Raw genomic sequence first — 57,671 nt, 5'->3', positions numbered from 1 at the left:
CTGCTGGCGACTGCCGCGGTCATTTTGTACAACGCTCAATAAGGGGTGAATAAACCATGACGTTGAAAGAGTTAGTGGTTGGTTTCGGCACCCAAGTGCGCAGCCTGTGGATGATTGGCCTTCATGCCTTCCACAAGCGTGAAACCTTAATGTATCCGGAAGAACCGGTTTACCTGCCGCCGCGCTACCGTGGCCGTATCGTGCTGACGCGTGATCCGGACGGCGAAGAGCGTTGTGTCGCCTGTAACCTGTGTGCTGTTGCCTGTCCGGTTGGCTGTATCTCATTACAGAAAGCAGAACAGAAAGATGGTCGCTGGTATCCGGAATTCTTCCGTATCAACTTCTCCCGCTGCATTTTCTGTGGTCTGTGTGAAGAAGCTTGCCCAACAACCGCTATTCAGCTAACGCCGGATTTCGAAATGGGTGAGTTTAAGCGGCAAGATCTGGTGTATGAGAAAGAAGATCTGTTGATCTCGGGTCCGGGTAAATATCCGGAATATAACTTTTACCGGATGGCCGGTATGGCGATTGATGGTAAGCAGAAAGGCGAAGCCGAAAATGAAGCCAAACCGATCGACGTTAAAGGTCTAATGCCCTAGGAGCCGCTTTCCATGGAATTTGCATTTTATATTGCAGCATTGGTGGCCGTGGTGGCGACAATTCGCGTTATCACTCACACCAACCCGGTACATGCGTTGCTGTACCTGATTATCTCTTTGTTGGCTATTTCGGCGGTGTTCTTCTCGCTGGGGGCTTATTTTGCCGGTGCGCTGGAAATCATTGTTTACGCGGGGGCCATTATGGTGCTGTTCGTGTTTGTCGTGATGATGCTGAACCTTGGCAAAGTCGAGCAACAAGAGCGTGCCTGGCTGAAACCCAGTCTGTGGATAGGCCCCAGTTTACTCGCTCTGGTTCTGTTATCAGTACTGATTTATGCCATCAGTTCTGTCTCTGATCAGGGTATCAGCGGTGAAATGGTTGATGCCAAAGCCGTCGGGATCAGTTTGTTCGGCCCTTATGTGTTAGCGGTCGAACTGGCGTCAATGTTACTGCTGGCGGGCATGGTAGTGGCATTCCATATTGGTCGTGAGCATAAACCGGGTGAAGTGATGGGTGCGAGCGATTCAGCGAAAAGAAAAACGGAGGAACAAGCATGATCCCTCTACAACATGGCTTGATTCTGGCGGCCATTCTGTTTGTGCTGGGGCTGACGGGGTTGCTGATCCGTCGCAATTTACTGTTTATGCTGATAAGCCTTGAAGTGATGATCAACGCAGCCGCACTCGCTTTTGTCGTGGCGGGCAGTTACTGGGGGCAGGCAGACGGTCAGGTGATGTATATCCTGGCGATCACGCTGGCGGCAGCCGAGGCCAGTATTGGTCTGGCACTGCTGCTTCAGTTGTATCGTCGCCGCCATACTCTGGATATTGATACAGTCAGTGAGATGCGCGGATGAACCTATTATATTTAACAATTCTGCTGCCACTGCTGGGTTTCTTGCTGTTGGCATTCTCCCGTGGGCGCTGGTCTGAAAATACCGCCGCCACCGTTGGGGTGGGTTCTACCGGGTTGACCGCGCTGGTGACGTTGTATGTGGCGGTGGATTTCCTCAGTCAAAAAGCCACTGGCGTACAGGTATTTAATCAGACGTTATGGAACTGGATGTCTGTCGGCACCTTTAACATTCCGTTGACCCTGACATTGGACGGTTTGTCGCTGACCATGTTGTCGGTGGTGACCGGGGTGGGCTTCCTGATCCACATGTATGCCTCGTGGTATATGCGTGGGGAAGAGGGCTACTCTCGCTTCTTCGCCTACACCAATCTGTTTATCGCTAGTATGGTGGTTCTGGTTCTGGCGGATAACCTGTTGCTGATGTATCTCGGCTGGGAAGGCGTAGGGCTGTGCAGTTACCTGCTGATCGGCTTCTACTACAAGCATTCCGCCAACGGTGCTGCGGCAATGAAAGCCTTTATTGTGACCCGTGTGGGTGACGTATTCCTGGCTTTTGCGCTGTTCATTCTTTACCAAGAGTTGGGCACGCTGAATATCCGTGAGCTAATGATCTTGGCTCCGCAGAAACTGGAGATGGGGTCGACCGCCATTACCTGGGCGACGCTAATGCTACTGGGTGGTGCGGTCGGTAAATCAGCACAGTTGCCGCTACAAACCTGGTTAGCTGATGCGATGGCCGGCCCGACGCCAGTTTCCGCGCTGATCCATGCGGCGACCATGGTTACCGCCGGCGTCTATCTGATTGCCCGTACTCATGGCCTGTTCCTGATGGCACCTGAAGTTCTGCATTTAGTGGGGATTATCGGTGCGGTCACACTGGTGTTGGCGGGCTTCGCCGCACTGGTGCAAACCGATATCAAACGGGTGTTGGCGTACTCCACCATGAGCCAGATTGGCTACATGTTTCTGGCACTGGGCGTACAGGCGTGGGATGCAGCAATCTTCCATTTGATGACCCATGCATTCTTTAAAGCGTTACTGTTCCTTTCCTCAGGCTCAGTTATTCTGGCCTGCCACCACGAGCAAAATATCTTCAAAATGGGCGGTCTGCGTAAGACTATTCCATTGGTGTATATCTGCTTCCTGGTGGGCGGTGCAGCATTGGCAGCCTTGCCAATCGTTACTGCAGGCTTCTATAGCAAAGACGAAATTCTGTGGGGCGCATTGGCCAGTGGCCATATCAATCTGATGGTGGCAGGGCTGGTCGGGGCATTCCTCACCGCGCTGTATACTTTCCGGATGATTTTCATTGTGTTCCATGGTGAGCCAAAAACTAAAGCACATCCGGTTAAAGGGATCACCCATAGCCTGCCGTTAATCGTGTTACTGGTGCTGTCGACCTTCGTCGGCGCGTTGATAACTCCACCACTGGCGGGTGTGTTGCCAGAGCTTCACTTTGGTGAAGAGGGAAAAATGCCGCTGGAAATTTTCTCCGGTGTCTTGGTGGTGATCGGTATTGCACTGGCCGCGTTCTTGTATCTGGGCAAACGCCAACTGGTTAACAGCATTGCGCAAAGTGCGCCGGGCCGCTTCTTTACGGTCTGGTGGTTCCATGCGTGGGGCTTTGACTGGTTGTACCATAACCTGTTTGTCCGCCCGTATCTGTGGATTGCAAAACTGTTGCAGCGCGATCCGCTGAATTCACTGATGAATACACCGGCGGTGCTTTCGCGCTGGAGTAATCGCGGTCTGACCGTCAGTGAGAATGGGCAGGTACGTTGGTACGCCGCCTCTATAGGTTTGGGTGCAGTGATTGTGCTGGCTCTGTTGCTTTTCGTATAGATGCCTGAATAGGCTCATTAATTAGGGACACAAAACGCCATGCTATTACCTTGGCTAATTCTTATCCCCTTTATCGGCGGTCTGCTGTGCTGGCAGCTTGAACGCTTCGGTACCAAAGTACCGCGTTGGATTGCGTTAATCGCGATGGGGCTGACATTGGTGCTTTCCCTGTATCTGTGGGGGCAGGGCAACTATTCACTGATGAACCCGGCGGGTATTCCGCAGTGGCAGACATATTATAATGTGCCGTGGATCCCACGTTTCGGCATTAGATTCCATTTAGCGTTGGACGGTTTGTCCTTGCTGATGGTGGTGCTGACCGGCCTACTCGGTGTACTGGCGATCCTCTGTTCATGGCGTGAAATTCAGCGCTATCAGGGTTTCTTCCACCTGAATCTGTTATGGATTCTGGGTGGGGTGATCGGTGTGTTCTTGGCTATCGACATGTTCCTGTTCTTCTTCTTCTGGGAAATGATGTTGGTACCAATGTACTTCCTGATCGCCTTGTGGGGCCATAAAGCCTCAGACGGTAAAACCCGGATCACTGCGGCTACCAAGTTCTTTATTTATACGCAGGCCAGCGGCTTGATTATGCTGATTGCCATTCTGGGGTTGGTGTTTGTGCACTTCAATGCCACCGGTATTTGGACGTTCAACTACGAAGATCTGTTGAAAACCCCGATGTCGCGGAATGTGGAATATCTGCTGATGCTGGGCTTCTTTATCGCTTTTGCGGTAAAAATGCCAGTGGTGCCATTACATGGCTGGTTGCCGGATGCACACAGCCAGGCACCTACTGCCGGTTCTGTTGACTTGGCGGGGATTTTGCTGAAGACCGCGGCTTATGGTTTGCTGCGTTTCAGCCTGCCTCTGTTCCCAAATGCATCTCATGAGTTTGCCCCTATCGCCATGTGGTTAGGGGTTGTCGGCATCTTCTACGGTGCATGGATGGCGTTTTGCCAGACGGATATCAAACGTCTTATTGCTTACACCAGCGTGTCGCACATGGGCTTCGTGTTGATTGCTATTTATACCGGCAGCCAACTGGCTTATCAGGGTGCGGTAATTCAGATGATTGCTCACGGCTTGTCAGCCGCGGGGATGTTCATTATCTGTGGTCAGTTGTACGAACGTTTGCATACGCGTGATATGCGCCAGATGGGCGGTTTGTGGGGGCGGATAAAATACCTACCTGCGCTATCCCTGTTCTTCGCTGTAGCGACACTGGGGATGCCGGGGACCGGTAACTTCGTCGGCGAATTCATGATCCTATTCGGTAGCTTCCAGGTGGTACCGGTGATTACGGTGATAGCGACCTTTGGCTTGGTATTTGCGTCGGTTTACTCGCTTATTATGATGCAGCGTGCTTATTACGGTACGCCAAAATCGGAGGAAGCTTTACCGGGTATGACCGCACGGGAACTGTCCATTGTCTTACTGCTGGTGGTATTGCTCGTGTTGCTGGGGGTTTACCCGCAGCCGATCCTCGACACGTCCCATGCGGCAATGAGTAATGTGCAACAGTGGTTCTCAGCTGCATCTATTCCAGTTCCATCTATTACAAGGCCATAATTCGCCATGACAATAACTCCTCAACAACTGATCGCAATGCTACCACTGTTGATCGTCGGATTGACGGTGGTGGTTGTGATGCTGTCCATTGCGTGGCGACGCGATCACTTTATTAATGCCACACTGACTGTCATTGGGCTTAATCTGGCGCTGCTGTCACTTTACTTTGTTGGACAGGTCGGGCCGATGGATGTCACTCCGTTGATGCGGGTTGACGGCTATTCGATGTTCTACACCGGGCTGGTGATTGTCGCCAGCTTAGCGACCAGCACGTTTGCTTACCCTTGGCTAGTCGGCTATCCGGATAACCGCGAAGAGTTCTACCTGCTGGTGTTGATTGCGGCTCTGGGCGGTATTCTGCTCGCCAGTGCCAATCATCTGGCATCGCTGTTCTTGGGTATTGAACTGCTTACTCTGCCGCTGTTTGGTCTGATTGGTTATGCCTATCGTCAGAAGCGTTCACTGGAAGCCAGTATCAAATACATGCTGTTGTCTGCGGCGGCATCGTCATTCCTGCTGTTCGGTATGGCGCTGTTGTATGCTGAGTCCGGTAGCCTGTCCTTCGTAGGGTTGGGCCAGAGCCTAAGTGACTCGATGGTACACCAACCGCTGATTCTGGCGGGTCTGGGCATGATGATTGTTGGCCTCGGCTTTAAACTGTCGTTAGTACCGTTCCAACTGTGGACACCCGATGTGTATCAGGGCGCACCTGCGCCAGTCTCCACATTCCTGGCGACCGCCAGCAAGATTGCTATCTTTGCCGTAGTGATGCGCTTGTTCATGTACGCACCGGCGGCGGACAGCGAAGCCGTGCGTTTGGTTCTGTCGATTATTGCGGTGGCCTCGATCCTATTTGGCAACCTGATGGCGATCAGCCAGACCAACATCAAGCGCCTGTTGGGTTACTCCTCTATTGCCCACCTTGGCTATTTGCTGATTGCATTGGTCGCAGTACAGACACACGAGCTAGCATTACCGCTGGAAACCATCGGGGTGTATCTGGCGGGGTATCTGTTTAGTAGCCTGGGGGCATTTGGCGTCGTTAGCCTGATGTCCAGCCCGTACAAAGGCCCAGATGCTGAATCCCTGTTCTCTTACCGTGGCTTGTTCTGGCATAAGCCTATTCTGTCTGCGGTGATGACGGTGATGATGTTGTCACTGGCCGGTATTCCAATGACACTGGGCTTTATCGGTAAATTCTTTGTGGTGGCAATGGGTGTCAGTGCCAACTTGTGGTGGTTGACTGGCGCGGTGGTGTTAGGCAGTGCCATCGGCTTGTACTATTATCTGCGCGTTACCGTCAGTCTGTTCCTCAGCCCGCCGGAGAAATTAGTACGTGATACCCCAAGCAACTGGGCATTGACTGCCGGTGGCGTGGTGGTACTGATCTCCGCGATTTTGGTACTGGTGTTGGGTATCTACCCGCAACCGTTGATAACACTGGTGCAGATGGCTCAGCCATTGATGTGATTTAAACCGACACATGCCAATAATGTCGAGATAGACCCTACCCCCTGTGAGTTTCGGCTTACAGGGGGTTTTATTTTTTTATCTGGGTTCAGGCTGTGTGTGGCTAACCACAGAATAAAGGTGGTTTAAGACAGACTAGGGCTAACCATGGATATCTGTCAGTAGGCTGGGTAGTTAGAATATTTAATTGACTGTTCAGCCTCTCGCTTTATCTGATTTAGGGATCATCGTCATGTGGGTTTTACCTATAAATTCTAATCCGACTGTTTTACATCCACCAATGGTGGATAGAGTTTATATCGATCGACAGATCGATGAATTGGAATTTTATTTTTGTCTTGATACCGGTAAATGTAAAAAATTGACTACTGAAATGAGAGTCCGCAATGAAATATATAAAAATCTGGATTATTTTTATTACTTTTTGGAAAAATCATACACTAGTGTCGCGTTGAGTTTGCTGATTGTAGAACAGGCGTGGACAAATACACATCAACCCGCGTCACGTGGAAACATCAAACCAGAATATAGGCTTGATGACTACCGTAGAGAATCGCTTTGTGAATTTGCTATCAGAGAGATACTGAAAACAGTAGATGAAGCAATAATATCGCAACCCAGTACAACCGATAGTTTTACTAAAAAAAAGAACAAAAAGGCATATGAAGATATTATCTCAATGGTTTCGTATTTAGTAGGGTTGACTAAAGATAAAATACAGGGAGCAAAGCAACGCTATGGTTCAGACCCTATAACGCAAGTTTTATTTCAGGAATTTAACGAAAGAAATATATTTCATGACTATAGCGGCAATGAACAAGATGTATTAAAAGATGCTATGAATGGGATCGTTTATTCATGTTATAAATTCTATAGTGAGAAAGAAAAATTACCTAGTGTAGACGTAATAAAAAAAATTATGAAAGAGGTGCCGCAGAGTATTAATTATCAGGATTCTGAGACTGCCGCCTATCGACTTATCTCTAAAATTATCATTGACCCTATTATTATGGGTGTTAATTATGAAAAGCATTATCATCTTTTGCATTTAAATGCGTTGGCCCGAACTCTAATTGCAAAAGATATTCCTGCTTCCCATAACCATAAACATTATCTCGCTGATAATTTAAATAATAATAAATTCATCCGCTTATTTTTTTTGGATAAAACCTCCGATATCCGCAAGAGTAAGCTTTATCGGCGAGTCGAGAAACAGTTACGGGAGATCAATGAAAATATCTCTGCGGATGATATTCTACAGTGCTGTAAAGATTATTATGAATTTGCCCGTGAAAAGTATGCGCTGAAAATACCTTCTTTAGCTGAAGTTGAGTTTACGGAACAACTTACGCGCAGCGGCCATATCCCAACAGCAATAGAACATCGGCGTCATGGTATATATCTGCCCCGAACAGTATGATCGGTGACTTAGGTCGTGTTAATGAAGAATCGCGGGCTGTAGCTGACGGCAAGGCGGAGGTTATTACAAAGTGCCCGAGATGGAGAGAACAGGCAGAGAGTAAAAACAGATAGAGAGTAAAAACAGATAATAAAGGCGCCGTAAACCCTTCGCGGCCGCCTGACTCTTCTGTCTATTCTCATCGTTCAAGATGTAGATCGTCGCCATCAATAAATTTAGCGTCAAGGGCCAATGCTAGCGCCTGACCGACACAGGATTTTCCGGTGCCAGAGACGCCCATGACAATAATGCATTTACCAGACATAACTTTCCTCTGCTAGCCATTATGTGGGGAGCATGACTGAACCATAGATTAAACGGCTACCAACATGCCACCATCAACAAACAGCAAATGACCATTAACAAAGTTAGAGGCTTTGGATGACAAATAAACCGCCGCACCAATTAGCTCCTCTGGATCTCCCCAACGGGCGGCGGGTGTGCGTTTACACAACCAATCGGTAAAGGCTTTATCATCGACCAGTGCTTTTGTCATATCCGTTTTGAAATAACCCGGTGCAATACCGTTGACCTGAATATTGTAGCGAGCCAGTTCGACACACATCCCGCGAGTCAGCATTTTAACTGCCCCTTTAGAGGCTGCATACGGGGTGATCGTATCGCGGCCTAATTCACTTTGCATTGAGCAAATATTAATAATTTTTCCACGTTGGCGTTTAACCATATAACGGGCAACGGCTTGTGAAACTAAAAATACTGATTTTTGATTAACCGCAATCACATCATCCCAATCTTTTTCTGGGAATTCGGTAAAGGCATGGCGACGTTGGATACCGGCATTATTAATTAACACATCGATAGCACCAATATGGTTTTCTATTTGCTCGATCGCCTCATTGACTTCATCATGGCTCCACGTTAAATGCTGTAGCATGGGCGATAAAGCCGCTGGCACGTAATTCAGCCACGGCTTTTTCAGCACGCTCGGTGGTGATGTCGTTAATAATGATCTCTGCGCCAAATCAGCTAGCCCTTTTGCCAGTAAAAATCCAATGCCCTGTGCGGAGCCAGTAATTAATACTTTGCGATTTTCCAACGAAAATAGATTCTTCATGGTGATTTCCCGATAGCGATAATATATTGGAGATATAAAAATATCATCATATTAAATATGAATGCGGTTTAATCATTGTTAATAAGCCAAGGCATAAGACTTAGTAAGGCAATAATATGGCTTACTCTTAACCTCCCAATATTAAGATTTTATAAACACGTCTATTCTGTTAACACGGCAACCATCAAATTGGGCTTACTGAAAACATGTGCTTATCAGACCGTTTTCTGGCTGATTAAACTGTGATATGGATCACTATAAATAATGTTACAACAGGCTGTTACCGGATACGTGAGCAACATCGACTTGCTGGTGGGTAAACATCGCATATTGCGGGACGTTTCGTCACTTCTTGGCAGTGTTTAAGATTAACATATTGATAATAAATTAATTTAAGATTAAGCCGTACGGCTGTTATTGTCTTTTTAACCGGTAACATGCTTTTCATTAAATCGAGTTATCAGTGCGTACCTCTTCCTTGGGAACGGATCTGTAATATAACGACACTGGGTTTTAATCAATATCGTTTTTACATGCCGATTCATTTTGGGAGCCAAATTTTGGGTTAAAAATGACTCCGCCTATAGCTGCGTTTTATGACTTCAGTTACGCCACCTGGACTTCAAATATTTCACCGCCTCCTCCGTCTGGGGCTGACGGAGAAACGCTTCCCTGAACAGAATCGTTCCGCTGATTTCCGGCAGCGAGTCATTGAGATCCAGTTGTCTCTTTAGCTCAGGCACTCCGCCGTCCATGGCCCAGTCAGGTTCGGACTGGGAGGGTTGGCCGACCTTGTATAACGCGACGCCGATATACAATTTGGTGTGGGTATGCCTGACGGTATCTGCCCACCATTTTGCCAGCGTGTCATATTTGACCTTTTTTTGGCTATGAGACCAGTAAAGTTGCGGCGCGATATAATCCAGTAAACCGTCCTGCACCCATAAACGGGTATCGGCATATGCGGTATCGTAAGAAGGGATACCTGCCTGTGTATCAGACCCTTGAGGATCATCTGCCTGATTTCGCCAGACTCCCGCCGGGCTGACACCAAACTCAATATTCGGTTTAAGGGACCTGACGGTTGAGGAGACCTGTTTTATGAGCAACAGCGTATTGTTCCTGCGCCAATTGGCCTTATCGCTGAAGGGCTGCCCATATTTCTGGTATGTGGCATCATCATCAAGTCGGGATGACGGAGTTTCATAATAGAAATAATCATCAAACTGTACGCCGTCGATGTCATAATTTTTGACCAGTTCGGCAACAATATTGGTGATCCAGTGACGTACCTCGGGCAACCCCGGATCGAGAACAAACCGGCCATTGGCTGTGCGTATCCAATCTTTATGCAGGGCGTAGACACTGGCTGGCGAAGAAGAGAGCGTGCTCTCAAGTGATGCAATGGTTTCCGGCCGGGTATCCATTGAGACACGGTAGGGGTTCAGCCACGCGTGTATCTTAAGCCCTCTTTTGTGTGCTTCAGATACCGCAAATGCCAGAGGGTCATAACCGGGATCCTTACCTGTTACACCGGTCAAAACATCCGACCAGGGAAGAATGGCTGAATGATAAAGTGCGCTCCCGTCAGGCTTTACTTGAAAGAAAAGGGTATTGACGCCGGTTTTCACCAAGTCATCTAACGTATCTGTCAGTTCTTTCTTTTGCGTGCTGATTCTGAGCGGGTCTGAGCTAGCGCTAACTGATGAAAGTGAAGGCCAGTCAAGTCTGAGCACGGTGGTTAGCCAGACGCCACGTACTGGCTCTTCTTGCCCTGGTTGACTCAGGGGTTTCTCTGGCACCCGCGGATGCCCACAGCCTGCGAGTAATAATGAACAGAGCATCAGGCTAATGAATCGGTGGCTTCCTTTCAGATGTAACAACATGACCTATTCCTTAAATGCGGGGGATGCAGAATTGATTGATCCCCTTTAATGGGTGTTTTGGCTCAGAGGCCGTTGGGATATGACTCTGAGCAGGCTCTTTGTCAGGGGCAGTGGCTGGCACAAAATGATGTCTTCATTCATCAACGTCTTATCCCGTATTCCCCAAAGTGCTGAATTTATCGGCATGATTTTACATGATTTTTAGGTAATAGCGGTATGGACAACATTTTTTAGCATATCATTGAGCAGTAAAATGGATGCTTCTACCCTCGAAAAATACGGGTGTGCCCCCCTCCAGGGGGGTAACCGCCGTAAAATGCTTTCTTTAAATAATTCTAACTGCAATGGTTGTCAGTGAGAGAGCGTGACTATCTGGTCATGAGCTGTCACGGGAAAGAGCGGAACGAATGCTCAATAAACCTGTAACCAATGCGCCGTTAAAAGCGGTATTTCTCAATAAAGGTTTGATGAAGCTGGTGGCGCTGAACTTCTTCTACCAGACTGGGGATTATGGCTACTTTTCTGCTTTCCATGTGGGATGTGGTCGCGAGTTGTTTGGAGCGTTACGTAAACAGCTTTCTGGTGCAGAGGAGGGGGCGTGTTGTATTTCATCGGGATTATCTCCCTTGCTGCCTTCCTATAACTCGAATTATTTTGGGTATAAGATACCTTTTTCACTCATGGAGAATGCACATGAACCGAGATAATGAACCACAAACCTCGTTAGAGGATGATCTGGCTATGTTGACCGATACACTGGAAGAGGTGCTGCGCTATTCCGGTACTTTGGCTGATGAAAGCTATCAGGAAATTAAAGGGCGTGCGGAGAAAGCATTAAAGGAGGTCCAAAGCCGCTTGAGTGACCCTGGTGGATGTAATATCAAGCAGATAAAAGCCATTGCCTGCTGTACTGATGACTATGTTCGTCAGTACCCGTGGTGCAGCGTGGGTATCGGTGCGACTTTTGGACTGATTATTGGGTTATTAGTGGCTCGCCGCTAAACCGTTTTTGCGTTTGCTTACGTTGTGGTTACTGGCCCTTAAGTGGGCCAATTTTATCGTAAATATAATAACCACGTTGATAATAAATACCCACCTTACTCATCATTTATTATTCATTTTTACAAAACCCATTAATTTCATATATCATAATATTATTTATTTATTTTTTTAAATGTTGATATTCGACTCGATGTAACAGATTAAATAATGATTAACATCAACTCGCTATATTTTTTTATTTTATTTATCAATGCAAGAATTATTCTAATTAAATATTTTGCTCTATCCTATTAAAGCGACGAAGTGTGATTTTATTTGCATGGTATTGGTGTGGTGGTTAATTAATTACCCATTAAATTAATGTCTTTAATAAAGTTTATACTGTGTCGGTTTAATGTTATTTGTTAATGAGTTAAGTTATTTTTCTATTGGGTTTTTAGGCTGAGAAATGGCTTGGCTCTCTATGTCACCTTTATTTAAAATGGGTGAATATCGTAAGCGTGAATAATATACTTAACATAAATGTCATAAGGAACTTATCATGAGTAATACTTTGGATCTATCGGCATCTGCTGGCACCCCCTATCAAGTTAAATTTGTTAATCACTCATCCTCTGCCTGGACTGTTTTTTTATATCAAAAAATGCCAAATCAACCCTCGGATGTCTTTTCTTTGGCTTGGCAAGCCTCGCCATTTAAAGTTGCACCTAATAGTTTCTTTACTTTTAAATGGTCAATTAACTACTCATTTGTATGGGGGAGAACCGGGCATCTCACTGACGGGGTTCTTTTTGAAGCGGGTGCTATTTTGGATGCTGATCCCACCAGTCATAATCAGGTGACGTTTGATACTGCTGATAACACACCAACTTTTAGTAATCTATCAACCGCAGGGCAAGCGGGTAAATTGACGATTATTGAAGGCGGTAGCATGCCAAATAATGTTTATTCGACGGGGATTGGCATGTCCGGGCAGGGCACCTTTGCCCAGCAAGTATTAGCCAATACAACTCAACTCTATACGCCTGAACCCCTCTATTTTATTGCTGCGGGTCAGGGGGTCCAGATGGGGCAGGTGTTGGCACAAACGGTGACGAACAGTAATGAGCTGAAATACTCGGGTAATATATATTCATTAGTCGCCACATTGGATGAAACACAGCAATGGAATGTCATACCTGCTTAATATAATCAACCTCATTGGAGTTGCAGCAGTGTCAGCGTTTCTCTTGGGCCGGATCACGGGTGTCAGCGCGCTTCTTGGGGCTCACCTTATAGACTAACCTAAATACGGTTCCTGGCTAATTTGTGGTTCGTTTACTGCCTGCAACTCCAGATAAGATGAGTATTGAAAGATAAAATGAGTATTGACGCCGGGCAAACCATTTGCGTTGCGGCGGGAATGCCGCTTGCCAGATAGTTGGTAAGGTAGATAGTTGGCAAGGTAGATAGCTGGCAAGGCAAATAGTTGGTAAGTCGGTAGCCAGGTGCGGTCAAGCTTTCACTCTCGGCGCTATAAATCGCGTTGTCATTAACCTCGATAACTCTTTTTTAGTATACGAAATCATCAATATCAAACATTAGTGTGATAAGTAACAATAACTTTTCAATCCGACTTTTCTTATTATTATCGCCCCGTATAATCCCACTCTTTCTGTTGATTTACCGAGGTGGTCGTGAAACAACTTTCTGGTTTGTTGGGTGAATTGCGACAGAAATTATGTGCCAGTTTCCCGGAGCAGGCGGGTATTCAACAACTTATTTTGCCAGCTCCCGGCTCGGTGGGCCGCCAATTGCTAGAGTGGTTAACGGCTCAGGCTCACTTTCCTCAATTTTATTGGCGTCACCGTGACAACCATGAAGAAGCTGCCGTCTGCGGGCAAACCCGCTCATTTGCCGATGTGAAAGACGCCGATGACTTTATTCAGCAAAACCCTGATGCCAATGGGCTGCGTATTTGGGGCCTCAATGCATTTGAACCGGTGATGGCATTCGGGCAACCAACAAATAATGGCTTGGTCTGTGGGCAAAACCCTCAAGCCAGCTTTCTTTTTTTACCGCGTATTGAAATATTACGCCGGGGTGAGCAAACCTCTCTTACTCTTAATTTGAGCAGCGATACCTCCCTACAAAAAGATGCCTTACGGGCCATCGAGTTTATTGACCAATTGATGGCAGCCCGCGCTCTACCTGTGTTGAATGCGCGTATTCAGCACGCTAGCCATACACCGGAATATCCGCAATGGCGCAATCTGATACAACAAGCGCTAAATGATATTGAGCAGCAAAAGCTAGACAAAGTGGTATTGGCACGGACCACGGCGTTGACGCTGAATAAACCTCTTTCGTGCGCTGCGTTTATGGCCGCCAGCCGACAGGTCAATCATCGTTGTTATCACTTTATGTTACGTTTTGATGATCGGCAGGCCTTTCTGGGTTCCAGCCCCGAACGGCTCTATCTACGCCAGCAGTTACATTTAGAAACCGAGGCATTGGCGGGAACCGTCTCCAATATTGATAGCGACCCACAGGCTGCGGTATTGGCAGATTGGTTGATGCATGATGAAAAGAATCAGCGCGAAAATTTATTGGTGGTAGACGATATTTGCCAGCGCTTGCAAGGTGGGGTGACCGCCGTGGATGTGATGCCGCCAGAAATTATCCGGTTGCGCAAAGTACAGCATTTGCGCCGCCGTATCTGCGCGCAACTCAGCCGGGCCAGTGATACTGACTGCCTGCAACGCCTGCAGCCGACTGCGGCGGTGGCGGGGTTACCCCGTGAGGCAGCGCGGCAGTTTATTGCCAAACATGAGCCATTTTCCCGTGGCTGGTATGCGGGTTCTGCCGGTTATCTGTCGCTTAAACACACTGAATTCAGTGTGGCCCTGCGTTCAGCACGAGTCGATGGGCAGCAGATTCACCTGTATGCCGGGGCGGGGATCGTGGCCGGTTCTGATGCGGAACAAGAGTGGCAAGAGATCGATAATAAGTCAGCAGGTTTACAAAGCTTGTTGGAGCACGAAGCGCAGCCCGTTAAAGCCTAAAATGCCGCAATTAACCGCACTTGTTATAGGGACGGATTGTCGCCCCCATGTGGGCGGTGTAGACTGTCAAACAGGAGCCACAACTCGGCAAGTATTAGCCACTTGCCCTGTATAGATCGGTAAAACTTTAACCATAAAGCGGTCACTGCGGGTTTTTCAAAGGTAACGTTTCTTTTTATCTTAATTATCATGGCCGTAGCGTCTGTTAACTGACTTTTGAGCAAACCATGTCGACAAGTGTTTTTAACCGTCGTTGGGCGGCATTGCTACTGGAGGCTTTGACCCGCCACGGTGTGCGTCATATCTGTATTGCCCCTGGGTCTCGCTCCACACCGTTAACGTTAGCGGCTGCCGCTAATCCGTCGTTGGTTTGCCATACCCATTTTGATGAGCGCGGTCTGGGCCATCTGGCTTTGGGGCTGGCGAAGGCCTCAACAGAACCAGTGGCCGTCATTGTCACCTCGGGTACGGCGGTGGCTAATCTTTATCCTGCGCTAATCGAAGCGGGTTTAACGGGTGAGCGGCTGATATTATTGACCGCTGATCGCCCACCGGAGTTAATCGATTGTGGTGCCAATCAGGCGATACGCCAGCAGGGGCTGTTTGCCAGCCATCCTACCCTAAGCATTAATCTCCCCAGACCGACGCCCGATATTTCTGCCCGTTGGTTGGTTTCTACACTCGACAGTGCCATGGCGCAATTACAACATGGCGCTTTGCACATTAATTGTCCTTTTGCTGAACCGCTGTATGGGGGAGATGAGCAACAGTATGCCGACTGGTCTGCCTCGCTGGGCGATTGGTGGCAGGATTGTCACCCATGGTTGCGCCAAACCTGTTATCAACCATCCCTTTATCACCCCTCCCTTTATCAACCACAGGCACAGCAAGCTGACTGGTTTTTCTGGAGGCAAAAGCGTGGAGTGGTGATTGCCGGGCGGATGAGCGCGGAAGAAGGCCAGCAAGTGACCGCATGGGCTGCAATGCTGGGTTGGCCACTGATTGGCGATGTATTGTCACAAACCGGTCAGCCATTGCCTTGTGCTGACTTATGGCTGACGCATCCAATGGCGCAAGAAACCCTCGCTCAAGCACAGATTGTGTTGCAATTCGGTTGTGGTCTGACCAGTAGTCGCCTTTTACAATGGCAGGCAGAATGCCAGCCACAGGAATACTGGCTGGTGGATAGCGTACCAGGTCGCCTTGATCCTGCTAACCATCGTGGCCGGCGCATTATTTGCCCGGTGGGCGAGTGGTTGAGTCGGCACCCAGCGCAGCGGCATACACCTTGGGCCATGGAACTGGCGGCGTATGCGGAAAGTACACAAGCACAGGTGATCGAGAAGCTGGCTGGCCAATTCAATGAGGCCGCTGTGGCGCATCAACTCACTGAATTATTGCCGGATAACGGCCAACTCTTTGTTGGCAACAGCTTGATTGTCCGGCTGATTGATGCACTGGGGCAGTTACCTGCAGGCTATCCGGTTTACAGCAACCGGGGGGCCAGTGGTATCGATGGTTTACTGTCAACCGCCGCCGGTGTACAGCGTGCGACGGCGAAGCCAACATTGGCTATCGTCGGTGATTTGTCCGCCTTATATGATCTTAATGCGTTGGCACTCTTACGTCAGAGTTCGGCCCCTATGGTGCTACTGGTGATCAATAATAATGGGGGGCAGATCTTCTCTTTATTGCCAACCCCAGAGGCCGAGCGCCAGCGTTTCTACTGTATGCCACAGGATGTGAACTTCGAACACGCAGCGGCTTTGTTCAGCTTAGGTTATGCCCGCCCCAATAGCTGGCTTCAGCTACGGGAGCTGGTGCATCAATGTTGGTTACGGGGGGGAACCACTCTGATTGAAGTACAGGTGCCATCAAGTCAGGGGGCTGAAACGCTGCAACAATTAATACAACAGGTGACATTAATACCGCAGGTGGCCCCATGACAACATTGGCTTGCCAGAGACTGTCCCCGCATCCGGGATCGCCCTGCCATCAACACGCCGGGCCTTGGTTGGTTTGGTTACACGGCTTACTGGGCAGCGGGCAAGATTGGCTGCCCGTGGCACAACTGTGTGGCGATTATCCGTCATTGTTGATCGACCTGCCAGGCCATGGACAATCCGTTTCCCTGAGCGCCGATGGTTTTGCCGATATCAGTCACCAGTTGTCACAAACATTAAGGGCTAACGGTATTCGCGAATACTGGCTGGCCGGCTACTCTTTAGGCGGTAGGATTGCGATGCATCACGCCTGTTATGGTCGCCATCATGGCTTGCAGGGGTTATTAGTTGAAGGGGGAAACCTTGGGCTGGAAAACGCTGAATTACGTCAGGCACGGTTGCAACAAGACCGCCAATGGGCGCAGCGCTTTCGCCAGGAGCCTCTGTCGCAAGTATTGGATGATTGGTATCAGCAGGCGGTATTTGCCGATTTAGATCCGCAGCAACGTGAACAACTGGTGTTATTACGGGCCGATAACCACGGTCCGGCAGTGGCCGAGATGCTGGAGGCAACGTCACTAGGGCATCAACCGTGGTTGTTACCAGCCCTGCAACGACTCAACATCCCTTATACCTATCTGTGTGGTGATCGTGACCCTAAGTTCCTGCAATTGGCACATCAATATCGATTGCCATTACGCACGCTAGCACGCGCCGGGCACAATGCCCATCGGGCGAATCCCGGTGCTTTCGCTGCACAGGTGCTGTCATTTTTGTCACAGTCATCATTTTCATCATTATCTCGTTAAAGGAATGCTTACTATGCTTTATCCGAGCGAAGAACAATTGTACGCCGCCATCGACTGGCAGGATTGCTCCGCCGGATTTGAAGATATTCGTTATCACAAATCCAACGATGGTATTGCCAAGATCACCATTAACCGCCCACATGTACGTAATGCGTTCCGCCCATTAACCGTTAAAGAGATGATCCAGGCGCTGGCCGATGCCCGTTATGACGACAATATCGGTGTGGTTATTTTGACTGGTGAAGGTGATAAAGCCTTCTGTTCCGGTGGTGATCAGAAAGTGCGTGGTGATTACGGCGGCTATCAGGATAACAGCGGCGTTCATCATCTGAACGTACTGGATTTCCAACGTCAGATCCGCACTTGTCCAAAACCGGTGGTCGCGATGGTGGCCGGCTATTCTATTGGTGGCGGGCATGTGTTGCATATGATGTGTGATTTAACTGTTGCGGCAGATAATGCGATTTTTGGTCAGACAGGACCTAAAGTTGGCTCATTCGACGGTGGTTGGGGGGCGGCTTATATGGCGCGTATTGTCGGCCAGAAAAAAGCGCGGGAAATTTGGTTCCTGTGCCGCCAATATGATGCTAAACAGGCTCTGGATATGGGGCTGGTTAATACCGTGGTCCCACTGGCAGAGCTTGAAAAAGAAACCGTGCGCTGGTGCCGTGAAATGTTGCAAAACAGCCCGATGGCACTGCGTTGTCTGAAAGCGGCGCTGAATGCGGATTGCGATGGTCAGGCGGGTTTGCAGGAGTTGGCCGGTAACGCCACCATGCTGTTCTATATGACCGATGAAGGGCAGGAGGGGCGTAACGCATTCAATGAAAAACGCCAGCCGGACTTCAGCAAATTCAAGCGTAATCCGTAATGCGTACGGCTACCCTTTACCGCTACAGCGTACCGATGGAAGCGGGGGTGATACTGCGTCATCAGCGGTTGAAAAGCCGCGATGGGTTGCTGGTCAAATTACAGCAAGGTGAATTGAGCGGCTGGGGCGAAATCGCCCCGTTACCGGAATTCAGTCAGGAAACACTGGATCAAGCCCAGGCGGCGGTAGAGCGTTGGCTGCAACATTGGGTCAGTGGTGCCGAGTCTGATAACCGCTTGTTGCCCTCCGTGGCTTTTGGCCTCAGCTGTGCGCAGGCGGAACTGAGCCAAACCTTGCCACTGTCGGCTAATTATCGCAAAGCGCCACTGTGTACCGGTGATCCTGATGAGCTGTTTGCGGTACTTCAGGCATTGCCGGGCGAGAAGGTTGCGAAGGTGAAGGTCGGGTTGTATGAAGCGGTGCGTGACGGCATGATCGTCAATCTTCTGCTAGAGGCCCTGCCTGACTTGACACTGCGGCTGGATGCCAATCGCAGTTGGAGCCGGGCGAAGGCCGATGGGTTCGCAAAATATGTCAATCCGGCGCTGCGTTCGCGTATTGCCTTTCTGGAGGAACCGTGCAAAACCCGCGCTGAATCCCGCGAGTTTGCTCAAGATACCGGTATTGCTATTGCCTGGGATGAAAGTGTGCGCGAGGCAGATTTTCAGGTAGAAGCCGAGCCGGGAGTGGCGGCGATTGTTATCAAACCAACCCTGGTGGGCAGTATTGCTCGCTGTCAGCAACTGGTGGAACAAGCGCATCAGGTCGGTTTGGTTGCTGTTATTAGCTCCAGTATTGAATCCAGCCTGGGTCTGACGCAATTGGCACGTTTAGCCGCTTGGCTGACCCCCGGCACGGTTCCGGGGTTGGATACGCTGGATCTGATGCAGGCGCAAGTCGTGCGGCAGTGGCCAGATAGCCCGTTGCCATTGATGACGACTGAGCAGTTGGACGTGGTATGGCACCGTTAGACTATCCGCCTTGGGAGCATTGGCCTTGGCAGCATTGGGCCAATCTGCGGCCTCAGGCGCTCGCTATACGTTCAGGAGAGCAACGGATCAGTTGGCAACAATTAGCCTATGATACCGATGCATTAGCTGCGTCTTTTCAACAGCAAGGTGTGGTGCCGGGGAGCGGCGTCGCCTTGCGCGGTAAAAACAGTTATACCCTGCTATTGGCTTATCTGGCGGCATTGCAGTGTGCCGCTCGCGTTTTACCGCTGAATCCGCAATTGCCGGATGAGTTTTTGGCGCAGCGCCTGCCAACGCTGGATATTCACTTTATGCTGAATTTAGCCACCCCGTTGCCGCCACACTTCACTTTTATTCCGCTGGTTTCCGGAACGGTTGATCCGGCGGCAGTGATCCCGTTAGCGTGGGATCACCAACGGTTGGCGACGTTGACGCTGACCTCAGGTTCCTCCGGCTTACCAAAGGCCGCGGTACACTCGCTGGGCGCACATCTGGCTAATGCTGAGGGGGTATTGGCGCTGATGAATTTCACCGCCAACGATAGCTGGTTGCTGTCGTTACCCCTGTTTCATGTATCAGGGCAGGGGATTGTCTGGCGTTGGCTGACTGTGGGGGCGACACTGGTGGTACAAGAGAGCGTGCCACTGGTTGAAGCCTTGGAGGGGTGCAGCCACGCGTCATTAGTTCCCACTCAATTATGGCGTTTGTTGGCGAATGCAGACAGCCCCTTGACGCTGAAAGAGGTATTGTTGGGGGGCGCGATGATCCCAACCGAACTGACGGAACAGGCCGAGGCTCAAGGTATCCGTTGTTGGTGTGGCTACGGCTTGACGGAATTGGCATCAACGGTCTGTGCCAAGCGTGCAGATGGGCGACCTGGTGTCGGTGTTGCGCTCGCGGGCCGTCAGGTGAAACTGGTAGACGATGAAGTCTGGATAAAAGCCGATTGTTTGGCTACCGGTTACTGGCAGCAGGGGCAATTACTGCCACTCACGGACAGCGACGGGTGGTTCCATACTCGAGATCGTGGTAGGTGGCAGCAAGGTGAATTATGTATTATCGGGCGGTTGGATAATCTGTTTTTCAGTGGTGGCGAGGGGATCCAGCCAGAAGACATCGAGCGAGTTTTATTGCAGTATTCAGGGGTACAGCAAGCCTTTGTTATTCCTGTTGCTGACGTTGAATTCGGCCACCGGCCAGTGGCGGTCATTGATGCTGTTGATGAGGTGGATGTCGTGGTTTTAGCTGATTGGTTGGCCCCACAATTGGCGGTATTCCAGCGTCCCATTGCGTTTTACCGACTACCCACATTTTTGCAGAGTGGCGGGATTAAGGTCTCAAGGCAACGACTTGCTGACTGGCTGCAACGGCAAGTATGAAGGGGATAAGATTGACGAAAAATATATCATTTCAGGCAGACTCAGCCCAGTTTATGGTTAACGAGAGACCCATAGGGGAAAGGCCGCACCATGGATTACAGTAAAATTATCAAAGAGGTTGGGCGCGGTAAGAACCATGCCCGTGATCTGGATCAGCCAACCGCCTATGCACTGTATAAAGCCATGTTGGCAGGGCAGGTACCCGCATTAGAATTGGGCGGCATCCTGATCGCTTTTCGTATCAAAGGTGAATCAGAGCAGGAAATTCTGGGCTTTTATCAGGCGATGCAAGAGCAGGTGATGTCACTACGCGCCCCGGTGGATCGCCCATTACCGGTGGTGATCCCCAGCTACAACGGCGCTCGCAAACAGGCCAATTTAACCCCTTTGTTGGCACTGCTGCTGTCGCGTCTTGGTTTGCCGGTCGTGGTCCACGGTGTGACGGAAGATAGTAGCCGGGTTACCAGTGCGGAAATTTTCCAACAACTGAATATTCCATGGTCTCTAAGTGCGCAAGAAGCTCAACAACGCTTAGATAACGGGTTGCCTGTCTTTATCCCCGTCTCCGCACTGTCTATGCAATTGGATCAGCAATTACAACAACGCTGGCGTATGGGGGTTAGAAACAGTAGCCACACGTTGGCAAAGCTGGCAACACCGTTTATTCATGATAAAGCGTTGCGCGTTGCCAGCGTCTCTCATCCTGAGTATATGCAAAAAGTGGGGGGGTTCTTCCAGGCGATTAGCGCTCCGGGGCTACTGCTACAGGGAACCGAAGGCGAGGTTTATGCTAATCCACTGCGCTGCCCACCGATTCATTGTATCAATGATGGCGAACAGACAATTTTACTCGATCGCTCATCAGAACCGGTGGTCCCTGAGTTACCGTTATCGAAGGATGCCGTGGTTACGGCACGTTGGATTGAAGGCTGTCTGGCCGGAGAGCAGCCTATTCCAGACTCGATTCTAAAACAGTTAGCATGTTGTCTGGTCGCTTCAGGACAGGCTGATTCTATCGAACTGGGGTTGCAACAGATTAAATCGTGTAATTTTACTGCTTAACAGCCAGAAAAAGCCTATCAGAAATGAACTGATGGGCTGAGGTTATTGACAAAGTGCCCGCGACGGAGAGAACAGGCAGATCGTAAAGACGCCGTAAATACATCCATGTAGGCTCGAGCCGCGCCATCCTTGGCGCGGACTCTTTACTCCTCTGCCTATCCTCACCGTTCAAGATCGCGTCATCGGGGTTTGTCAGCAGTCTGAGCCCATCAGAAATGAACTGATGGGCTTTTGTATTTCCGTGGTGTTGGCGGCTATTTATTGCATCGCTGACATGAGTCAGTTTATTGGGATGCGTTCACTTGCTGCCTTGCTACAACGTCAAGCTATTTGGCGGCAGTTGTTATTAGTGAATTAGTTATTATTAGTCGATTATTTATAAATAACAGCACTACCGTGCATCAGGTTGTTACCTGTTACAGACGTGATAGTGAAGGCTTTTGCACCGGCAGCATCTGCTTTCTCTGCCAGTTGTGCTTTCAGGCTGCTCAAGCTGGTTGCACCGTTAGCGGTGATGACACCCACTTGTTCTAACTGTGCCGCTTCTTGGCTGTTCACATAATTGGCAGCGAAACTACCGAAAGAAAGAGTAGATAACGCGATAACTGCAACGAAATTTTTGATGTTTTTCATGGTGTAATCCTATTCGATTTTTAAGATTGAAAGGGCGTTCCCTTTCGATATAAGCTATGTTACTCCTTATGCTAAATTTTAAAACCGGATAGAATTGAGTAAATCAATCAAATTATTTGAACTTCAAGGGCGGGATTACTTTGCCCTGAATGGCTAACCGATAATATCCAGACGATGGGCCAGCAGCGGATCATAATGTTGTTTTACATTGGCAGCATAAAGGCCATTAGTGGCGTAGAACCTATTCACCGTACACCCGTTTAGCCGTAATTTATGCTATCTTACGCGCCAGAAAATGCCTATCAGAGAGTCAGTACGATGGAAAATAAAAAAGTATTCCCCAAAGAAAAAAGCGGATTGCATCCCCGAAATCGTCATCGCTCACGTTATGATTTTGATGCTCTTTCAGTGAGTTGCCCTGAGCTAATCCCTTTTCTGGCCCCGACCGCCTATGGTGATATTTCTGTCGATTTTGCTGATCCATTAGCGGTAAAAATGCTGAATAAGGCATTATTAAAACACTTCTATGGTATTGAGTATTGGGATATTCCAGCCGATTCTTTATGTCCTCCCATTCCTGGGCGTGCCGATTACTTGCATCATCTGGCCGATTTATTAGCCAGTTGCAATGGCGAGGTGATCCCAAAGGGCAAAAACATTGCGTTGCTGGATATTGGCGTCGGCGCTAACTGTATTTATCCAATTATTGGTCAGCGGGAGTACGGCTGGCGCTTTACCGGTACCGATATTGACTCACAAGCGCTCAGCGCGGCAAAAATGGTGGTGTCGATGAACCCGACCCTGAAAAATATCTTGCGCCTGAAGCAGCAAAAAGATCCACAAGCTATTTTTGAAGGGGTGTGGGCAGTGAATGAGCGTTACGACGCGACACTGTGTAACCCGCCATTCCATGGTTCAGCAGAAGAAGCGGCGGCCACCACTCGCCGTAAATTGCACAAACTGGGGAAAAATGAAGTCGCTGTAAAGCCAGTACAGAACTTCGGTGGTAAAAACAGTGAGTTATGGTGTGAAGGTGGGGAAGAAGGGTTTGTCAGCCGCATGGTGGCAGAGAGCGTGGCGAAAGCGCAGAATTGCTTCTGGTTTACCTCATTGATTTCCAAGAAGGCCACGTTACCGGCGATTTATCATGCTCTAAGATATGTAAATGCGGTTGAGGTGCGCACTATTGAGATGGCGCAAGGGCAAAAAGTCAGTCGGTTTGTGGCCTGGACGTTCCTGACGCCAGAGCAGCAAGCCGAGTGGGTTGCAGAACGCTGGGCATAACGTTTCCACTATATATCTGTGACCGCGATAAGCCAGCGACCACGATAAGTCAGTTACCGTGGTTAACTAACAAGCATGGCGCAACGCTATGGATTAAGGCGAGACCCGGCAGTATTCAATAGGGGCTAATATTGAATACTGCCTTAAAAGAATTCCCTCTGGATACCATTTTATATTTCCATTTTTATTTCTGTTATCACAGGGTAATAATCTGCGTTAATTTGCTTTTTTATAAAGAATTATTTTTATTTCTTTTAGAAAACCTACCTGTTAATTCCAATGTTTTAGTCTAGTCTAATTAAGACACACTCAAAATCATTAGCATATCTAATCAGTGTGGTACCAAGTTCGAAGGCGATAAATCTTAGCTGGCACCCTAGCTGACAAGATTTGAAAAACAGTAATTATTGTGATTTTTGTCGTGTTTACACCTTATTATCTCAACTATTTTACCGTCCAGGGTGAAGAGTAAAATCTGAAGAATATTTCATTAAGGAGGTTATTGACAAAGTGCCCGCGACGGAGAGAACAGGCAGATCGTAAAGACGCCGTAAATACATCCATGTAGGCTCGAGCCTCGCCATCCCTGGCGCGGACGCTTTACTCCTCTGCCTATCCTCACCGTTCAAGATCGCGTCATCGGGGTTTGTCAGCAGTCTGATTAATATTTCTTTTCGGGTAAAGCATGTTGATAAGCATTCCTTCTGTTTGCTGCTCAATCATTCATCATAAGGACTTAACCTATGCTGTTTAATTTCCGCTCATCTCATGCCCCTTGGCGTGCCGAATTGACCTCGATTGATAATGCTGTCCCCATGATTATTTTTAAACCTGATGGCACGGTAATCCAGGCGAATAAGTTATTTTTAGATGCCATGGGATACCAGGAGAATGAGGTGGTTGGAAAACATCACAAAATATTTTGTGATCCGCAATACGCCGCCAGTGACGCTTACCGCCGCCATTGGCAATTGCTTAATGAAGGGCGGCCAATTAGCGATAATATTAAGCGTATCCGCAAGGATGGCAGCGTAATTTGGTTACAGGGAACCTATACGCCTGTCGTTGATCGCGATGGTAACGTGATGGAAATTATTAAAATTGCCAGTGATGTCACCGAGCGTATTTTACAATCGCAGGAGCACCAAAGCTTGCTGAAAGCACTTAATCGCTCAATGGGGATGATTACCTTTACCCCCCAAGGCATTATTTTGGCTGCCAATGACAATTTATTAAATGTTATTGGGTATTCATTGGCAGATATTCAGCATAAATCTCATCAGATGCTCTGTCTGCCTGAGTTTGCCCACTCCGAAGAATATCACCAGCACTGGCAGCGTTTGGCCCGTGGTGAATTTATTATTGGCCGCTTTGAACGCCTTAATCGCCGTGGTGAACGGGTATGGTTGGAGGCCAGTTATAACCCGATTATGGATAATGAAGGGAACGTTCTAAAAGTGGTGAAAATTGCACAGGATATTACCGCATTGATGCTGCAACAGGAGCAGGAGGAGAATCTGATCCGCGATGTCCATTATTTATCATTGACCACTGACCGTTCCGCTTCACAAGGGGCTGAAATTGTTCAGCAGGCGGTGCGTGGTATGCAAGAAGTGGAATCTATTGCGCGTGAAACCTCTGATGTGGTTAGCGATTTGGGCCGTTGCTCGCAAGAGATCGGCAGCATTGTGGAAGCTATCCGCAAAATTTCATCACAAACCAATTTATTGGCTATCAATGCCTCGATTGAAGCGGCTCATGCCGGTGAACATGGGCGAGGGTTTTCTGTGGTCGCGAGTGAAGTCCGCTTGTTGGCTGATCAATCGCGCAAGGCGGCGAGTGAAATCGAGCAAATGACCAAAACCATTCAGAATGGTGTCGCCGCCGCGATCAAAGGGATGGGAACTTGTGTTGAGCAAGCGGGGGACGGGGTGATACTGACACAAGATGCTGGTGAGGTGATTAATCTGGTCAATGTGGGTATGCAAGATGTGGTGAAATTGATGACCGCTTTTTCTCAGGTAAAAAATCAGCGGGCGCCAGGGTGACAAGTGGTGGCTATTTCTATCAAAGGATAAGCGATAGCAAAGGGTCAATTGATCGCAAGGGATAAGTGATCGATAGCGTATAAAAAACTGGCGGGTATCAATAAGATATCCGCCAGTGTGATTTTTAGCCAATACTAAATTGAGCTAACATTTACTTGAATTAACATCCCATTGAGTAAATATTAAACTGCGAGTCAATATTAAACCGCAGATCAGGAAACGTGTTGCAGGAATTCCCGTAAACGTTCGCTGGGCGGATTGGAGATTAAACTGTCTGGAGCACCATCTTCTGCTATCCGGCCTTTATCAATAAAGATCAGGCGCGATGCCACTTTCTGAGCAAAGCCCACTTCGTGAGTGACGATAACCATGGTCATGCCCTCTTCGGCCAAATCTTTCATAACCGTCAAGACTTCATGGCGTAATTCCGGGTCCAATGCCGATGTGGGTTCATCGAACAACATCAGCTTAGGTTTTACCGCCAGCGCACGGGCGATAGCCACACGCTGCTGCTGGCCGCCGGACAGTTCCGCCGGATAATGGTGGGCGCGATCTTCTAGCCCAACTTTAGACAACAACGCGAGAGCCTGTTTTTTTGCCTCTTCCTTGGATGTGCCACGCACCCGTGTTGGACCAAAGGCGACGTTTTCCAAGGCAGTCAGATGCGGAAACAGATAAAACTGCTGGAATACCATACCCGCTTCCAGACGGATTTGACGCTCATCGACGTGAGGGCTATTAACATCCAAGCCATCGACAATCAACTGACCGCTGGTAATCACTTCCAGCTTATTGATACAGCGCAGTAGGGTCGATTTACCTGAACCGGATGGGCCAATAATAACCACCACTTCACCCTGGGTGATATTCAGATTGATATCGTGGAGCACCTGAATTTTGCCAAAGTGTTTGGAGACGTTTTTGAAGTTAATCATATTATTTTCAGTTTTCTTTCTAGCCGACGGAGAACGAAGCTCAGTGCCAGCGTGATAATCAGGTAGATCACCGCCACCGCGCTCCATATTTCCATAGCGCGGAAATTACCGGCAATAATCTCCTGACCCTGACGAGTCAGTTCGGCTACGCCAATCACGATAAACAGTGAGGTGTCTTTGATACTGACGATCCATTGGTTGCCTAGCGGTGGCAACATGCGGCGCAATGCCAGGGGCGCAATAACGTAAAGCAGAGTTCCACGTTGGGAGAGACCGAGTGCCAAACCGGCTTCACGGAACCCACTGTGGATAGAAAGCACCGCACCACGGGTGATTTCCGCGATATAGGCACCGGAGTTAATGATGATCGTCACAACGGCGGCAGAGAAAGGATCGATACGTAGTGGCATCATCATGGGTAGCGCGAAGTAGATAAACATCACCTGCACGACAATGGGTGTACCACGGATCAACTCAATAAAGACTAAGGCGATATTGCTGCTCAGCCAACCCCCATAAGCGCGGGCAAGACCGGCTATCACCCCAATAATCAGGCCACCAAGTAGCCCCAGGACGGAAATCCATAGGGTTAACTTGGCGCCTTCAAGCAGAAGTGGGATGGCGGGCCAAATAGCGCTCCATTCAAACTGCATGGATATTCTCCTGATATAAATACGGCAAAATAAATTACTTAGGTTCTACGCCGAACCATTTTTTATAGATTTCAGCGTAAGTGCCGTCTTCTTTCAGAGATTTCAGTGCCGCGTTAACTTTTTCACGCAGGTCACTGCCTTGAGGGAATGCAACACCGTACTGTTGAGCTTTAATCGACTCACCTACTGCTTTGAACTGGCCATTACCCGCGGTTTTGATGAAGTAAAGAATATTCGGCGTATCATGTAAAACCGCATCTGCGCGGCCAGTTCCTAATTCCAGATAGGCGTTATCGATATTCGGGAATTGGCGTAAGTCTTTGGTCTTGATATTAGCTTTGGCATAATCCACTGAACCGGTGCCGCTTTTCACTGCCAACACTTTGCCTTGCAGATCGGCCTCACTTTTAATGTCATTATTATCGGCTTTTACCATGACCAATAGGCCACTGTTGTAATAACCATCAGAAAAATCAACGGCTTTTTTACGTTCATCGGTGATGGTAATGCCAGCCAGCGCCAGATCGACGTTCTTCGTTTGCAGCGCCGGAATGATACCGCTGAAATCCATTGGTTTTAGCGTGTACTTCAGATCCAGTTTTTTCGCGATGGCATCCCACAAATCGATATCAAAACCAACGTATTTATCCCCTTGTTTGAATTCAAACGGAACGAAAGCGGTGTCTGTAGCAACAATTAACTCTTTTTCTGCGGCGTAGGCGCTAACAGCAAAGGCCAGTGTAAGTGCGGCCAATGAAACTTTGACAAGTGACTTCATAAGTGGGAGTTCCTTTGTGCTTTTATGGAGATACCCTCTTTTACTTGAGATTGCAGCGCGACAAGCGGTACCACTCACTTATCCAAGTTACTGATATATTCGTCAGTTCATCGGGCATTACGTGTTTACCGCTTGGTTGCAACACCAATTACTTTGGGTATAGAGGTCCGCTTTTTATATTTCACATAACAATATGAAAAGATCGTGCCATAAATACAACATACTAAAAAATAACAGATTTGTCCTAAGTGATTAGCTTGCAATTACTTAGCTGGCATAGGTTGCACTAACGCGGATCACCAAAAAGGTGCGATGGCGTCATTTTGGTGCAACCAATCCATTATCTACTAATTATTAGCGCGGTAGTCAACAACAAACCATCGATACATAACATTAATTTAACAAAGATGTCGATGACGTCTAATTTTCTTATCAGTACCGAGAAATTTCAGCCAATTCTGATTTTTAATCTCTGCCCAGAGATTAAAAAAGACAGGGGAGAAGATAGGATAAAGAACCACAAACTGATGATATATACCGCCAGTTTGTGGTTAATAATAAAATACTCAGTATGGAAAAAACGCGTAGATCGTATATGCAGCCCCGCAGGGTGAGCCTCAGGGATGAGGCTCATTAATCCCCAGGAGCTTATTTATTTAGGGTCAAGACAAGTAAGTGACTGGGGTGAGCAAGGGCAGCTAACCCCCTGCATCTTGAGGGCGACGGGTATATAATGATTAACGCTCCTCAAGCGGGTAGCTACGGAAACTCCATAAACCCAGTGTTTTCAGGCCATCGCGATAAATACCCTGTAGGTCGGCTGGGCTTGTTTTCTGTAATTCACTTAAGGGTTTATCCAGAGCCGCAATGGTCAAGAAATTAATATCGTGGGGACCACTTTCCCAACTTGCGATAGTGAATAACGCATCGGCACGACGAACATGGCTTCCTGAACTAATAATGATTGCATTTTTAATTCTATGCTTAGCCAAGGCATAACGACTATATAACGCATTTTCGACGGTAGAGCGTGCATAATTATCCTGATAAATACGTTCAGGTTTAATGCCTTTTTTAATTAACCAATCTGCCATTAATTTACCTTCAGTTTGGTTATTTTGCGGCACGCCTCCCGTCACAATAATTAACGCATCTGGCAACTGTTTGGCAATTTCTAACGTTTTTTCTAAACGCTGAATAAGAACATCATTCATCGTACCATCAGGATTTAGCGCATAGCCTAAGGTGACAATGGCATTTTCACCTTGTGTCGCTTTCAACTGCGCCAACTGTTGTGCTGATAAGGTATCTGAAATCGGCATAGTTGCGGCTTTATCGATAACTGCATAAAACTGTTCAAGTTGTTGTGCTTTTAGCGGATTAAGCCGTTTTAATTGTTCGAAATAGGTTTGGCTTTCTGATGTTTGGCCCGCAAAACGTGACCATGCAGAGAGATAAATCAACGCGTCAATATCATCCGGCGCATCTTTTAAAATATCTTTATAAATCGCTAATGCTTTTTCAATATTGTTATTATAAATATATGCGCTTGCTGCACTAAATAGGAGATCAACACGGTATGGCTCTAATTGGTGTGCTTGTAATAACTTCTGTGCAACCACTTCCATATTTGAGGGTAATTTACCTGTAAACCCTGCACCTGAAATTCGGGTGGGATTTTTAAAGGCTTGTTGTGCTTGATTGATCAGTAAGTCAACGGTCTGACGCTGTGTGACATAATTCTCGTAGCGTTCCTGAGGCTGAGCGACATCGGTTAGCGCTACGCTGGGTACCGAAAACGCCAAACCGATGGCCAATACTAAAAGCTGCCCAGCACGAAAATGTTTTAAACAATTTTTTTTCATTATTTATTCTCCATGTTAAAAATATAATCTGTATCAGACGTATAACTTATGTCATTAAAATTTATTGGCAACGGCAGGGTTGCAAGTGATTTTTTAAAAATTATTTATTTCTCGCTACCTTAGTGAATAATGCTAATGAGGAAACATTAACACCTCTCTAAAATAATCTCTCTATTGAAAAGAGATATTTATAGGTTCTGTCACATTAACAAGGAAAGAGTGAACAACGAGACCCAAAATAATTCGAGTCACAGGAGGGCGGCAAGCAGGGCCGGTTAACGGCCCTGCTCAGCGTAATAGAAGATTACCAACGGTGTGATCATTCAATATTTGACTCGATAAACCACAAAAATTTATCCAGGTCACGGGAAGCGGCAGTAAACATGTCCGCACTGTTTTCATCTTCAACTTCGGTTATCGCTTTACGAATATCGTTTGCTACTATCGCATAGCGCTCGGCTAATGCTTTTAGGTGCTCTTGCACGCTATGAATATTGGTCGGATAGCTCTTTAGCGGGGTTTTATCATTAATGACCTGTGCGGTACCCAATGCAACGCCACCGAGTTGTACAGCACGCTCGGCAAAGGTATCCAGATGGTCGGTAAGGGCAGTACGGAAGCCATCCAGCATTTCATGGACCGCAATAAAGTTAGCACCGCGCATGTTCCAATGGGCCTGTTTGGTGATAAGCGACAAATCGATAAACTGAATGACCATTTGGTTCAATCGCTTAATCGTAGCAACTTTAACATGTTCCTCAACGTCATTACGGGTATAAAGCAGTTCAGAGGGCTTTGTTTTTACCAGTTTTGCTGTGCTCATAATGGATATCCCCTTATAGAGTTGGTTATCTGTCTTTCACTGGATTAAGTATAACAAAGGTATTTTATTTTGCAGGTCAGATACTGCCTATCAAATTAATCGTTTGCTATTTCAGTCTAATTTAACAAACTATTTGAATTGGGTTTATACGGTAAAATAACGTTTGTTATAAATAATATAGTTAGTGAATTTTTTGAATGCTTTCATATTCAGGCAATAATGCCTGACAGGTTATTCTACCGGTAATATAAGGGGTTACCTTTTAGCATGGGCGACAATAAATAAACGCGGGAAAGCCAACAAGCGGCGGCCGTCAGTCTGTGCTGGATAAGCCTTATCAATGATGGCCAGATAATTTTGCATGAACTCCAACTGCATGGCTTCAGTCAGTGGTTCAAGATAAGGGCGTAGCCCTGTTGCCCGTAGCCAGTCAACAATTGCTTGCGCTGATGGCATTGGGTGGTAATAGGTTGTCCGCCAAATATCTACTCTCTCAGCATGGGGAGCCAGTAAATCATAATAGTGGTTGGCCGAGAGCACTTTCGCCCGTGTTGCGCCGGCTTCTTGTAAGGTTTGTTGCCATGGGCCGTTCTCGGCGACTTCCCGCATGGCTTTATGGCTGGGTTGATCCAGATTATCCGGCATCTGAATCGCCAGGACCCCTTTGGGGGCTAGCTGTGCAAGCAGGGACGGGAACAGGTGTGGGTGATCTGTCAGCCACTGTAATGAGGCGTTAGCATAGATAAGGTTCTGTGGCTGTGAGGGTTGCCATTGGTGGATATCGGCCTCAACAAAGGTGCAATGTGGCAGGCGTTGCTGTGCGCTGGCTAACATTGCCTGAGAATGATCAATACCGACCAATTGGGCATCTGGAAAACGTCGGTGCAGTAATTCAGTCGAGTTACCTGGCCCACAGCCTAAATCGCTGATGAACTGCGGTGAGGTTATCGTGATATGCGCTAATAGATCTGTGGCTGGGCGGGTGCGCTCAGCTTCAAATTGACGATATAAATCAGGATCCCAATCTTGCATATATGGCCTCCGATGGCTCGGGTTAGTATTGAGCTGGCACCAGCACCTGATGCATCACATAGGCATCGACATAACCGAGTTGGCGATGGTTAAACGCTTCAGGCAGTGTGGCAATAATTTTAAAGCCCAATTTTTGCCACAACGCGACGGCCAGTGTATTCGTGCTGACGACAAAATTAAACTGAATCGCCCGGTAACCGAGCGTGGTGGCCTGGTCAATACAATGTAGGCCAAGTGCCTTGCCAATGCCAAGTCCGCGCGCTTTCTGGTCAACCATAAATGAAGCATTCGCTACATGGGCACCAAGGCCGCGCTGGTTATCGATTAATTTATACATACCGACGATGCGCTGCTCGTGTACTGCAACCCAACAGCGAACGCCGCGACCAAACCAGTAATCATACGCATCTTGCTCGGGTGTTTCGGGCATGAAAACGTAGGTATCACCGCTGCGGATAACTGCCTGAAACAGAGGCCATATCTCAGCAAAGTCGATTGGTGTTGCAGTTCTTATTTCCATTGATGGCTCCTCTTATCAGGTGACCTGGTCAAGTTGTGGTTTAGGTTTTATGGTCAGGCTGGCACCAATGGATGCACTGATAATTGACGCTAACGCGAGCCATTGTACCAATGTCAGATGCTCATTTAAGAACACCAGACCTGAAATTGCGGCTAATGCAGGTTCCAGACTCATTAATGTGCCAAATGTACGGGCAGGAAGACGAGTTAACGCGACCATCTCAAGTGAGTAAGGTAATGCAGTAGACAAAATGGCGACGGCCAGTGCAATGGGCAAGATCGCCGGATCGAACAGTGCCATCCCGTTATAAACCACCCCAATTGGGCAGAAAATCAATGCAGCAATTAGCGATCCGACCGCGACAGTCCCTGGGCCATGGTCACCTCCGGCCTTTTGACCTGAAATGATATAGATTGCCCAGCAGGCCCCTGCGCCTAAGGCACAGGCTGCACCAAATAAATCAATGGTGCCAATATTATGCCCCAGTGGTAACAGAAACCATAATCCCAGAATGGCGAGCCCCACCCAGATAAAATCTACTGCACGGCGGGAAGAGAACATAGCGACGGCCAGAGGTCCTGTGAATTCCAATGCCACAGCAATGCCCAATGGCACCGTTTTTAAAGACATGTAGAACAGGAAGTTCATCCCACCTAACGCCACCCCATAAATTAATAGGGGTAAACGGCTGCCTGTAGCAAACCGCATCCGCCAAGGTTTAAAAATAACAAACAGAATAAGTGTGCCGATGCCGAGCCGCAGCGAGGTAATACCTTGAGCACCAACCAGTGGAAATAAGCTTTTTGCCAGTGATGCACCACTTTGTATTGAGATCATGGCGATCACGAGTAACAAAATGGGGAGTAATGGCAGTGAGTTTTTAGAAGAAGGAGACAACGACATCCTTTGTAGCCTCAAAGAAAAGAGTTATGCGTGAGTTTTTTCAGTGTAAATGAAATGCCAACTGAGTGTTGAAAAATCATCAAACGGCAAAAAAAAAGAAAAAAGAAAAAAGAAAAAAGAAAAAAAGAGAGAAAAGAGAGAAAAGAGAGAAAAGAAAAAAATCAAACTCGGGTGGTGACCTTTTCCACCTCATTTCGGGTGATTAATTGACCATAATGGTTCGGAATTATCTGGAATGGCTTTTGGTGATAGAGATCACATACCGCAGTCAGGTATAACAAAATTTGAGATGTATTAGTGAGATAGATGATTCTTGAAATTGTTTGTTACATGAAATAATTAATTAGACAATTAATATATAACAGAGTTTCATCCTGTTTATTGCTATAGTCACACGGTGTTTTTGTGTCACTCAATAATTTGCGTCTTTCGAGGTGGTTATGAAAAAAATTGCATGTCTTTCAGCGGTAGCAGCGTGTGTGTTAGCCGTGACCGCAGGTGCGGCCTTTGCAGGTCAAAGCACTGTTTCTGGTGGTTATGCCCAGAGCGATTATCAAGGTGTTGCGAACAAGTCTTCAGGTTTTAACCTGAAATACCGTTATGAGTGGAGTGACTCTCAACTGGGTTACATCACCTCTTTCACTCACACTGAAAAAAGCGGTTTCGGTGACGAAGCGGTTTACAACAAAGCACAATATAATGCGATTACCGGTGGTCCAGCATACCGTATCAACGATTGGGCTAGCATTTATGGTCTGGTCGGTGTGGGTCATGGTCGTTTCACCCAAAATGAGTCAGCATTCGTTGGTGATAAACATAGCACCAGTGACTATGGCTTCACCTACGGTGCTGGCTTACAGTTCAACCCAGCCGAAAACGTTGCTCTGGATGTCTCTTACGAGCAGAGCCGTATCCGTAACGTTGACGTAGGTACTTGGGTTGCTGGCGTAGGTTACACTTTCTAAGTGATAGCCTGAGCTATTGAGTATTGGCCTTCAACGGTGAAATACTGTGTCTGATAAAAGTCCGCTTTCGAGCGGATTTTTTTTGCCTGCTATTTTTATCCGCACTACAGCGTTACGCTGACATACCGCGATATCTACACTTTTTATCACAATAAAAAATTATTTCTACCTACCACAATAAAAATTTTCTGATGGCTTGAGTGGCGTCTTTAATCTTGGCATATGATCTTATTAAATTGAGTTGATGTAATAATATTCCTAATATGAGAGTTTACTCATCAAACTAAATTAAAATCAAAAAAACAGGTTGTACACATGACAACACTCAGTGAGCAAGCTCCTCCTATGCTGCATGATACTCAGTTTGAACAGCAAATTTTGCGCCGCTCGATTTTTTATACCTTGATTATTGCAGTAATGGGGATCGTCTTCGGTATTGTATGTGGCTCAATGTCGATTATTTTTGATGGTATGTTCTCCGCCCTGGATGCGGGGATGTGCAGTTTATCTCTATTGGTCTCTCGGCTACTTGGTCAACCGCATAGCCGACGTTTTCAATATGGTTTTTGGCATGTGGAACCGTTGGTTCTGGCCTTTAATGGCAGCTTATTAGCTTTCCTTTGTCTTTATGCTTTTGTGAATGCGATAAAAGGTATTTTTGATGGCGGGCGGGAATTGGAGCTCGGTTGGGCCATTGTCTACACATTGGCTGTCAGTATTTTTTGTTTCACCATTTATTTAAAACAGCGGCGCTTGAATAAACGGGTGAAATCCGAGCTTATTGTATTGGATACGAAGAGTTGGTTCATGTCCGCTTGTATCAGTACGGCGCTGTTAGTTGCATTTTTACTCTCATGGGGTATGGAAGGCACTCGCTATGAACACCTTATTGTTTATGCTGACCCCATGGTACTGGCGCTGTTAACGTTAGTATTAATTCCGGTCCCAATCAAAACAGTGATTGCGGCAGTGCGTGAAGTTTTACAGATGACGCCCGATACACTGGATACGGCGATTGAGACGTTGATGGAACGACTGGTGGATAAATATAAATTTGTTGATTACTCGCATTATGCCACCCGTGCTGGCCGTGGTTTATTTATCGAGATCCACGTGGTGATCCCGCCAGAAATGGAGACCCGTGGGGTTCATCATTTCGATACTATCCGCGATGAAATCGCCCATCAGATTGGTGAGTCTGGGCCTCACCGCTGGTTAACCATCTCCTTTACTCGCGATACCAAGTGGTTATAGCTAGCCATAACCACTTGGTTTTTTTATCGTGTTTTTATCATCCCCCAGCCGTGATTTGCCGGGGGTTTTTAATGGTTACTAAGGTAAGTAAGTGAAAATAATGGCGCTTGGGGGTATAACCAAAAATTATCATTTAATATAAAAGAATATCCCCTCCAAATAATTAATACTCCTTATCAATATTGAACGTCCTTATTGTTCACCCAATAAGGGCTTAACCACCACAAGGAGTTATTCTATGCCAGGTCGTATTCAACCAATGCCTCAATCATGGCTTATCGCTAGCCGGCCCGCTGCAGAAAGTGTAAAACAACCATCAACGGGTTTGGTAAAAGACAGTAGTCTTAATAAAGACATAAAAACCGCAAGTACAGAGGCCTTTCTGGAAAAGGTAGATGTTTGGATGCAGATTATTTGTGCCAGGAAAATGGACCGCATCACTGTGAACGAGTCAATTAAAGAACTAAAAGAGAATGTAAATGCATTGTTTAACGATTTATCTGATACCCGAAATCAGGTTTATGAACTTGTTCCTAATTATGGACCAAGAGGTGGTCGAATAGCCCAGTTAAGAGAAGGATATAATTCAATCGATAGAGACCGATATTTAGAAAAATTGATTGCTTATAATCAGATTAAGCAAGGCATTAGTGATAAAGTAAGATCCGTACCCCAAGAATATGCTAGAGAAATAGCGGAAATTGTTTATTTACACCATTCGGGTTCTATTTATGGTGATTTAATAGCGCTGAATGAAAATAGTGATGTTCCTAATCTTGGTTATAATCTTGGTCGCATTCGGTTTTGATACGATACTTATCGTAAATAACTGGGTTTTTATCTTTAACTAGACACTGTGCTGGCAGGTTATTTATTTAGTAATCATGCAGTTACTGTTTTAAATGACCTGTATTTAAAGGGGCATCTTGTCAGTGTTGATTGTTTCTTTTTTAATTAATCTATTTATTTTATATTAATAAGGTTTTATATATGCCAGCATGTATTAGCGCAGATTTTTCACCAACCTATTCATGTTCAAATATCGAAGATGTAAAAGATACTTCTTGTAAAATTCTGAGTGATTCTGATATTAATAAATGTAGGTTAACCTCAGAGCAAGAAAGTAAGTTAGATGAAATAAAATCAATTATACAAGATATTCACTAAAAAGAAGTTAATAAGACGTCAGTCAAAAAAAATCTTAATACTTTAAAAAATGAATTTAGACAGTTAATTGAAATTTCAGCGGAACTCAGGGAGAAGATCTATGAGGTTATGATTCATAAGAAAACAGGAGCGGAAATGCTAGAGTTCCGGCCTGGGTATGATAAATCAGATAGAGATAATTATATAAATGACCTAATTTATTTGTATAAAATACACCAGTGCGTTTCTGATTCAATAGAAAACGCACCAAAAAATTATAAAGGATTATTAAAGAAAATTATTGATACAAAAGATAAAAGTCCTGTACATGGAGATATAAAATCATTAAGTGAGGGCCATGAAGTGCCTACGCTGAAATATAATAACACTGAAAATTCCAAGTCAGGTTGTCGCAGTGAAGAAATAGCAGAAGGGTGTTGTAAGATTACAGGTTCTTCTACAATGCTTCTTGCATCTATATTTGGTTGTATCGTCTTCTGTCTATAACGGACTAAATGAAAAGTATAAAAAAATTCTGTAAGAAGTGTAAATTACAGAAACTAAATTATCTGATTGGGTTAATGATATTAGATATGTTCTGGTTTTAACGTTCATCTATTATCAATAATTTTCTGCTATGGCCCTGTGAATAATTTTATTATTATATCTATACCCAAAAATCGAATTGCAGGAAGGTAACTAACGTACATGCAGCTTGAAGGGTGACGGGTATACAATGACAGATTGTGCATATTGAATAATAACTCAATAGTTGCCACGGTCTGTCTTTTTTAGTTTTAACCATAATAGCCGTTTTTTTGTTTTTTAATTGAGCGCCTCTGCTGATACTCCGGTTGTCTACTGCTGATGATAATAAAGTTGCCATACCTTATTCTGATATTTACCCTACTTTTTCAAGATATTTCTCAGCCTTGGTTGACCGAGTTTGTTTGATTATTCATTTTCGTTATTTTTAACAGCTATTCCTAAAAAATAATTTATCATTACTTTTCAATGGATTAATTTTTTTTATTAATTATTTAATATAATCAGCAGAGAAGGTTGTTGCGATCAGGATCTAAATTCATGACTTTATTTAACATCAAGTTAACAGCGTGTGACTTTGTTCAACAAATAGTTTCGGCCAATTTGGTTATATGATACTCAATGTTTACGTTGTCATTTCAATACTCATAGTGCATGTGATGTTATTGCAGAGTATTGAAGTAAAAAATTTACTTTTTCTAATTTGTTCAAAAATGACAACGTCAACATTTCATTCATATACCGAGTTCTGTTGCTATTGGAGGAGTTAATGAGTCAGTTGCCTGAGAAAATGAGCGCTGTCGTATGTCACGGCCCGCAGGATTATCGTTTAGAACACGTGCCGACACCTGTGCCGAAAGCCAAAGAGTTGGTGATCAAAGTGAAAGGTTGTGGGATTTGTGCAGGTGACTGTAAATGTAAGAATGGGGCAAAAATGTTTTGGGGAGAAACCCCGTGGGTAAAACCACCAGTGGTACCGGGACATGAATTCTACGGTCATATTGTTGCGCTGGGTGAAGGGACCGAAACGAAGTATAAAATCGGCGAACGTGTGATTGCGGAACAAATAGTCCCTTGCTGGGACTGTCGCTATTGCAAATCTGGCAGCTACTGGATGTGTGAAACGCACAATATCTATGGCTTCCAAAAAGATGTCGCAGAAGGTGGCATGGCGGAATATATGCGTTTTTCTGAAAATGCCATTGTTCACAAAATCCCAGAGAGCCTGAGTCATGAAGATGCGGTCCTGATCGAACCGATGGCTTGTGCTATTCATACTGTGGCAAGGGGGGATATTCAACTGGATGATGTGGTCGTACTGGCGGGAGCGGGGCCACTGGGGCTATGTATGGTACAGGTTGCCCGCCTGAAGACACCGAAGAAGTTGATTGTTATTGATACTATCGAAGAACGCTTGGCACTGGCAAAAGCATTTGGGGCTGATGTGGTGATTAACCCACTGAAAGAAGATGCTGACAAAATAGTGAAATCTTTGACCGGTGGCTATGGCTGCGACGTTTACATTGAAGCAACGGGTGCGCCCATCGGTGTGACCCAAGGTTTACAAATGATCCGCAAGCTGGGGCGTTTTGTGGAGTTCAGTGTATTTGGTCAGGAAACTACCGTCGATTGGTCCATTATTGGCGACCGTAAAGAACTGGATATTCGCGGTGCTCACCTGGCACCTTACAGCTATGAAATTGCCACCGACCTCTTCGAACGTGGTCTGGTTACCTCAAAAGGTATCGTCACCCACAGTTATTCATTAGATGACTGGGAACAGGCTTTTGAACTGGCGGACTCCACGAATTCTATTAAAGTCATTCTGGTACCTTAATTATTATTAGTGATTATCCACTGACGTTTGATATGGACGGATTATTTATCTTAATAAAAGGTGAAGTTCCGTTTTAGTTAATTATGAAAGTGAAGTAAAAACATACCGTTGTTCTGATAACCAAAAATACACTTCCCCTACAGGAGAATAATATATGTTTTCATTTTTCAAAAAAGCCCTGTCATTTAGCATCGCAGGCGTTATGTTGTTTGCCAGCCAAAGTGTGATGGCTAAGCAAATTGTTATTGGTGTTTCATTTCAAGAATTAAATAATGACTATTTTGTTTCGATGAAGGAAGCATTAGAACAGGCGGCAAATGATATTGGTGCCAAAGTATATATCGCTGATGCGGGTCATGATGTCTCAAAACAGATTAATGACGTCGAAGACATGTTGCAAAAGAAAATCGATATTTTGCTTATTAACCCAACGGATTCCGTTGGTGTTCAATCAGCGGTTATGGCGGCGAATAAAGCGGGTGCGGTCGTGGTGGCCGTTGATGCACAAGCGGAAGGTCCGCTGGACTCTTTTGTGGGTTCAAAAAACTATGATGCGGGCTTTTTAGCCGGTGAGTATCTGGCGAAATCACTGGGTGGTAAAGGGAAAGTCGCGATCCTTGATGGTATTCCCGTGGTGCCAATCCTTGAGCGTGTACGGGGTTTTGAAGATGCGATAAAAAAATATCCAGATATCAAAATTGTCACCAAACAAAATGGCAAACAGAAGCGTGATACCGCCTTGACGGTGACGGAAAATATGTTGCAGTCGGTCCCTGATCTGGCTGGGATTTTTAGTGTGAATGATGTTGGTGCATTGGGTGCATTGGCTGCAATCGAAAGCAATGGCGCGAAAGTTAAATTGGTTAGCGTAGACGGCCAACCTGAAGCTATTAAAGAGATCCTGAAACCCAATTCGCCTTTTATTGCAACTTCCGCACAATTTCCTCGTGACCAGATACGTATTGCACTGGGGATCGCGTTGGCCCGTTATTGGGGAGCTAATGTCCCGGCAACTATTCCGGTTGAAGTGAAATTAATCGACAGTAGTAATGCGCAAGGTTTTAGCTGGTAAGCGTGTCAATTCTCGCTCTGCTCAGGCAGAGCGATAACCCTTCGGAAGCGATTACCATGACGCCTTTATTAGAGTTAAAGCAGATAAAAAAATCTTTTCCGGGTGTTAAAGCACTGGATGGAATTGATCTCACCATTCAACGCGGAGAGGTTCATGCGTTGCTGGGGGAGAATGGGGCAGGCAAATCTACACTGGTTAAAATAATGTGTGGTATTTATCAGCCAGATTCTGGGGGGATTTTTCTGGAAGGTCAACGCTGTCGCTTTGCGAATTATCGTGATGCCATTGATGCGGGTATTGGGATTATTTTTCAAGAGTTCTCCCTGATCCCCTATATGAATACGATTGATAATATTTTTCTTAATCGAGAAATAAAGAATCGTTGGGGGTTATTAGATCGCCGTGAAATGCGGCGCAAGGCCCGCGCTATTTTTAAGCGTCTGACGGTGGATATTGATCTTGATTGCCCCGTGGAACAACTCAGTGTGGCACAACAGCAGTTTGTCGAGATAGCCAAAGCTCTGTCGTTGGATGCGCGCATTCTGGTCTTGGACGAACCCACGGCGACGCTGACACCGGGTGAAGCCGAACATTTATTCAGCATCATGCACGATCTGAAATTGCTCGGTGTCGGTATGGTGTTTATTTCGCATCATCTGGACGAAATTTTCACGATTTGTGACCAGATCACGGTGCTGCGTGATGGCGCTTATATTCAGACACTGCCGGCTGCCGAGACTAATGTCGAAGAGCTGGTTAAGCTGATGGTCGGGCGCAAAATCGAGAATACCTTCCCGGTGAAATCGCATCCGGTAGATACCTCGGTGCGGGTGCTGGAGGCGACGGTTCAGCACACAAAACACGTGATGGAAAACAGCTTCCATCTGTATAAAGGCGAAATATTGGGGTTTGCCGGGTTGGTGGGGTCAGGCCGTACTGAACTGATGTCCGCACTGATCGGTGCGCGCTCCTGCTATCAAAAGAGTGTCAGCCTCAATGGTCAGCCCACCGTGCTACGTAATCCGGCGCAGGCATTGGATCATGGCATTGGTCTGTTACCGGAAAACCGGAAAACCGAAGGACTGGTATTGCCGTTTTCTGTCTCCCAAAACATTACGCTTAATCGGCATGAAAAACGCGGCAAAATCTTCGTCAATGCTGGCAAAGAGCATGACATCGTGCAGCGATTAATTCGCGCGGTTGGTGTGAAGACACCGGATTCTGATACTGCGGTGAGTACCTTGAGCGGTGGTAATCAACAAAAAGTGGTGATTGCCCGCTGGCTTAACAACGATTGCGACATTCTTATTTTCGATGAACCTACACGGGGTATCGATGTGGGGGCCAAGTCTGAAATTTATCAATTAATGCAACAACTGACGCAAAAAGGCATATCTATCATCATGATTTCATCCGAGTTACCGGAAATTATTGGCGTCTGTGATCGCGTCCTGGTTTTCCGTGGTGGGCACATTGTTGCCGAACTGGCGGGTGATGAAATTGAATCTAATAACATCATGCTTCACGCAACAGGGAGTGCATTATGATCAGAACTGAACACTCTTCTTCCTCGCAAGATAGCGGCAGCACTCTCCGTCGCCATAAACGTTGGGAAAAATCATTACATCACCCGGCCATGTTGCCATTTATTGGTTTTGTCGTGCTCTTTGTCTTAATGAGTGGGTTAAATGACAGTTTCCTGACCGTGAATAACCTCACTAACGTGGCGCGGCAGGTTTCGATTAATGCCATTATCGCGGTAGGCATGACTTGTGCGATCTTGACCGGGGGGATTGATCTTTCGGTTGGGCCAGTGATGGCGTTGTCAGGGTCTATTGCTGCCGGGTTGATGCTGGCCGGTATTCCTATTCCGTTAGCCATGATGGCTGCTCTGTTAGTCGGTGCCTTATTTGGGCTGGCGAATGGGAGCTGTATTGCTTATCTGCGGATGCCCCCTATCATCGTGACACTAGCCTCTATGGGGATCGCCCGTGGTTTGGCGTTGCTGTACACCGGGGGTTACCCCATTTCTGGTTTACCTGACATGTTTTCTTTCTTTGGCCGAGGCACGGTACTGGGTATTCAAGTCCCGATTCTGATCATGGCCGGTGTCTATCTGTTGGCTTGGGTCATGCTCAACCATTTATCATTTGGTCGCTATATCTACGCTATCGGTGGCAACGAAGAAGCGGCACGTTTGAGTGGTATCCGTGTGTCGCGCTATAAAATGCTGGTATATGTGATCAGTGGCCTGACTGCCGCGTTGGCTGGGCTGGTACTGACTTCGCGGCTGATGAGTGGGCAACCTAATGCGGGCGAAGGGTTTGAACTGGACGCTATCGCGGCTGTTGTTTTGGGCGGTGCCGCAATCTCCGGAGGTAAAGGGGCAATTATTGGTACGTTGGTAGGGGCAATGATGTTAGGGGTGTTGAATAATGGCCTCAACCTGATGAGCGTATCGCCTTATATCCAGAATGTCGTGAAAGGCGGCATTATTCTTGCGGCGATCTATCTCAGTTCCGTGCGGCGTAAATAAGCGGTGATGAATTTGATACGGTAATCAAGTTGATACAGTGAGGGTAATGGCGGCGCGATAATGGCCGCCATTACGGCGGGTTGAACATGGGTGCCCCATATTTTCGTAGGCCACTTTAGTGGGTGAGCAGAGAGCCGGTGAAGAATTCGCGTCTTACTGCCTGATCGTTGTGGGGTTTTTTAATGGCATTAAAAAGGAGTTCTGCGGCGATCTCCCCCAGCATTTGGGTGTCGTGGTAAACACCGGTAATATGAAGACCATAATCTGCTGCTTTAGGCGGCTCATCAATCGAGAAGAATTTAACCTGGTTATAAATATTCAGTTCATGACAAATTGCAATAGCGCCAAGCGTCAAAATTCCATTTAAGCCAATAATATAATCAGGTTGATTCTGAGGGGAAGAGAGATAATCTCTGACAGCCGCTTCCTGTGAAATGAAATCGTAATCGCCATTAATGATGTGGACGTCATGTCTTTTATCTTCTAACGCATTGATAATACCTTCAATACGCACCCGTGTTATTTCTGAATCTGCTGGGCCACCAATGATCAGCATTTTCCTTTCTGGCTGCTCAGACAGGTATTTCCCCGCCAGAAAGCCGATTTCTTTGTTATTAAGAAATACGCCACTAAGTTGCCGATTATAGATATCTCTATCAATAAGAATCAATGGGACGCGATAGGTTTCGGCTAAATCAAGATAGGCAGGTTGGTAGTTTTTATCATCGCGAACCGGTGACAAAAGAATTCCACAGGCTTTATAACCAAATAGCGCCTGAATAGCCTCCATTTCTGCTTCTTCACTGCCATCGGTATCAAACAACATAATCTGATAACATTGTGTTCGTGCAATTCTGGAGACCGTTTGAATTAATTCAGAGTAAAAAGGGTTATACATGCTGCTGGTGACAATACCAATAATTTGGCTGCTACTGCGTTTTAAACCCTGAGCAAAGGCATTTGGGACGTAATTAAGCTCTTTTGCAATAGCATGAATTTTTTCACGAGTTTCTTGTTTAACTAATCCAGGTTGATTAAATGTACGGGAAACCGTGATGTTTGTCACATTAGCTCGACGGGCAATATCCACAATCGTGGCATTTGAATAAGCTTTCGACACCTTTATTCCTTGCTTTATTCGTCAACTGAATGCTTATTGTAGGGAAGCAGCTTAAAGTATGCCAGATATAAGTGAATGACACCGTCGTAAATAATGACCGCCGGCTTATTCGGATCACTGGGTGATTTTTACAGCTCAAGCGTCTGGGTTTTTATTCCACGTTAATTTTTTCTCTCTGAGTATTCCGGCTTTACTTTATTCTGGGCGATTAAGGCGTGAGCTGCGAACAATATAAGAGGGCGGTTTATCAGCGCTTCAGCGTTCAGCTATTTGCAGCCGTATTTTCTGCACTGTAGTGCTCATTAAAATAGCGACGTAAAAATTCTACACTTACTCTGACTTTTGCCGACATCGCCAGTCGGGTGACGTACACCGCCCAGATATTCGCGGATTGAAAGTACTCCGGTAAGATATGCACCAGTTTGCCCGTATGAATATTGTCTTTAACATCCCAGTAAGAGCGCAAGGCAATACCTTGACCGTCGAGGCACCATTGGTGAACGATTTCGCCATGGTTAGAGGCCATCGGGCCAGTGACCTTTATCGATTGTTCTTCGGTGCCATTATGTAAACGCCATATGCCAAAGGGATGGTCACGCTCTTTGATCACTAAACAGGCAAATCCGGGGAGTTCACTGAGGGCTTTGGGGGTGCCGTAGCGCTGTAGAAAATCGGGGGATGCGCACAGAATGCGGCGGTTCGGTGCGAGTTGGCAGGCAATCAGGTTGTCGCCAATGTTATCGCCTACGCGGATATCTAAATCAACCCCTTCGGTTACCAGATCGATTAGCCGATCCTCCACATCAAACCGCAGTTCCAGACGGGGATACTCGCGAGCTAACGCGGAGAGTGCGGGGGCCACAAAGCGTCGCCCAAAACCAAAACTACTGATAACCCTTAAGGTGCCCTGAGGCTCCTGACGAATGGCTGACAGTTCGTCCATCATCTGATCGACATCGTGCAAAATACGCTGTGCCCATTCATAAGTTCGCTCACCATCCTCACTAATCGTGACTCTCCGTGTCGTGCGATGCAGTAATGCCACGTTAAGCGTTTTTTCCAGTATCGCGACACGCTTACTGACGTAGGCGGGAGAAACCCCCATCTCTTCAGCAGCAGCGGAAAAACCGGCGCGTCTGGCTACCAGAAGAAAAACGCGCAGGTCACTGAGTATTGGCAGATTATTCATGATATGTGTTTTATGTATCACCAGTTTTTGTATTGTATGTAAATTAGTCAATTATAGGATGGAGGAGATGTCAATTCTTACCGCTGATAAATGAGACTTGCGATGAAGAAAACCTACCGAATTGCCGCCATACCAGGGGACGGTATTGGCCATGAAGTGATGCCAGAAGGGATTAAAGTGCTCCAGGCCGCCGCTTTGCGCTGGGATTTAGATATTTCATTTGAAAATATTGAATGGGCAAGTTGTGAATATTATCAACACCATGGGCAGATGATGCCGAATGATTGGCAGAGGCAATTACAATGCTTCGATGCGATTTATTTTGGTGCGGTTGGCTGGCCTGCGACCGTACCAGACCATATTTCACTGTGGGGGTCGCTGCTGAAATTTCGTCGTGATTTTCAGCAATATGTCAATTTACGGCCGGTGCGCTTGTTCCCTGGCATACCCTGTCCGTTAGCGGGTAAAAAACCTGGCGATATTGATTTTTATGTGGTTCGGGAAAATACCGAAGGTGAATACTCATCGATTGGCGGGCGTTTGTTTGAAGGTACCGAGCAGGAAATGGTTTTACAGGCGTCGATATTCACACGCCGTGGCGTTGACCGTATTCTAAAATACGCCTTTGAGTTGGCACAGATGCGCCCACGTAAGCGCCTGACGTCTGCCACCAAATCTAATGGTCTGGCGTTCAGTATGCCGTACTGGGATGAGCGCTTCGAAGCGATGGCGACGCAGTATCCACAAATTAGCGCGGACAAACAGCACATTGATATTTTGTGCGCCCGTTTCGTATTGAATCCTGAGCATTTTGATGTGGTGGTGGCGTCTAACTTATTTGGTGATATTTTATCTGACCTTGGCCCGGCGTGTGCGGGGACGATTGGCATTGCACCTTCAGCGAACCTCAATCCAGAGCGTGACTTTCCTTCACTGTTCGAACCGGTACATGGCTCGGCCCCAGATATTTATGCAAGAAATATCGCTAACCCTATTGCGATGATCTGGGCTGGAGCGATGATGCTCGATTTTCTGGGGCAAGGAGATGAGCGCTATCATGCCGCCCATGATGGAATATTAAACGCCATTGAACAGGTGATTGCGCAAGGCCCTAAAACACCTGATATGTGTGGTGATGCTTCCACCCAACAAGTGGGTTCTGCCATTGTGCAGGTCTTATCTCACTAATCCTCCCGCCTATTTTATCGTCCTGGCCCCTTATTATCAGACTGCTGACAAACCCCGATGACGTGATCTTGAACGGTGAGGATAGGCAGAGGAGTAAAGCGTCCGCGCCAAGGATGGCGCGGCTCGAGCCTACATGGATGTATTTACGGCGTCTTTACGATCTGCCTGTTCTCTCCGTCGCGGGCACTTTGTCAATAACCTCATTATTTTCCTTTCCTGCGTTGGCAGGTTTGGGTATGCGTCCGTTTTAATCGGACGAATGCCTATTAACTTTTTGAGAATAATATTCTTTAGCCCGACCTGCGCGTTATTCCTGACAAATTGCCTGACTAACTTCACAAGAAATTATTTACGCCACGTGTTTTATCTGTTCACAAAACACACGATTGTTTTATTGATGTTACAAGAAGATACTTATGTTGTTAATTAATTGATCTGTGAGATACAGCGTTTCGGTGTCTTCCTGGGGGGTAACGAGGTTTTTTACCACTAATTTAAACACGCATAAAACCAGGTAGACGAAATAAACAAATGATAAAACACCGTGCCATAACAAAAATAAAAGCGAGGTGACAGCCCTTTAATGAGCGCGGCCTCTCCATAAGCAGGAGATTCTCATGTTGAACAACCCGAGAAAAGATATACCGCTGATTGTCACCAGTTTGCTTTGCATCATCCTGATTGCTTTGGCATTCAGTTTATTTCCGCAGCAAAGTAGCCAAATTGCAGATGCCATTTTTAATGGTGTTACCCGGCTACTGGGATCGACGATCCAAATATTAGTGCTGCTTGGATTGATATTGGTACTTTATATCGCGGTGAGCAAATACGGCAATATTCGTCTGGGTGAGGGCAAGCCTGAATATCGTACTATCCCATGGCTGTTTATGTTTATCTGCGCAGGACTTGGTTCATCAACCTTGTATTGGGGGGTGATGGAATGGGCTTATTACTATCAGACACCGGGTCTGAATATTGCGCCGAAAACGCCGAAAGCACTTGAGTACAGCGTCAGTTATTCCTTTTTCCATTGGGGAATCAGTGCGTGGGCTACTTATGCGCTGGCTTCTCTGATTATGGCTTATCACTTTCATGTCAGAAAAAACAAAGGGCTAAGTTTATCAGGGATTATCTCGGCCATTACAGGAGTCAACCCCCAGGGTTTTTGGGGGCGTCTGGTCGATTTGATCTTTTTAATTGCGACAATTGGGGCGTTGACTATCTCTTTAGTGATCACCGCCGCCACATTTACCCGTGGACTGACTGCGCTCATCGGCGTGCCTAATAATTTTGCAGTGCAGGCTGGCGTGATGTTGGTAGCGGCAGTTATCTTTTCCCTGAGTTCGTATATTGGTATTGATCATGGTATGCAGCGTCTGAGCAAAATGGTCGGATGGGGCGCTTTTGGCTTTGCCGTGCTGGTGCTCTTGGTGGGGCCAAGCGAATTTATTATCAATAACACGATTAACTCCATCGGATTAACCACACAAAATTTCCTGCAAATGAGCCTGTTCACTGATCCCATGGGGGATGGTCGTTTCACCCGCAGTTGGACGGTTTTTTATTGGTTATGGTGGATTTCATATACCCCCGGTGTTGCGATGTTTGTGACGCGGGTTTCACGTGGTCGCAAACTCAAAGAGGTTATATGGGCTTTGCTGCTGGGAAGTTCGCTGGGCTGCTGGTTCTTCTTTGGGATACTGGAAAGCTACGCGATACAACAGTTTATTAGTGGTGCGTTAGATGTTCCGCTCATCCTAAATACTCAGGGCGGGGAAACCGCGGTACAAATGCTACTCAGTGCGCTACCCATGGGCAAATTATTCCTTGCTGCCTATCTGTTCATCATGATTATTTTCCTGGCTTCACATATGGATGCGGTGGCGTACTGTATGGCGGCAACCAGCACCCGTAATCTGCGTGAAGGCGAAGACCCTAATCGTATGCTGCGCCTATTTTGGTGTGTGGTGATTACGCTGATCCCTCTCTCAATTCTGTTTGCTGGTGCCTCGTTGGATACCATGAAAACGACGGTTGTACTCACTGCGCTGCCTTTTTTATTGATTCTCTTGATCGAGGTTTATGGCTTTGTCCGCTGGATTAAGCAGGATTATGCCCATGTTCCCGCTCACCTTATTGAGCAAAGTGTCCCGCAAGCCATGTTGCCGGCTGAATCTTTACCGCCTGCTACTGCGTCAATGTTAGTCGTGGAAACTTTAGTCGTGGAAACTGCGGCGCCACCCGCCAGTAAGCATAAATAGCAGGCTCTGTTTTTACGTTTCTATGTCGTTGTATGCAGTGTCGGTATTCCCTAAATGTATGACTAAAAATTTTACCTATAACACCAAGATAGCCAGAGGTGACATTATGAGTAATCAACATCCTGACTTTGTTTTGCCAAAAGACTTTTGTGCAAACCCGCGTGAGGCCTACACTATTCCTGCTTATTTCTATACCCAACAGGCTGCCTTCGAGCATGAGAAAGAGAGGGTATTTACCAATAGCTGGATTTGTATGGCGCACGGCAGTGAAGTGGCGCAGCCTAATGATTACATCACTCGTGAGATTATTGGTGAGAACATTGTTATCGTGCGTGGGCGTGATAGCGTATTGCGGGCTTTTTATAATGTCTGTCCGCATCGTGGGCACCAATTGCTCAGTGGGGAAGGTAAAGCAAAGAACGTCATTACTTGCCCCTATCATGCCTGGACCTTCAAGCTCGACGGTGAACTGGCACATGCCCGTAACTGCGAGAATGTTACTAATTTTGATAAAGATCGGGCGACGCTTTTCCCGGTGCGCTTAGAGGAGTACGCCGGTTTTATTTTCATCAATATGAACCCAGATGCCGAAAGCGTGGAACAACAATTGCCGGGCTTACAGGATAAAGTTTTCGAAGCGTGCCCCGATGTGCATGAGTTGAAATTGGCCGCTCGCTTCACCACTCGCACCCCCGCTAACTGGAAGAATATTGTCGATAACTATATGGAGTGTTATCACTGCGAGCCTGCTCACCCAGGATTCGCCGATTCAGTACAGATTGATCGCTACTGGCACACCATGCACGGTAATTGGTCATTGCAATTTGGCTATGCGAAACCCTCAGAGAAGTCCTTTAAATTTGAAGAGGGTGAAGAGTCCTCTTTCCACGGCTTTTGGCTATGGCCATGCTCCATGTTCAATGTGCCGCCATTGAAAGGCATGATGACCGTGATTTATGAATTCCCGGTAGATGCAGAAACAACGCTGCAAAACTATGATATTTATTTTACGAATGAAGAGCTGACGGAAGACCAGAAGGAACTTATCGAATGGTATCGCAATGTCTTTCGCCCAGAAGATTTACGTTTGGTTGAAAGCGTTCAGAAAGGGCTGAAATCACGCGGCTATCGCGGTCAAGGGCGCATCATGGCTGATGATAAAGGCAGTGGGATCAGTGAGCATGGTATTGCTCACTTCCATAATCTGGTGGCGAAGGTCTTTCAGGAGTAGCCTGTTATGGCCCGCAGTGAGCCGCTGTGGGTCTTCTCTGATAGCGCATGCTAAATAGCTCGCGCAGACACGCTTAAAATACCGGGGTTTTCTATGGCGTCTCATCAGATGTTTGACGTTGTGGTCAGCAAGATTGAAGTCATCACATCTGATGTAAAACGTTTTACCCTCACCGCGGGCAATGATAGGCCCTTGCCGGTTTTTGAGGGCGGAAGCCATATTCTGGTACAGATACCGCTGGGTGAAAAAAACCTCAGTAATGCCTATTCATTGATGAATTCTCCTTTTGAAACGCACCGCTACCAAATAGCGGTGCGCCTGAGTGAGCATTCTCGTGGGGGGGCGGATTTTATGCATCACCATGTGAAGGTTGGCGATAAGCTCAGGGTGTCTGGGCCCAATAACTTATTTCCACTGGTACCCGAGGCGCAACGTCATCTTCTGATTGCCGGTGGCATTGGCATTACACCGTTTATCTCCCAACTCTATGAACTTGAACGTCGTCAGGATCATTACCATCTGCACTATTGTTTTCGCCGTTGTGATGACAATGCCTTTCAATCTGAACTCGAAAATTCAGCATTTGCTAAACATCTTTCTTGCCATATCTCCTCTCAGGGCAGCCGGTTGGATGTGGTGCGGTTACTGATGGATTGTGAACCTGAGACACATATTTATACCTGTGGCTCGGTATCATTGAATAACGCCGTTAAAACGGCGGCAACACAACGCGGTATACCGCAAACGTATCTCCATTTTGAACAGTTTACGGCTGAGAACCAACGTGGCGGTGAGTTTACGCTCGTACTGGCTCGCTCTGGCGTGGAACTGAATGTTGGCTGTGATATGACCATCCTACAGGCCATCGAAAACAGTCATGCGGCACAGGTAGAATGTTTATGTCGAGAGGGTATTTGTGGAACATGTGAAACAGCGATTCTGGAAGGTGAAGCTGATCACCGTGATCGGTATCTTACTGATGAAGAAAAAAAGAGTCAGAAATCTATTTTGATTTGTTGCTCAAGGGCAAAAGGGGCGCGGTTAGTGCTAGATTTATAAGAGGAGGGTGGCTAATAATTGATTTTCTGTTTTATCATCGAGTCGGCTTTCTTGTTACATGTGAAATTGAATATCGATGCTCATTAATACGCTAAGTTTATAATTGCCAATTTAATGGTTTATCCGGTTTTTGTTATTGTTTAGCTTGCAAATTAAAAAGGATTTTTAACGTATTGCTCTCTTTTTTATGACAAAATAGACGCATTGTTTTTAGACTTATTTAGCCCTCTGAAAAAATAAATTTTCAATGCGGGATTTATCGTTTATTTTTGTTAAATTATTGGTTTTATTTGTTTTTTTTATTTGTTGGGTAGGTGTTTTTTACTGTGTGATTTTCGCCTGTCATCGTGTTTTAAATTATAAAAATAAGGATATTGCTATTCTCTTTTTAATTGTAAGCCGAAAGGTAGAATATTTTATTTATTATATTTTCGATATAAATTTTAGACGTAAATTAACATTTGCTCAGAGTGAATAAATATTCTGTTTTCATCAATCTCTCTTGTGTAGGATATTTCATACAATAAAGTCGTATTCTTCTTTAATTATTGCTAAACCTCATATTTTGATTGAAAAAAACGCTATTGGCAGCATAATGCAGAAAATTATTTCTATATATACATGCCTCTAATTCAGAGGCGAGGCATTCTCTTTGCGTTATTGTTATTTTATATTACACACGGCTATATTATTTCCACTGTTGGTTATTTCTCGCGCCGGACAGAGTGCGGAATTAACGCCTATTCAACAGCAAACTCTCCATCAGCAAGAGCGGCAGCGGGCGCTGGAAGAACGTCTGGCTCCGCCGACGCCAGATGTGCGCTTATCTGCACCTTCGGCCTCTTCGGATCGCCTTATTTTCCCTGTGGAAAAGCCCTGCTTTGTTATTGACCGCGTCACACTCAGCGGCACTGAACCGTTACCCCGTTGGTTGCCGTTACAGCGTATTGCTAATCAGGCTCTAGGTCAGTGTTTGGGCGGGCAGGGGATTAACCAACTGATGAGCCAATTACAAAACCGTTTAGTGGGTCATGGTTATGTGACGACCCGGGTGCTTGCTCCGCAGCAGGATTTGAACAGCGGCACACTGGCGTTACAAGTGGTGCCCGGCAAAATACACCGCGTGGCGCTGACACCAGAGAGTGACCGCCATGTCACGCTGTTCAGTGCCTTTCCCGCACGCCCCGGTCACTTATTGGATCTGCGTGATATTGAGCAAGGGCTGGAGAATCTTCAACGTATCCCCACAGTGCAAGCCAGCATGGAATTGATCCCCGGCAGCGCACCCGGAGAGACCGATATCGCCCTAAGCTGGAAGCAGAGCAAAATGTGGCGTTTGGCCGCTTCACTGGATGACTCAGGGACTCGCAGTACTGGCCGTTATCAGGGCGGTGCGACGCTGTTTCTGGATAACCCATTCTCTTTGAGTGACCAGTTTTATGTCTCTGCGGGGGGCTCAATAAAAAATCGCGGCGATAAAGGCACCAATAACCTGACTGGCCACTACTCGTTGCCGTTCGGTTACTGGACAGCCGGCATAACCGCCAGCAGTTATGATTATCACCAGACAGTGGCAGGCCTGAATAGCGATTACAACTATCGGGGCGAAAGTGAAAATGTGTCACTGCAACTCAGCCGCCTGTTGCACCGCAATGCCAGCCAAAAAACCACACTCACCTACGATGTCCTGACCCGTTCGTCGAAAAACTACATCAATGATACCGAAGTTGAGGTTCAACGCCGCCGCACATCTGCCTGGCGTATAGGGCTGCAACATCGCCACTTTATTTCGCAGGCCACGCTGGATGCCGGGGTGAGTTATCAGCGCGGTACCCGTTGGTTTGGGGCGGTTCCGGCTCAAGAAGAATATTTTGATGAAGGCACGGCGTTAAGCAAGATTCTGCAATTGAATGCACAACTGGATATTCCCTTCTCGGTGATGGCGCAAAATTTCCATTACAACGTGCAATACCAGCGTCAGAGCAGCAGCACCCCGTTGACCCCACAGGATCAATTCAGCATCGGTGGCCGTTGGTCAGTGCGCGGCTTTAATGGTGAGCGGACCCTCAGTGCTGATCGTGGCTGGACGGTGCGTAATGATCTGGGTTGGTACACACCGATACAGGGGCAAGAGATCTATGTCGGCCTTGATTATGGCGAAGTGGGTGGCCGCGGAAGCGCTTATCTGCTGGGTAACCATCTGGCGGGTGCCGCTGTCGGTATTCGCGGCAACGTACTCAATACCCGCTATGACCTGTTTGCCGGCAAACCCCTGTCTGAACCCGATGGCTTCCAATCCGATGCCGTGACTGTGGGCTTTAACCTGAACTGGCAATACTAATACTCCTTTATTGCACCCAACGTCATTGGAGTTGCAGGTAGGCAGCCAGCAAACTCATCCCGATGAGCTTACTCAAGTAAGTGATTCGAGTGAGTGCGTGCAGCTAACCCCCTGTGGCTTCAAGGACGAAGGGGATAACCTTTTGAGACCGACCATGAATAAGAACCTGTACCGTATTATTTTTAACAAAGTGCGGGGGATGATGATCGTCGTCGCAGATATTGCTGCTTCTGGTCGGGCGTCCTCTTCGCCTTCATCAGGATTGGGGCACACGCAACACCGCCGTATCAGTGCCTTGTCCACGCTAAGCTTCAGCCTGTTACTGGCGCTGGGCTGTGTCTCGCTCTCCGTTCAGGCGGCGATTGTCGCCGATGCCAGTGCGCCGGGCAACCAGCAACCCACCATTATCAACAGCGCCAACGGCACGCCACAGGTCAATATCCAGGCTCCCAGCAGCGGCGGGGTTTCACGTAACGTTTACAGCCAGTTTGATGTTGATGGCCGCGGCGTGATCCTCAATAACGGCCACGGTGTCAACCAGACCGAGCTCGGTGGTTTTATCGACGGCAATCCGTGGCTGGCGCGGGGTGAGGCCAGCATTATTCTCAACGAAGTCAACAGCCGCGACCCCAGTAAACTCAACGGGTATATCGAGGTGGCGGGGCGCAAGGCACAGGTAGTTATCGCTAACTCGGCGGGCATTACCTGCGAGGGCTGCGGTTTTATCAACGCCAACCGTGTGACCCTGACGACCGGTCAGGCGCAGCTTAATAACGGCCAGCTCACCGGTTACGATGTGGAGCGGGGGGACATTGTTATTCAGGGCACCGGCATGGACAGCAGCCGTCAGGATCATACCGACCTGATCGCCCGCTCCGTCAAAGTGAATGCCGGGATCTGGGCCAACGAACTGAGTGTCACCACCGGGCGCAATCAGGTGGATGCCGCCCATCAAAACATTAACGCCAAAGCCGCCGATGGCAGCCCGCGGCCAACCGTGGCGGTGGATGTCGCCCATTTGGGGGGCATGTACGCCGGTAAAATTCGCCTGATTGGCACTGAAAGCGGTGTCGGTGTGCACAATGCGGGCGAGATAGGGGCGTCAGCGGGCGATATTACGATAACGGCCGATGGCATGCTGATGAACAGCGGCCAGATCAACAGCAGCCAACAGTTGGTGGTCAATACCGCCGCGGATATAGAGAACAGCGGTGTGCTCTATGCACAGGGCAATACCCAACTCACCACGGCGGGTACACTCAGCAACAGTGGCACCCTCGCGGCGGGGGGGGACACCTCTGTCCGAGCGGCGGAGGTGAACAGCACCCGCAATTCTGTTCTGGGGGCGGGTGTGAAGTCCGACAACAGCGCCATTGTCAGTGGCACACTGAGCGTTGAAGCCAGCGGGAAGATCACCGCCCAGGGAAAAAATATCAGCGGCACGGCGCAGCGTTTCACCGCACACCGTCTTGATCTGAGTGGCAGCCAGACGCAAAGTCGTGATATCACGCTCATTGCACAAGGGGGTGAGATCGATCTCACCGGCGCTGAACTATTAGCCAGTGAGCGCCTGTCGGCTGTAACCACCGCGTTATTGCGTACCGATAACGCCAGCCTGATCGCCGAACAGATCACGCTCGACGCGCAGGCACTCTCCAATGTTGGGGGCCTGATAGCCCACACCGGGACGACCGATTTTAATCTGAATCTGCCGGGCGATGTCGATAACCGGGGCGGCACCCTCCTCGCAAGTGGCACCCTCTCGCTACAGGCGGAAAGCCTGAACAGCAACGGCAACAGCCTGCTGGGGGCAGGAGTACAAAGTGATGGCCGCCTGACAGAGATCGGTGACCTGAGGGTGACCACCCGTCAGGACCTGCTCGCACACGGGCAGACCCTGGCCGCCGGTGCCATGGCGTTAACCGGCAGCCGGGTTGATCTGACCGACAGTTACACGCAAGCCCGTGAGATGACGCTCACCGCCAACCGTGGCGATATCAGCACCCAGCGCGCCACTGTACTCGCCCTTGACACACTGAGCATCAACACCGCTCAAACCCTCAATAATCAAGGTGGCACGCTGGCGGCCAACACGCTCGCGTTGGATCTGGGCCAGTTTGATAACCAGGGCGGCCAGGTGACGGCCAGCCAGGATCTGACCATCAGCTTACAGCGTGATTTCAGCCACCAGGCGGGCTCGACCCTTCAGGCTGGTCGTGATTTAACCTTGACGTCCCAGGGCGCGGTCACCAATGACGGGCACCTGATGGCGGGGGGCACACTCAGTACCCACTCGGACAGCTTACTGAATAGCGGCAACCTGCTCGCGACGCAAGCAGCGCTCAGCGCCACCGGCGCATTGATTAACCATGGCGAGATATTGACCCTCGGTGGGCTTGATACCGACTCCAACACCCTGTTCAACACGGGCAGTATTATTAGCGCCGAAGCCACACTTAACGCACGGGAGCGTATTACCAACTCCGGCCCTGACGCCCTGATCGGTGCTACCGATGAAAACGGCACCCTAGCCTTGCTGGCCCCGGTGATTGAAAACAGCGATACCGTCACCCACACTGATACCGCGCCGACCACCACGATTTTAGGCATGGGCACGGTTATTCTGGCCGGCGGGCAAGCGAGTGATGGCCATTACGCCTCTGCGGCTCAGGTGCTCAACCTTTCCGGCCTGATCGAATCCGGCAAAGACATGTTGATTTACGCCACGACGCTGACCAACAGCCGCCATATTTTGACCGCCAACACCGACTTTATCGTAGCCGATACGGTGACAGGCACGGCTGTCTGGACGGCAGAAAACCCCGATATTCCAGGCGGGCGCTATGCTGAACCGCCGGATGGCGGTGCCGATAACAGCGATTATATCGGCACAGAGTATACGTCGGTTATCGCCTATAACGGCATCGATCAGATCAGCCCGGAAGCGCAACTGCTGGCGGGGGGAAACCTGACACCGCAGGTGGGCACGCTGGAGAATTTCTGGAGCAAAGTGAGTGCACAGGGGGAGATTGATCTCACCGGCGTCACCCTGCAACAGGATGGCTGGGGTGACCAGCAACGCCTGATGGAGCAGACCACCTCCAGCGGTGTCTGGCGCTACCGAACCTACAAAGGCGGTTTGTGGGCATGGGCGTGGGGACCTGAAGTCAGTGAGCGCGCCACCAGTGAATATGCCTCAAGTTTTACCGCAAAAACACTCAGCGGCAGTGGCACGACCATTAACAATGGGGCCAACCCCGGTGCCATCGCGCCGCCTGCCGATCGCGATAATAGCGGCAAAGATCTGTCTGTCGAATTTAACGGGATCTCGCTGACACCGCCGAATGGCGGGCTGTATCAGTTCACGACCGACCACACCGTTGGCGGCGGCGGTTATCTGATCGAAACCCACCCGGCGTTTGCCAACCTGAATACCTGGCGCGGGTCAGATTACGTGCTCCAGCAGTTGAACAATGACCCGGATGTGATATTCAAACGTCTGGGGGATAACGCCTATGAACAGCGGCTGGTGCGGGATCAGGTGCTGGCGTTGACCGGTCAGGCGGTGGCCAGTGATTACCGCAGTGCACAAGAGCAGTTCGAGGCACTGTTTGCCGCGGGCCTTGAGTACAGCAAGGCGTTCAATATTGCCCTCGGCACCCACCTCAGTGCGGAGCAGATGGCGGCACTGACCCACAATATCGTGCTGATGGAAACCCGAGAAGTCGCCGGGCAAACCGTATTAGTCCCCGTGGTCTATCTGGCGGGGGTTAAACCGGGCGATCTGCAGGCCAACGGGGCATTGATCGCGGCAGAGAATATCAGCCTGACCGAGGTCCAGGGGTTCACCAATGCGGGGGCGATAACCGCCACGAATGACCTGAAAATCAGCATGGCGCAAGATATCACGCTGAATAACCGTGGTGGCTTGCTTCAGGCGGGCGGCGATATGCAGCTCAGCACACTGAACAGCGATATCGACCTGACCAGCGCGCGGATCAATGCCACCAACCTGCAACTGGACAGCGGCCGCGATGTGATATTGCGCACCGACAGTGCGCAGCTCAGTAGCGACAATGGCGCAGTCTCGCGGGATCAAACCATCCTGGGGCCGCTGGCCAGCATCAATGTCAGCAATAATGCGACTATCAATACCGGGCGTGATTTTATCATGCAAGGTGCAAGCCTCAATGTGGGTCAGGATCTGCAGGTCACGACCGGCGGCGACTGGCAACTGGAGACGGTACAAACACGCGACCAGATAAGCACCCATGATGGTCGTGGCAGTGCGACCAGTGAGCATATTCGCCATCTGGGCAGCGAGGTGAATGTCGGCGGCGCGCTGACTGCCAACGTCGACAATCTGACGGCGGTGGGGGCCAGCATTAATGCCGCTACCCTTGAGGTGCAGGCGCAGAACATCAGCCTCAGCGCGGCCACCGACAGTCTGCACGTTACCGGCGAATCGTCGAGCAAGCGGCATACCAGCTCGGTGAACCTCTATGATGAAACCCTGCTTGGCAGCCAGTTGAATGCCACGGGCGATATCAATTTGCAGGCAGCGCAAGACATCACCCTGCGAGCCAGTGCGGTACAAACCGATGGCGCGCTG

The 57,671-nt window shown here is 47.8% G+C and carries 47 protein-coding genes and 5 pseudogenes (1 of these 52 running past the window's edge); 36 read left to right on the top strand and 16 right to left on the bottom strand.

Annotated elements, in window-relative coordinates; all coding sequences use genetic code 11:
- The 8 genes from nuoH to AC971_RS09490 form a co-directional block, all read left to right on the top strand.
- Positions 1-42 carry the final stretch of an NADH-quinone oxidoreductase subunit NuoH gene (gene nuoH, locus AC971_RS09525; protein WP_002210274.1) on the top strand. 936 nt of this gene lie to the left of the window's left edge, so the window shows 42 of its 978 coding nt (coding positions 937-978); its start codon lies beyond the left edge, outside the window; its stop codon occupies positions 40-42.
- A gap of 14 nt (positions 43-56) precedes the next feature.
- Complete coding sequence (gene nuoI, locus AC971_RS09520) at positions 57-599, top strand: NADH-quinone oxidoreductase subunit NuoI (protein WP_002210273.1); 543 nt, start codon at positions 57-59, stop codon at positions 597-599.
- 12 nt (positions 600-611) lie between these two features.
- Complete coding sequence (gene nuoJ / locus AC971_RS09515; protein ID WP_025384303.1) at positions 612-1,157, top strand: NADH-quinone oxidoreductase subunit J; 546 nt, start codon at positions 612-614, stop codon at positions 1,155-1,157.
- Positions 1,154-1,456, top strand: coding sequence for an NADH-quinone oxidoreductase subunit NuoK (gene nuoK, locus AC971_RS09510; RefSeq protein WP_002210271.1), 303 nt, complete (start codon positions 1,154-1,156; stop codon positions 1,454-1,456). The genes nuoJ and nuoK overlap by 4 nt, the downstream gene beginning before the upstream one ends.
- The gene (gene nuoL / locus AC971_RS09505; protein WP_025384302.1) at positions 1,453-3,297 is read left to right on the top strand and encodes an NADH-quinone oxidoreductase subunit L; all 1,845 of its coding nucleotides are present in this window, start codon (positions 1,453-1,455) and stop codon (positions 3,295-3,297) included. Before nuoK ends, nuoL begins: the two co-directional genes overlap by 4 nt.
- Before the next feature lie 39 nt (positions 3,298-3,336).
- Positions 3,337-4,869 (top strand): NADH-quinone oxidoreductase subunit M, encoded by a 1,533-nt coding sequence (gene nuoM, locus AC971_RS09500; protein WP_025384301.1) that lies wholly within the window; start codon positions 3,337-3,339, stop codon positions 4,867-4,869.
- Between the two features lie 6 nt (positions 4,870-4,875).
- Complete coding sequence (gene nuoN / locus AC971_RS09495; protein WP_025384300.1) at positions 4,876-6,339, top strand: NADH-quinone oxidoreductase subunit NuoN; 1,464 nt, start codon at positions 4,876-4,878, stop codon at positions 6,337-6,339.
- Positions 6,340-6,571: 232 nt separating this feature from the next.
- Positions 6,572-7,759 carry a hypothetical protein gene (locus AC971_RS09490; RefSeq protein ID WP_025384299.1) on the top strand — a complete coding sequence of 396 codons (1,188 nt, stop codon included), beginning with the start codon at positions 6,572-6,574 and terminating at the stop codon, positions 7,757-7,759.
- 190 nt (positions 7,760-7,949) lie between these two features.
- Here AC971_RS09490 and AC971_RS09485 read toward each other — a convergent pair.
- The 3 genes and pseudogenes from AC971_RS09485 to AC971_RS09475 all read right to left on the bottom strand — a co-directional run.
- Positions 7,950-8,063 (bottom strand): annotated as a pseudogene (locus AC971_RS09485) (shikimate kinase); the annotation flags it as partial.
- A 48-nt stretch (positions 8,064-8,111) separates the two neighbouring features.
- A complete protein-coding gene (gene idnO / locus AC971_RS09480) occupies positions 8,112-8,873 on the bottom strand; it encodes a gluconate 5-dehydrogenase (RefSeq protein ID WP_071825528.1) in 762 nt (253 codons plus the stop codon).
- A 602-nt stretch (positions 8,874-9,475) separates the two neighbouring features.
- Positions 9,476-10,759: a glycoside hydrolase family 10-like protein gene (locus AC971_RS09475; RefSeq protein WP_025384298.1), complete on the bottom strand. Its 1,284-nt coding sequence runs from the start codon at positions 10,757-10,759 to the stop codon at positions 9,476-9,478.
- A 342-nt stretch (positions 10,760-11,101) separates the two neighbouring features.
- Here AC971_RS09475 and AC971_RS24255 point away from each other — a divergent pair.
- From AC971_RS24255 to ybiB, 10 genes and pseudogenes are all read left to right on the top strand, one after another.
- Positions 11,102-11,277: pseudogene (locus AC971_RS24255) on the top strand (MFS transporter); the annotation flags it as partial.
- 175 nt (positions 11,278-11,452) lie between these two features.
- On the top strand, positions 11,453-11,761 hold the full coding sequence (locus AC971_RS09465) for a DUF883 family protein (protein ID WP_025384296.1): 309 nt from the start codon (positions 11,453-11,455) through the stop codon (positions 11,759-11,761).
- 541 nt (positions 11,762-12,302) lie between these two features.
- Positions 12,303-12,947 (top strand): hypothetical protein, encoded by a 645-nt coding sequence (locus AC971_RS09460; RefSeq protein ID WP_025384295.1) that lies wholly within the window; start codon positions 12,303-12,305, stop codon positions 12,945-12,947.
- Between the two features lie 490 nt (positions 12,948-13,437).
- A complete protein-coding gene (gene menF, locus AC971_RS09455) occupies positions 13,438-14,805 on the top strand; it encodes an isochorismate synthase MenF (RefSeq protein ID WP_025384294.1) in 1,368 nt (455 codons plus the stop codon).
- 227 nt (positions 14,806-15,032) lie between these two features.
- Positions 15,033-16,751, top strand: a complete 1,719-nt coding sequence (gene menD, locus AC971_RS09450; protein WP_025384293.1) for a 2-succinyl-5-enolpyruvyl-6-hydroxy-3-cyclohexene-1-carboxylic-acid synthase — start codon at positions 15,033-15,035, stop codon at positions 16,749-16,751.
- Positions 16,748-17,557 (top strand): 2-succinyl-6-hydroxy-2,4-cyclohexadiene-1-carboxylate synthase, encoded by an 810-nt coding sequence (gene menH / locus AC971_RS09445; protein WP_025384292.1) that lies wholly within the window; start codon positions 16,748-16,750, stop codon positions 17,555-17,557. The genes menD and menH overlap by 4 nt, the downstream gene beginning before the upstream one ends.
- A 13-nt stretch (positions 17,558-17,570) precedes the next feature.
- Positions 17,571-18,428 carry a 1,4-dihydroxy-2-naphthoyl-CoA synthase gene (gene menB / locus AC971_RS09440; protein ID WP_025384291.1) on the top strand — a complete coding sequence of 286 codons (858 nt, stop codon included), beginning with the start codon at positions 17,571-17,573 and terminating at the stop codon, positions 18,426-18,428.
- The gene (gene menC / locus AC971_RS09435) at positions 18,428-19,399 is read left to right on the top strand and encodes an o-succinylbenzoate synthase (protein ID WP_025384290.1); all 972 of its coding nucleotides are present in this window, start codon (positions 18,428-18,430) and stop codon (positions 19,397-19,399) included. The genes menB and menC overlap by 1 nt, the downstream gene beginning before the upstream one ends.
- Positions 19,387-20,778 carry an o-succinylbenzoate--CoA ligase gene (menE, locus tag AC971_RS09430; RefSeq protein WP_038402299.1) on the top strand — a complete coding sequence of 464 codons (1,392 nt, stop codon included), beginning with the start codon at positions 19,387-19,389 and terminating at the stop codon, positions 20,776-20,778. The genes menC and menE overlap by 13 nt, the downstream gene beginning before the upstream one ends.
- Positions 20,779-20,868: 90 nt before the next feature.
- Positions 20,869-21,840 (top strand): DNA-binding protein YbiB, encoded by a 972-nt coding sequence (ybiB, locus tag AC971_RS09425; protein WP_025384289.1) that lies wholly within the window; start codon positions 20,869-20,871, stop codon positions 21,838-21,840.
- Positions 21,841-21,857: 17 nt separating this feature from the next.
- Here ybiB and AC971_RS24670 read toward each other — a convergent pair whose 3' ends face one another.
- On the bottom strand, positions 21,858-21,947 hold the full coding sequence (locus AC971_RS24670; protein ID WP_197090728.1) for a gluconate 5-dehydrogenase: 90 nt from the start codon (positions 21,945-21,947) through the stop codon (positions 21,858-21,860).
- 116 nt (positions 21,948-22,063) lie between these two features.
- Between AC971_RS24670 and AC971_RS25500 the strand changes: the two genes are divergently transcribed.
- A complete protein-coding gene (locus tag AC971_RS25500; protein WP_072084338.1) occupies positions 22,064-22,198 on the top strand; it encodes a hypothetical protein in 135 nt (44 codons plus the stop codon).
- 14 nt (positions 22,199-22,212) lie between these two features.
- Here AC971_RS25500 and bhsA read toward each other — a convergent pair whose 3' ends face one another.
- A complete protein-coding gene (gene bhsA / locus AC971_RS09420) occupies positions 22,213-22,473 on the bottom strand; it encodes a multiple stress resistance protein BhsA (protein ID WP_025384288.1) in 261 nt (86 codons plus the stop codon).
- A gap of 318 nt (positions 22,474-22,791) precedes the next feature.
- Here bhsA and rlmF point away from each other — a divergent pair, with 318 nt between their 5' ends.
- Positions 22,792-23,757, top strand: coding sequence for a 23S rRNA (adenine(1618)-N(6))-methyltransferase RlmF (gene rlmF, locus AC971_RS09415; RefSeq protein WP_167330756.1), 966 nt, complete (start codon positions 22,792-22,794; stop codon positions 23,755-23,757).
- Between the two features lie 444 nt (positions 23,758-24,201).
- Here the strand turns inward: rlmF and AC971_RS24250 are convergent, their stop codons facing one another.
- On the bottom strand, positions 24,202-24,321 hold the full coding sequence (locus tag AC971_RS24250; RefSeq protein WP_071825527.1) for a gluconate 5-dehydrogenase: 120 nt from the start codon (positions 24,319-24,321) through the stop codon (positions 24,202-24,204).
- Positions 24,322-24,500: 179 nt separating this feature from the next.
- Between AC971_RS24250 and AC971_RS09410 the strand changes: the two genes are divergently transcribed.
- Positions 24,501-25,805: a methyl-accepting chemotaxis protein gene (locus AC971_RS09410; RefSeq protein ID WP_038402297.1), complete on the top strand. Its 1,305-nt coding sequence runs from the start codon at positions 24,501-24,503 to the stop codon at positions 25,803-25,805.
- Between the two features lie 212 nt (positions 25,806-26,017).
- Here the strand turns inward: AC971_RS09410 and glnQ are convergent, their stop codons facing one another.
- The 8 genes from glnQ to rhtA all read right to left on the bottom strand — a co-directional run bounded on the left by glnQ (position 26,018) and on the right by rhtA (position 33,314).
- Complete coding sequence (glnQ, locus tag AC971_RS09405) at positions 26,018-26,740, bottom strand: glutamine ABC transporter ATP-binding protein GlnQ (RefSeq protein ID WP_025384285.1); 723 nt, start codon at positions 26,738-26,740, stop codon at positions 26,018-26,020.
- On the bottom strand, positions 26,737-27,393 hold the full coding sequence (gene glnP / locus AC971_RS09400; protein WP_025384284.1) for a glutamine ABC transporter permease GlnP: 657 nt from the start codon (positions 27,391-27,393) through the stop codon (positions 26,737-26,739). Before glnP ends, glnQ begins: the two co-directional genes overlap by 4 nt.
- 34 nt (positions 27,394-27,427) lie before the next feature.
- Entirely contained in the window at positions 27,428-28,171 is a 744-nt protein-coding gene (glnH, locus tag AC971_RS09395; protein ID WP_011192648.1) for a glutamine ABC transporter substrate-binding protein GlnH, read from the bottom strand.
- 737 nt (positions 28,172-28,908) lie between these two features.
- A complete protein-coding gene (locus tag AC971_RS09385) occupies positions 28,909-30,036 on the bottom strand; it encodes an ElyC/SanA/YdcF family protein (protein WP_025384282.1) in 1,128 nt (375 codons plus the stop codon).
- A gap of 319 nt (positions 30,037-30,355) precedes the next feature.
- Entirely contained in the window at positions 30,356-30,859 is a 504-nt protein-coding gene (dps, locus tag AC971_RS09380) for a DNA starvation/stationary phase protection protein Dps (RefSeq protein ID WP_025384281.1), read from the bottom strand.
- Between the two features lie 255 nt (positions 30,860-31,114).
- A complete protein-coding gene (gene tam / locus AC971_RS09375) occupies positions 31,115-31,891 on the bottom strand; it encodes a trans-aconitate 2-methyltransferase (RefSeq protein ID WP_025384280.1) in 777 nt (258 codons plus the stop codon).
- 22 nt (positions 31,892-31,913) lie between these two features.
- Positions 31,914-32,411 (bottom strand): GNAT family N-acetyltransferase, encoded by a 498-nt coding sequence (locus AC971_RS09370; RefSeq protein WP_025384279.1) that lies wholly within the window; start codon positions 32,409-32,411, stop codon positions 31,914-31,916.
- Between the two features lie 15 nt (positions 32,412-32,426).
- Positions 32,427-33,314, bottom strand: coding sequence for a threonine/homoserine exporter RhtA (gene rhtA / locus AC971_RS09365; RefSeq protein ID WP_025384278.1), 888 nt, complete (start codon positions 33,312-33,314; stop codon positions 32,427-32,429).
- Positions 33,315-33,754: 440 nt separating this feature from the next.
- On the opposite strand from rhtA, the gene ompX reads away from it, so the two are divergent.
- The 8 genes and pseudogenes from ompX (at position 33,755) to AC971_RS09325 (ending at position 42,670) form a co-directional block, all read left to right on the top strand.
- Positions 33,755-34,279, top strand: a complete 525-nt coding sequence (ompX, locus tag AC971_RS09360) for an outer membrane protein OmpX (protein ID WP_025384277.1) — start codon at positions 33,755-33,757, stop codon at positions 34,277-34,279.
- 315 nt (positions 34,280-34,594) lie between these two features.
- Positions 34,595-35,533, top strand: a complete 939-nt coding sequence (locus AC971_RS09355; protein ID WP_025384276.1) for a cation diffusion facilitator family transporter — start codon at positions 34,595-34,597, stop codon at positions 35,531-35,533.
- A 238-nt stretch (positions 35,534-35,771) separates the two neighbouring features.
- A complete protein-coding gene (locus AC971_RS09350; protein WP_025384275.1) occupies positions 35,772-36,341 on the top strand; it encodes an NleF caspase inhibitor in 570 nt (189 codons plus the stop codon).
- Positions 36,342-36,715: 374 nt separating this feature from the next.
- Positions 36,716-37,186: pseudogene (locus AC971_RS25115) on the top strand (NleF caspase inhibitor); the annotation flags it as partial.
- Positions 37,187-37,994: 808 nt separating this feature from the next.
- Positions 37,995-39,062 carry an MDR/zinc-dependent alcohol dehydrogenase-like family protein gene (locus tag AC971_RS09340; RefSeq protein ID WP_025384274.1) on the top strand — a complete coding sequence of 356 codons (1,068 nt, stop codon included), beginning with the start codon at positions 37,995-37,997 and terminating at the stop codon, positions 39,060-39,062.
- A gap of 154 nt (positions 39,063-39,216) precedes the next feature.
- Positions 39,217-40,134 (top strand): substrate-binding domain-containing protein, encoded by a 918-nt coding sequence (locus tag AC971_RS09335; RefSeq protein WP_002210223.1) that lies wholly within the window; start codon positions 39,217-39,219, stop codon positions 40,132-40,134.
- Positions 40,135-40,190: 56 nt separating this feature from the next.
- Positions 40,191-41,681 (top strand): sugar ABC transporter ATP-binding protein, encoded by a 1,491-nt coding sequence (locus tag AC971_RS09330; protein WP_025384273.1) that lies wholly within the window; start codon positions 40,191-40,193, stop codon positions 41,679-41,681.
- Positions 41,678-42,670: an ABC transporter permease gene (locus AC971_RS09325; protein WP_025384272.1), complete on the top strand. Its 993-nt coding sequence runs from the start codon at positions 41,678-41,680 to the stop codon at positions 42,668-42,670. Before AC971_RS09330 ends, AC971_RS09325 begins: the two co-directional genes overlap by 4 nt.
- A 115-nt stretch (positions 42,671-42,785) precedes the next feature.
- Here AC971_RS09325 and AC971_RS09320 read toward each other — a convergent pair whose 3' ends face one another.
- On the bottom strand, positions 42,786-43,790 hold the full coding sequence (locus tag AC971_RS09320; protein WP_025384271.1) for a LacI family DNA-binding transcriptional regulator: 1,005 nt from the start codon (positions 43,788-43,790) through the stop codon (positions 42,786-42,788).
- Between the two features lie 262 nt (positions 43,791-44,052).
- The gene (locus tag AC971_RS09315) at positions 44,053-44,979 is read right to left on the bottom strand and encodes a LysR substrate-binding domain-containing protein (protein ID WP_038402295.1); all 927 of its coding nucleotides are present in this window, start codon (positions 44,977-44,979) and stop codon (positions 44,053-44,055) included.
- A 102-nt stretch (positions 44,980-45,081) separates the two neighbouring features.
- On the opposite strand from AC971_RS09315, the gene AC971_RS09310 reads away from it, so the two are divergent.
- The 7 genes and pseudogenes from AC971_RS09310 to cdiA all read left to right on the top strand — a co-directional run.
- On the top strand, positions 45,082-46,167 hold the full coding sequence (locus tag AC971_RS09310; RefSeq protein ID WP_025384270.1) for a tartrate dehydrogenase: 1,086 nt from the start codon (positions 45,082-45,084) through the stop codon (positions 46,165-46,167).
- Positions 46,168-46,300: 133 nt separating this feature from the next.
- Positions 46,301-46,369, top strand: a pseudogene (locus tag AC971_RS24665) (gluconate 5-dehydrogenase); the annotation flags it as partial.
- 415 nt (positions 46,370-46,784) lie between these two features.
- Complete coding sequence (locus AC971_RS09305) at positions 46,785-48,428, top strand: BCCT family transporter (RefSeq protein WP_025384269.1); 1,644 nt, start codon at positions 46,785-46,787, stop codon at positions 48,426-48,428.
- Between the two features lie 106 nt (positions 48,429-48,534).
- Positions 48,535-49,659 carry an aromatic ring-hydroxylating oxygenase subunit alpha gene (locus AC971_RS09300; RefSeq protein ID WP_025384268.1) on the top strand — a complete coding sequence of 375 codons (1,125 nt, stop codon included), beginning with the start codon at positions 48,535-48,537 and terminating at the stop codon, positions 49,657-49,659.
- A gap of 93 nt (positions 49,660-49,752) precedes the next feature.
- Positions 49,753-50,718, top strand: coding sequence for a PDR/VanB family oxidoreductase (locus tag AC971_RS09295; RefSeq protein WP_025384267.1), 966 nt, complete (start codon positions 49,753-49,755; stop codon positions 50,716-50,718).
- A 652-nt stretch (positions 50,719-51,370) separates the two neighbouring features.
- On the top strand, positions 51,371-53,059 hold the full coding sequence (locus AC971_RS09290; protein ID WP_002210212.1) for a ShlB/FhaC/HecB family hemolysin secretion/activation protein: 1,689 nt from the start codon (positions 51,371-51,373) through the stop codon (positions 53,057-53,059).
- Positions 53,060-53,213: 154 nt separating this feature from the next.
- Positions 53,214-57,671: pseudogene (gene cdiA, locus AC971_RS09285) on the top strand (contact-dependent inhibition toxin CdiA); the annotation flags it as partial.

The sequence above is a fragment of the Yersinia similis genome (genome assembly GCF_001053095.1).
Taxonomy (GTDB): Bacteria; Pseudomonadota; Gammaproteobacteria; order Enterobacterales; family Enterobacteriaceae; genus Yersinia; species Yersinia similis.
Note: the sequence above shows the minus strand (reverse complement) of the source record. Positions and strands in the feature narration are given on the sequence as shown.

Coding starts and splice junctions, on each gene's coding strand:
- nuoI (WP_002210273.1), top strand. CDS start 57: ATGACGTTGAAAGAGTTAGTGGTTGGTTTCGGCACCCAAGTGCGCAGC.
- glnH (WP_011192648.1), bottom strand. CDS start 28,171: ATGAAGTCACTTGTCAAAGTTTCATTGGCCGCACTTACACTGGCCTTT.
- AC971_RS09410 (WP_038402297.1), top strand. CDS start 24,501: ATGCTGTTTAATTTCCGCTCATCTCATGCCCCTTGGCGTGCCGAATTG.
- AC971_RS09325 (WP_025384272.1), top strand. CDS start 41,678: ATGATCAGAACTGAACACTCTTCTTCCTCGCAAGATAGCGGCAGCACT.
- AC971_RS25500 (WP_072084338.1), top strand. CDS start 22,064: ATGGGCTTTTGTATTTCCGTGGTGTTGGCGGCTATTTATTGCATCGCT.
- AC971_RS09475 (WP_025384298.1), bottom strand. CDS start 10,759: ATGTTGTTACATCTGAAAGGAAGCCACCGATTCATTAGCCTGATGCTC.
- AC971_RS09295 (WP_025384267.1), top strand. CDS start 49,753: ATGGCGTCTCATCAGATGTTTGACGTTGTGGTCAGCAAGATTGAAGTC.
- AC971_RS09310 (WP_025384270.1), top strand. CDS start 45,082: ATGAAGAAAACCTACCGAATTGCCGCCATACCAGGGGACGGTATTGGC.
- AC971_RS09460 (WP_025384295.1), top strand. CDS start 12,303: ATGAGTAATACTTTGGATCTATCGGCATCTGCTGGCACCCCCTATCAA.
- AC971_RS09465 (WP_025384296.1), top strand. CDS start 11,453: ATGAACCGAGATAATGAACCACAAACCTCGTTAGAGGATGATCTGGCT.
- rhtA (WP_025384278.1), bottom strand. CDS start 33,314: ATGTCGTTGTCTCCTTCTTCTAAAAACTCACTGCCATTACTCCCCATT.
- nuoN (WP_025384300.1), top strand. CDS start 4,876: ATGACAATAACTCCTCAACAACTGATCGCAATGCTACCACTGTTGATC.
- menE (WP_038402299.1), top strand. CDS start 19,387: ATGGCACCGTTAGACTATCCGCCTTGGGAGCATTGGCCTTGGCAGCAT.
- nuoL (WP_025384302.1), top strand. CDS start 1,453: ATGAACCTATTATATTTAACAATTCTGCTGCCACTGCTGGGTTTCTTG.
- AC971_RS09340 (WP_025384274.1), top strand. CDS start 37,995: ATGAGTCAGTTGCCTGAGAAAATGAGCGCTGTCGTATGTCACGGCCCG.
- AC971_RS09300 (WP_025384268.1), top strand. CDS start 48,535: ATGAGTAATCAACATCCTGACTTTGTTTTGCCAAAAGACTTTTGTGCA.
- AC971_RS09370 (WP_025384279.1), bottom strand. CDS start 32,411: ATGGAAATAAGAACTGCAACACCAATCGACTTTGCTGAGATATGGCCT.
- nuoK (WP_002210271.1), top strand. CDS start 1,154: ATGATCCCTCTACAACATGGCTTGATTCTGGCGGCCATTCTGTTTGTG.
- rlmF (WP_167330756.1), top strand. CDS start 22,792: ATGGAAAATAAAAAAGTATTCCCCAAAGAAAAAAGCGGATTGCATCCC.
- ompX (WP_025384277.1), top strand. CDS start 33,755: ATGAAAAAAATTGCATGTCTTTCAGCGGTAGCAGCGTGTGTGTTAGCC.
- AC971_RS09490 (WP_025384299.1), top strand. CDS start 6,572: ATGTGGGTTTTACCTATAAATTCTAATCCGACTGTTTTACATCCACCA.
- glnQ (WP_025384285.1), bottom strand. CDS start 26,740: ATGATTAACTTCAAAAACGTCTCCAAACACTTTGGCAAAATTCAGGTG.
- bhsA (WP_025384288.1), bottom strand. CDS start 22,473: ATGAAAAACATCAAAAATTTCGTTGCAGTTATCGCGTTATCTACTCTT.
- menH (WP_025384292.1), top strand. CDS start 16,748: ATGACAACATTGGCTTGCCAGAGACTGTCCCCGCATCCGGGATCGCCC.
- ybiB (WP_025384289.1), top strand. CDS start 20,869: ATGGATTACAGTAAAATTATCAAAGAGGTTGGGCGCGGTAAGAACCAT.
- AC971_RS09305 (WP_025384269.1), top strand. CDS start 46,785: ATGTTGAACAACCCGAGAAAAGATATACCGCTGATTGTCACCAGTTTG.
- nuoJ (WP_025384303.1), top strand. CDS start 612: ATGGAATTTGCATTTTATATTGCAGCATTGGTGGCCGTGGTGGCGACA.
- idnO (WP_071825528.1), bottom strand. CDS start 8,873: ATGAAGAATCTATTTTCGTTGGAAAATCGCAAAGTATTAATTACTGGC.
- menB (WP_025384291.1), top strand. CDS start 17,571: ATGCTTTATCCGAGCGAAGAACAATTGTACGCCGCCATCGACTGGCAG.
- AC971_RS24250 (WP_071825527.1), bottom strand. CDS start 24,321: ATGGATGTATTTACGGCGTCTTTACGATCTGCCTGTTCTCTCCGTCGC.
- AC971_RS09355 (WP_025384276.1), top strand. CDS start 34,595: ATGACAACACTCAGTGAGCAAGCTCCTCCTATGCTGCATGATACTCAG.
- dps (WP_025384281.1), bottom strand. CDS start 30,859: ATGAGCACAGCAAAACTGGTAAAAACAAAGCCCTCTGAACTGCTTTAT.
- glnP (WP_025384284.1), bottom strand. CDS start 27,393: ATGCAGTTTGAATGGAGCGCTATTTGGCCCGCCATCCCACTTCTGCTT.
- menD (WP_025384293.1), top strand. CDS start 15,033: ATGTCGACAAGTGTTTTTAACCGTCGTTGGGCGGCATTGCTACTGGAG.
- AC971_RS09315 (WP_038402295.1), bottom strand. CDS start 44,979: ATGAATAATCTGCCAATACTCAGTGACCTGCGCGTTTTTCTTCTGGTA.
- AC971_RS09335 (WP_002210223.1), top strand. CDS start 39,217: ATGTTTTCATTTTTCAAAAAAGCCCTGTCATTTAGCATCGCAGGCGTT.
- AC971_RS09385 (WP_025384282.1), bottom strand. CDS start 30,036: ATGAAAAAAAATTGTTTAAAACATTTTCGTGCTGGGCAGCTTTTAGTA.
- AC971_RS24670 (WP_197090728.1), bottom strand. CDS start 21,947: ATGGATGTATTTACGGCGTCTTTACGATCTGCCTGTTCTCTCCGTCGC.
- tam (WP_025384280.1), bottom strand. CDS start 31,891: ATGCAAGATTGGGATCCTGATTTATATCGTCAATTTGAAGCTGAGCGC.
- menC (WP_025384290.1), top strand. CDS start 18,428: ATGCGTACGGCTACCCTTTACCGCTACAGCGTACCGATGGAAGCGGGG.
- nuoM (WP_025384301.1), top strand. CDS start 3,337: ATGCTATTACCTTGGCTAATTCTTATCCCCTTTATCGGCGGTCTGCTG.
- AC971_RS09350 (WP_025384275.1), top strand. CDS start 35,772: ATGCCAGGTCGTATTCAACCAATGCCTCAATCATGGCTTATCGCTAGC.
- AC971_RS09330 (WP_025384273.1), top strand. CDS start 40,191: ATGACGCCTTTATTAGAGTTAAAGCAGATAAAAAAATCTTTTCCGGGT.